At 61.1% G+C, this 56,996-nt stretch carries 54 protein-coding genes and 1 other RNA gene (1 of these 55 running past the window's edge); 28 read left to right on the plus strand and 27 right to left on the minus strand.

Annotated features, from left to right (window positions below; all coding sequences use genetic code 11):
* Positions 1–196: 196 nt before the first annotated feature.
* The gene (locus FHT82_RS27980; RefSeq protein WP_183736130.1) at positions 197–727 is read right to left on the minus strand and encodes a GNAT family N-acetyltransferase; all 531 of its coding nucleotides are present in this window, start codon (positions 725–727) and stop codon (positions 197–199) included.
* Between the two features lie 273 nt (positions 728–1,000).
* On the opposite strand from FHT82_RS27980, the gene FHT82_RS27985 reads away from it, so the two are divergent.
* Positions 1,001–1,591, plus strand: a complete 591-nt coding sequence (locus tag FHT82_RS27985; protein WP_183735973.1) for a 3'-5' exonuclease — start codon at positions 1,001–1,003, stop codon at positions 1,589–1,591.
* Positions 1,592–1,657: 66 nt separating this feature from the next.
* A complete protein-coding gene (locus tag FHT82_RS27990; RefSeq protein ID WP_183735974.1) occupies positions 1,658–2,149 on the plus strand; it encodes a CreA family protein in 492 nt (163 codons plus the stop codon).
* A 49-nt stretch (positions 2,150–2,198) separates the two neighbouring features.
* On the opposite strand, the gene FHT82_RS27995 is transcribed toward FHT82_RS27990, so the two are convergent.
* Together FHT82_RS27995 and FHT82_RS28000 are read right to left on the minus strand one after the other, a co-directional pair.
* Positions 2,199–2,666, minus strand: coding sequence for a chemotaxis protein CheW (locus FHT82_RS27995; RefSeq protein WP_112568976.1), 468 nt, complete (start codon positions 2,664–2,666; stop codon positions 2,199–2,201).
* Positions 2,667–2,668: 2 nt separating this feature from the next.
* Entirely contained in the window at positions 2,669–4,636 is a 1,968-nt protein-coding gene (locus tag FHT82_RS28000; protein WP_183735975.1) for a methyl-accepting chemotaxis protein, read from the minus strand.
* Between the two features lie 429 nt (positions 4,637–5,065).
* Between FHT82_RS28000 and FHT82_RS28005 the strand changes: the two genes are divergently transcribed.
* On the plus strand, positions 5,066–5,668 hold the full coding sequence (locus FHT82_RS28005; RefSeq protein ID WP_183735976.1) for an SCO family protein: 603 nt from the start codon (positions 5,066–5,068) through the stop codon (positions 5,666–5,668).
* A gap of 59 nt (positions 5,669–5,727) precedes the next feature.
* Positions 5,728–6,606, plus strand: a complete 879-nt coding sequence (locus tag FHT82_RS28010; protein WP_183735977.1) for a 50S ribosomal protein L11 methyltransferase — start codon at positions 5,728–5,730, stop codon at positions 6,604–6,606.
* Between the two features lie 188 nt (positions 6,607–6,794).
* Here FHT82_RS28010 and FHT82_RS28015 read toward each other — a convergent pair whose 3' ends face one another.
* A complete protein-coding gene (locus FHT82_RS28015) occupies positions 6,795–6,968 on the minus strand; it encodes a hypothetical protein (protein WP_018115709.1) in 174 nt (57 codons plus the stop codon).
* A 278-nt stretch (positions 6,969–7,246) separates the two neighbouring features.
* On the opposite strand from FHT82_RS28015, the gene FHT82_RS28020 reads away from it, so the two are divergent.
* Positions 7,247–9,082, plus strand: a complete 1,836-nt coding sequence (locus FHT82_RS28020; RefSeq protein WP_183735978.1) for an aminopeptidase P family protein — start codon at positions 7,247–7,249, stop codon at positions 9,080–9,082.
* Positions 9,083–9,105: 23 nt separating this feature from the next.
* On the opposite strand, the gene FHT82_RS28025 is transcribed toward FHT82_RS28020, so the two are convergent.
* Both FHT82_RS28025 and FHT82_RS28030 read right to left on the minus strand, forming a co-directional pair.
* Entirely contained in the window at positions 9,106–9,414 is a 309-nt protein-coding gene (locus FHT82_RS28025; protein ID WP_183735979.1) for an AzlD family protein, read from the minus strand.
* Position 9,415: 1 nt separating this feature from the next.
* Complete coding sequence (locus FHT82_RS28030) at positions 9,416–10,147, minus strand: AzlC family ABC transporter permease (RefSeq protein WP_183735980.1); 732 nt, start codon at positions 10,145–10,147, stop codon at positions 9,416–9,418.
* A 133-nt stretch (positions 10,148–10,280) separates the two neighbouring features.
* On the opposite strand from FHT82_RS28030, the gene FHT82_RS28035 reads away from it, so the two are divergent.
* Positions 10,281–10,532 carry a DUF2164 domain-containing protein gene (locus FHT82_RS28035; RefSeq protein WP_183735981.1) on the plus strand — a complete coding sequence of 84 codons (252 nt, stop codon included), beginning with the start codon at positions 10,281–10,283 and terminating at the stop codon, positions 10,530–10,532.
* Here FHT82_RS28035 and pncA read toward each other — a convergent pair whose 3' ends face one another.
* The 10 genes from pncA to FHT82_RS28085 all read right to left on the minus strand — a co-directional run bounded on the left by pncA (position 10,533) and on the right by FHT82_RS28085 (position 20,670).
* Complete coding sequence (gene pncA, locus FHT82_RS28040; RefSeq protein ID WP_183735982.1) at positions 10,533–11,159, minus strand: bifunctional nicotinamidase/pyrazinamidase; 627 nt, start codon at positions 11,157–11,159, stop codon at positions 10,533–10,535. It abuts the gene before it with no gap.
* 207 nt (positions 11,160–11,366) lie between these two features.
* Positions 11,367–11,876: a GNAT family N-acetyltransferase gene (locus tag FHT82_RS28045; RefSeq protein WP_183735983.1), complete on the minus strand. Its 510-nt coding sequence runs from the start codon at positions 11,874–11,876 to the stop codon at positions 11,367–11,369.
* A gap of 293 nt (positions 11,877–12,169) precedes the next feature.
* On the minus strand, positions 12,170–12,667 hold the full coding sequence (locus FHT82_RS28050; RefSeq protein ID WP_183735984.1) for a hypothetical protein: 498 nt from the start codon (positions 12,665–12,667) through the stop codon (positions 12,170–12,172).
* A gap of 161 nt (positions 12,668–12,828) precedes the next feature.
* Positions 12,829–15,324 (minus strand): UvrD-helicase domain-containing protein, encoded by a 2,496-nt coding sequence (locus tag FHT82_RS28055; RefSeq protein WP_183735985.1) that lies wholly within the window; start codon positions 15,322–15,324, stop codon positions 12,829–12,831.
* Between the two features lie 138 nt (positions 15,325–15,462).
* Complete coding sequence (locus tag FHT82_RS28060) at positions 15,463–16,140, minus strand: YoaK family protein (protein ID WP_183735986.1); 678 nt, start codon at positions 16,138–16,140, stop codon at positions 15,463–15,465.
* A gap of 185 nt (positions 16,141–16,325) precedes the next feature.
* Positions 16,326–17,147: an alpha/beta hydrolase gene (locus FHT82_RS28065; RefSeq protein WP_183735987.1), complete on the minus strand. Its 822-nt coding sequence runs from the start codon at positions 17,145–17,147 to the stop codon at positions 16,326–16,328.
* A gap of 128 nt (positions 17,148–17,275) precedes the next feature.
* On the minus strand, positions 17,276–17,704 hold the full coding sequence (locus FHT82_RS28070) for a DoxX family protein (protein ID WP_183735988.1): 429 nt from the start codon (positions 17,702–17,704) through the stop codon (positions 17,276–17,278).
* 11 nt (positions 17,705–17,715) lie between these two features.
* Positions 17,716–19,599: an amidohydrolase gene (locus FHT82_RS28075; protein WP_183735989.1), complete on the minus strand. Its 1,884-nt coding sequence runs from the start codon at positions 19,597–19,599 to the stop codon at positions 17,716–17,718.
* Between the two features lie 28 nt (positions 19,600–19,627).
* Positions 19,628–19,912 (minus strand): XapX domain-containing protein, encoded by a 285-nt coding sequence (locus tag FHT82_RS28080; RefSeq protein ID WP_183735990.1) that lies wholly within the window; start codon positions 19,910–19,912, stop codon positions 19,628–19,630.
* Between the two features lie 68 nt (positions 19,913–19,980).
* Positions 19,981–20,670 (minus strand): hydrolase, encoded by a 690-nt coding sequence (locus tag FHT82_RS28085; protein ID WP_183735991.1) that lies wholly within the window; start codon positions 20,668–20,670, stop codon positions 19,981–19,983.
* 320 nt (positions 20,671–20,990) lie between these two features.
* Between FHT82_RS28085 and FHT82_RS28090 the strand changes: the two genes are divergently transcribed.
* The 5 genes from FHT82_RS28090 to FHT82_RS28110 all read left to right on the plus strand — a co-directional run bounded on the left by FHT82_RS28090 (position 20,991) and on the right by FHT82_RS28110 (position 28,369).
* Positions 20,991–21,473 carry a VOC family protein gene (locus FHT82_RS28090; protein ID WP_183735992.1) on the plus strand — a complete coding sequence of 161 codons (483 nt, stop codon included), beginning with the start codon at positions 20,991–20,993 and terminating at the stop codon, positions 21,471–21,473.
* 175 nt (positions 21,474–21,648) lie between these two features.
* The gene (locus tag FHT82_RS28095; protein ID WP_348647670.1) at positions 21,649–22,452 is read left to right on the plus strand and encodes an AraC family transcriptional regulator; all 804 of its coding nucleotides are present in this window, start codon (positions 21,649–21,651) and stop codon (positions 22,450–22,452) included.
* 264 nt (positions 22,453–22,716) lie between these two features.
* A complete protein-coding gene (locus tag FHT82_RS28100) occupies positions 22,717–23,940 on the plus strand; it encodes an efflux RND transporter periplasmic adaptor subunit (RefSeq protein ID WP_183735994.1) in 1,224 nt (407 codons plus the stop codon).
* A complete protein-coding gene (locus FHT82_RS28105; RefSeq protein WP_183735995.1) occupies positions 23,937–27,089 on the plus strand; it encodes an efflux RND transporter permease subunit in 3,153 nt (1,050 codons plus the stop codon). Before FHT82_RS28100 ends, FHT82_RS28105 begins: the two co-directional genes overlap by 4 nt.
* Positions 27,090–27,370: 281 nt before the next feature.
* Complete coding sequence (locus tag FHT82_RS28110; protein WP_183735996.1) at positions 27,371–28,369, plus strand: flagellin; 999 nt, start codon at positions 27,371–27,373, stop codon at positions 28,367–28,369.
* 74 nt (positions 28,370–28,443) lie between these two features.
* Here FHT82_RS28110 and FHT82_RS28115 read toward each other — a convergent pair whose 3' ends face one another.
* Complete coding sequence (locus FHT82_RS28115) at positions 28,444–29,031, minus strand: NAD(P)H-dependent oxidoreductase (RefSeq protein ID WP_183735997.1); 588 nt, start codon at positions 29,029–29,031, stop codon at positions 28,444–28,446.
* Positions 29,032–29,108: 77 nt separating this feature from the next.
* On the opposite strand from FHT82_RS28115, the gene FHT82_RS28120 reads away from it, so the two are divergent.
* Together FHT82_RS28120 and FHT82_RS28125 are read left to right on the plus strand one after the other, a co-directional pair.
* Complete coding sequence (locus FHT82_RS28120) at positions 29,109–29,519, plus strand: helix-turn-helix domain-containing protein (protein ID WP_183735998.1); 411 nt, start codon at positions 29,109–29,111, stop codon at positions 29,517–29,519.
* Positions 29,520–29,683: 164 nt separating this feature from the next.
* The gene (locus FHT82_RS28125) at positions 29,684–30,349 is read left to right on the plus strand and encodes an OmpA family protein (RefSeq protein ID WP_183735999.1); all 666 of its coding nucleotides are present in this window, start codon (positions 29,684–29,686) and stop codon (positions 30,347–30,349) included.
* A gap of 67 nt (positions 30,350–30,416) precedes the next feature.
* Here FHT82_RS28125 and FHT82_RS28130 read toward each other — a convergent pair whose 3' ends face one another.
* Positions 30,417–30,824, minus strand: coding sequence for a DUF2000 family protein (locus FHT82_RS28130; protein ID WP_183736000.1), 408 nt, complete (start codon positions 30,822–30,824; stop codon positions 30,417–30,419).
* A gap of 33 nt (positions 30,825–30,857) precedes the next feature.
* On the opposite strand from FHT82_RS28130, the gene FHT82_RS28135 reads away from it, so the two are divergent.
* Positions 30,858–31,799, plus strand: coding sequence for an AraC family transcriptional regulator (locus tag FHT82_RS28135; RefSeq protein WP_183736001.1), 942 nt, complete (start codon positions 30,858–30,860; stop codon positions 31,797–31,799).
* 232 nt (positions 31,800–32,031) lie between these two features.
* A complete protein-coding gene (locus tag FHT82_RS28140; RefSeq protein WP_183736002.1) occupies positions 32,032–32,985 on the plus strand; it encodes an NmrA/HSCARG family protein in 954 nt (317 codons plus the stop codon).
* Position 32,986: 1 nt separating this feature from the next.
* Here FHT82_RS28140 and FHT82_RS28145 read toward each other — a convergent pair whose 3' ends face one another.
* Entirely contained in the window at positions 32,987–33,907 is a 921-nt protein-coding gene (locus tag FHT82_RS28145) for a LysR family transcriptional regulator (protein WP_183736003.1), read from the minus strand.
* A gap of 590 nt (positions 33,908–34,497) precedes the next feature.
* Between FHT82_RS28145 and FHT82_RS28150 the strand changes: the two genes are divergently transcribed.
* Both FHT82_RS28150 and FHT82_RS28155 read left to right on the plus strand, forming a co-directional pair.
* A complete protein-coding gene (locus FHT82_RS28150) occupies positions 34,498–36,288 on the plus strand; it encodes an ABC transporter ATP-binding protein (protein ID WP_183736004.1) in 1,791 nt (596 codons plus the stop codon).
* A 288-nt stretch (positions 36,289–36,576) separates the two neighbouring features.
* Positions 36,577–37,848, plus strand: coding sequence for an NAD(P)/FAD-dependent oxidoreductase (locus tag FHT82_RS28155; RefSeq protein WP_246698247.1), 1,272 nt, complete (start codon positions 36,577–36,579; stop codon positions 37,846–37,848).
* A gap of 93 nt (positions 37,849–37,941) precedes the next feature.
* Here the strand turns inward: FHT82_RS28155 and FHT82_RS28160 are convergent, their stop codons facing one another.
* Together FHT82_RS28160 and FHT82_RS28165 are read right to left on the minus strand one after the other, a co-directional pair.
* Complete coding sequence (locus FHT82_RS28160; RefSeq protein WP_183736132.1) at positions 37,942–39,036, minus strand: AbrB family transcriptional regulator; 1,095 nt, start codon at positions 39,034–39,036, stop codon at positions 37,942–37,944.
* A 152-nt stretch (positions 39,037–39,188) separates the two neighbouring features.
* Positions 39,189–40,091, minus strand: coding sequence for a LysR family transcriptional regulator (locus FHT82_RS28165; protein WP_183736005.1), 903 nt, complete (start codon positions 40,089–40,091; stop codon positions 39,189–39,191).
* A gap of 91 nt (positions 40,092–40,182) precedes the next feature.
* On the opposite strand from FHT82_RS28165, the gene FHT82_RS28170 reads away from it, so the two are divergent.
* From FHT82_RS28170 to FHT82_RS28180, 3 genes are all read left to right on the plus strand, one after another.
* Positions 40,183–41,235 carry an aldo/keto reductase gene (locus tag FHT82_RS28170; RefSeq protein WP_183736006.1) on the plus strand — a complete coding sequence of 351 codons (1,053 nt, stop codon included), beginning with the start codon at positions 40,183–40,185 and terminating at the stop codon, positions 41,233–41,235.
* Positions 41,236–41,335: 100 nt separating this feature from the next.
* Positions 41,336–42,748, plus strand: a complete 1,413-nt coding sequence (locus tag FHT82_RS28175) for an FAD-linked oxidase C-terminal domain-containing protein (protein ID WP_183736007.1) — start codon at positions 41,336–41,338, stop codon at positions 42,746–42,748.
* An 89-nt stretch (positions 42,749–42,837) separates the two neighbouring features.
* Positions 42,838–46,542 carry an AsmA family protein gene (locus FHT82_RS28180; protein ID WP_183736008.1) on the plus strand — a complete coding sequence of 1,235 codons (3,705 nt, stop codon included), beginning with the start codon at positions 42,838–42,840 and terminating at the stop codon, positions 46,540–46,542.
* 36 nt (positions 46,543–46,578) lie between these two features.
* Here the strand turns inward: FHT82_RS28180 and FHT82_RS28185 are convergent, their stop codons facing one another.
* The 4 genes from FHT82_RS28185 to ssrA all read right to left on the minus strand — a co-directional run bounded on the left by FHT82_RS28185 (position 46,579) and on the right by ssrA (position 48,136).
* Positions 46,579–46,800 carry a ribbon-helix-helix domain-containing protein gene (locus tag FHT82_RS28185; protein WP_183736009.1) on the minus strand — a complete coding sequence of 74 codons (222 nt, stop codon included), beginning with the start codon at positions 46,798–46,800 and terminating at the stop codon, positions 46,579–46,581.
* Between the two features lie 82 nt (positions 46,801–46,882).
* Complete coding sequence (locus FHT82_RS28190; RefSeq protein WP_183736010.1) at positions 46,883–47,071, minus strand: DUF4169 family protein; 189 nt, start codon at positions 47,069–47,071, stop codon at positions 46,883–46,885.
* 47 nt (positions 47,072–47,118) lie between these two features.
* The gene (locus tag FHT82_RS28195) at positions 47,119–47,628 is read right to left on the minus strand and encodes an SspB family protein (RefSeq protein ID WP_183736011.1); all 510 of its coding nucleotides are present in this window, start codon (positions 47,626–47,628) and stop codon (positions 47,119–47,121) included.
* Positions 47,629–47,759: 131 nt separating this feature from the next.
* Positions 47,760–48,136, minus strand: a transfer-messenger RNA (tmRNA) gene (ssrA, locus tag FHT82_RS28200).
* A gap of 114 nt (positions 48,137–48,250) precedes the next feature.
* Between ssrA and FHT82_RS28205 the strand changes: the two genes are divergently transcribed.
* The 6 genes from FHT82_RS28205 (at position 48,251) to FHT82_RS28230 (ending at position 54,138) form a co-directional block, all read left to right on the plus strand.
* On the plus strand, positions 48,251–49,045 hold the full coding sequence (locus FHT82_RS28205; protein ID WP_183736012.1) for a thymidylate synthase: 795 nt from the start codon (positions 48,251–48,253) through the stop codon (positions 49,043–49,045).
* Positions 49,046–49,160: 115 nt separating this feature from the next.
* Positions 49,161–49,829, plus strand: coding sequence for a dihydrofolate reductase (locus tag FHT82_RS28210; protein ID WP_183736013.1), 669 nt, complete (start codon positions 49,161–49,163; stop codon positions 49,827–49,829).
* A 193-nt stretch (positions 49,830–50,022) separates the two neighbouring features.
* A complete protein-coding gene (gene hflK / locus FHT82_RS28215; protein WP_183736014.1) occupies positions 50,023–51,120 on the plus strand; it encodes an FtsH protease activity modulator HflK in 1,098 nt (365 codons plus the stop codon).
* Between the two features lie 3 nt (positions 51,121–51,123).
* Complete coding sequence (locus FHT82_RS28220; RefSeq protein ID WP_183736015.1) at positions 51,124–52,083, plus strand: protease modulator HflC; 960 nt, start codon at positions 51,124–51,126, stop codon at positions 52,081–52,083.
* Between the two features lie 11 nt (positions 52,084–52,094).
* On the plus strand, positions 52,095–52,280 hold the full coding sequence (locus FHT82_RS28225) for a DUF2065 domain-containing protein (protein WP_183736016.1): 186 nt from the start codon (positions 52,095–52,097) through the stop codon (positions 52,278–52,280).
* A 103-nt stretch (positions 52,281–52,383) separates the two neighbouring features.
* Entirely contained in the window at positions 52,384–54,138 is a 1,755-nt protein-coding gene (locus FHT82_RS28230; RefSeq protein ID WP_183736017.1) for a Do family serine endopeptidase, read from the plus strand.
* Between the two features lie 78 nt (positions 54,139–54,216).
* Here the strand turns inward: FHT82_RS28230 and serB are convergent, their stop codons facing one another.
* Positions 54,217–55,107 (minus strand): phosphoserine phosphatase SerB, encoded by an 891-nt coding sequence (gene serB, locus FHT82_RS28235; protein WP_183736018.1) that lies wholly within the window; start codon positions 55,105–55,107, stop codon positions 54,217–54,219.
* Between serB and miaA the strand changes: the two genes are divergently transcribed.
* Together miaA and FHT82_RS28245 are read left to right on the plus strand one after the other, a co-directional pair.
* Positions 55,106–56,002 carry a tRNA (adenosine(37)-N6)-dimethylallyltransferase MiaA gene (gene miaA, locus FHT82_RS28240; RefSeq protein ID WP_183736019.1) on the plus strand — a complete coding sequence of 299 codons (897 nt, stop codon included), beginning with the start codon at positions 55,106–55,108 and terminating at the stop codon, positions 56,000–56,002. The genes serB and miaA overlap by 2 nt on opposite strands.
* Before the next feature lie 79 nt (positions 56,003–56,081).
* A complete protein-coding gene (locus FHT82_RS28245; protein WP_007817811.1) occupies positions 56,082–56,339 on the plus strand; it encodes a hypothetical protein in 258 nt (85 codons plus the stop codon).
* Between the two features lie 7 nt (positions 56,340–56,346).
* On the opposite strand, the gene FHT82_RS28250 is transcribed toward FHT82_RS28245, so the two are convergent.
* On the minus strand, positions 56,347–56,996 hold the final stretch of the coding sequence (locus FHT82_RS28250) for an ATP-binding protein (RefSeq protein ID WP_183736020.1). 1,381 nt of this gene lie beyond the right edge of the window; the window shows 650 of its 2,031 coding nt (coding positions 1,382–2,031); its start codon lies beyond the right edge, outside the window — the gene reads right to left on this strand; the stop codon is at positions 56,347–56,349.

A 56,996-nucleotide genomic window follows, 5' to 3' on the forward strand; every position in this document is an offset into this window, starting at 1 on the left:
ACGCCGCGAAACGTCTGAAACAGAGTAGAATCAATGTCATGCGCCTTGTCCAGATATTTAAACCGGACAGCAGTGGGCTTGTCCCGAGGATCTGCCAGGCATCAATATATGAGACGGCATTAGATGCTCGGGACAAGCCCGAGCATGACGGAGGAGAGATTGGCGGACCCAGTTGTGGTTAGAGCCCGCCGCTCTTCTAGTTCCTCAGCCGCGCCATCGTATAGGCGTCGACATATTGCCCGTCGCGATAGCCGAAGGACCTGAACAGGCCCTCCTTCTCGAAGCCGAATTTCTCGTAGAGGCGGATGGCCGTCTCGTTATCCGTGTAGACGGTCAATTCCATCCGCTTGATGTCGTGCCAGTTGTCGGCGGCGTCGAGGATGGCGGCCATCAGGAAGGTTCCGATGCCTCGACCGGTGAAATCGTCGTGCACGCCCATGCCGAGACTTCCGGCGTGCTGACGCCGTCCTTCGAAGCGGGTCATGCCGCCATTGGCGACGAGCTTGCCATCGAGTTCGACGACGAGATTGAGGGCGCCGGGTGAGGGGTTCTCCATGCGCTTGCGCACCGCATCGACGCTTTGAAAAGGTGGGCGCAGCGTGCCGGCGCGGTAGCCGGGCAGGTTCATCAGCTCGGTGACGGCTTCGACATCGCTCATGCGCAAAGCGCGAACGCTGAGGCCTTTCAACGAAGGCTTTTCGGGCGGGGTATCCTGATTGGCTGACATCATGCTCTCCTTGGGTGTGAAAAGAGGAGAGCGGAGTTTTCGAAAACCCTGCTCGCCTCGGCAGGGTTCTCGGGGGATGATCGGACGGCTAGTGACGCACCATCTCTCCCGCGTACCCTGCAAGGGTCGTGGCAATAAGATGCATATTGTGGGTCACAGAGTTGATCATGGGTGGAAGTTTCGCCATTTGCGTGCAGATGTCAACAGGCCGGAATTTGCCTTCGGATGCGGCTATGATTATTCCGGAAGAGCAGACGATTCGGATATTTGCCCTTGAAAACCATCGCCATCGATTTCGAGACAGCCAACGAACAGCGCGGTAGTGCCTGCTCGGTCGGCCTTGCCTGGATCGAGGACGGGCAGGTGATACGGGTTGAGGAACGGCTGATCCGACCGCGTGACATGCGCTTTTCCGGCATGAATATCGCGATCCACGGCATCCGCCCTGAGCATGTGGAGGATGCGCCGGAATTTCCTGAAGTCATGGACGAGTTCCATGACGATTTCAGGGGGGCGACGATGATCGCCCATAATGCCGCTTTCGATTTCAGCGTCTGGCGGGCGAGCCTCGATCTCTACCGGCAGTCCTATCCCGAGCTGACCTATCTCTGCAGCCTGAAGATGGCGCAGCGCATCTGGCCGCATTTCCTGTCGCACCGGCTGAACCTGATTGCTGAGCATCTTGGGCTGCGGTTTGTCCATCACAACGCGGCTGAAGATGCCGCCGTCTGCGCTGCGGCGGCGATCGAGATGGCCAGGGCGGTCAAAGCTGCAACGGTCGCCGCCATTCCTGCTGTCATCGGCATGAAACCCGGAAGGCTGACGGCCGGCGGCTACGAGCCTTGCACCTGCCGCAAGGCCTGAGCCCTCGCGTTTTCTTGTAAAGATTCCGGCCATTCTTATCTTAGCGGGATCAACACGGGAGTTGCCATGTCCACGTTTCGCAATGTCTTCCTTGCTGCAGCATTCCTTGCAGGCTCCGCAGGCGCGACCTCAGCTGAGGTCGTCGGCAAGGTCGGGGTCGACTGGATCGGCAACGACATCATCATCGAAGCGGTCTCCGATCCCGAAGTGAAGGGGATTACCTGCCACGTCACCTATTTCGACCGCAGCCTGATCGACCGCTTCAAGAACGGCAACTGGTTCGAAGATCCCTCCAATAATTCCATCGCCTGCCGCCAGACGGGGCCGATCGAGATCGGCAATATCGATATGTCCAAGGACGGCAGCGAGGTGTTCCGCCAGGGCATGTCGCTGATCTGGAAGACGCTTGCCGTCAACCGGATCTACGACAAGGCCAACAATACGCTGATCTATCTCGCTCATTCGCGCGAGCTGACAGATGGTTCGGCGAAGATGTCGATTTCGACCATTCCGCTCTACGGGCAGGATGTAGTGTGGACGAATGGGAAGCCGCAATGAAAAAAAGGCCCGGACAAGCCGAGCCTCCGCATTCGAAATATGAAACCGATCAGGCAGCTTCGCGGGCCAGCTCGTCGGCGATGACGGTGTCGAGGTTGAGGAAGCAGACCATGGTCTTTTCCAGTGCCACGATGCCGCGGCAGAAGGCGCGCTGGGCTTCCGGGATGATTTCCGGCGGCGGCTGCAGGTCTTCGCTCTTGATGGTCATCATGTCGGAGACCTGTTCGACCAGCAGGCCGACCAGCTTGCCGGCGATGTCGGTGACGATGATGGCGGAACGCTCCGACGGTTCCGTCATCTTCATGCCGAGGCGGCAGGCCATGTCGATGACCGGGATCACTGCGCCGCGCAGGTTGATGAGGCCGAGGACGTAGGGCGGGGTATGCGGCATCGGGGTCACCGGTGCCCAGCCGCGGATTTCGCGGATCGCCATGATATCGATGCAGAACTCCTGGTCGCCCAGGTGGAACGAGACGATTTCGAGATAGGCGCCCGACTGCTTGATGGCGTTGCTCATGATCAGAATTCTTCCCAGTTGTCTCCGGCCGGAGAGGAGGCGAGTGTCCTGGCGGCAGCGCCGCCCGTGAATGCGCCCGCGACCTTGCCGATGAGGCTCCGTGCGGGTGAGGGTTTCGGATGCGAGGCTGCGGAGGCTTCTCGCGGCGTTTGACGGGCGCTCATGCCCTCGCCGATATTGAACTGCCGAACCAGCTGCGTCAGGTTTTCCGCATCCGTTGCGAGCGTGTGGCTGGTGGCGTTCGTTTCTTCCACCATGGCCGCATTCTTCTGCGTCACCTGATCCATCTGGCTGATGGCTGTATTGATCTCGTTCAGTCCAACCGATTGTTCGCGCGCAGAGGTTACGATTGATTTAACATGACCGTCGATGCGCAGAACATCTTCGCCGATCTGGCGCAAAGCCTCGCCGGCAGCCGTCACCAACTCGCCGCCGATTTTGACTTCGGCGCCGGATTTTCCGATCAAGGTCTTGATATCCTTGGCTGCTCCGGCCGCGCGGCCGGCCAGTTCGCGCACTTCCTGGGCGACGACCGCAAAACCCTTACCGGCTTCGCCGGCACGCGCCGCTTCGACGCCGGCATTCAGCGCCAGCAGATTCGTCTGAAAAGCGATCTCGTCGATGACGTTGATGATGGTGCCGATCTCGCGGGAGGCGCCTTCGATTCGCTCCATTGCGGCCATCGCGTCACCGACGATGGCATCGGATTTCTCGGTATTCTGGCGGGTGTGGGTGACCATGTGGCCGACTTCCTCGGCCCGGCTGGTGGCGTTGCGCACGGTGGCGGTGATCTCGTCCAGCGCCGCTGAGGTCTCTTCCAGCGAGGCTGCCTGCTGCTCGGTGCGCTTGGCGAGGTCGTCGGCGGCGGCGCGCATCTGACGGCTGTTGGCCTGGATGGACGTGCTGTTCAGGGCAATATCGCCCATCGCCTGACGCAGGCGCAGGGCCGTCTGGTTGAAGTCCTGACGCAGCCGTTCCAGCTCGTCGCGGAAGGGCTGGTCGATGCTTGCGGTGAGATCGCCGTTGGCAAGGCGGGTGAGGCCCTGTGCGAGCGAAGTGACGGCGGTGCTGAGCGCCTCGGCGTCCGCAAGCTTAGCGGCTTCGTGCTCGCGGCGCTGGGCATCGCTGCGCTGGCGATCGGTCTCGGTGCGGGCTTCCAGATCGATCTTTTCGATGGCAGCAAGACGGAAGCTCTCGGCCGCACGGGCCATTTCGCCGATCTCGTCGCCGCGCTCCTTGCCGGTGATGTTGCTTGCAAGATCGCCGTTCAAAATACGCAGCATGCTTTCGCGTACTGAAGTGATGCCGCGGCGGATGGAACCGCCATGGATATATTGCAGCACGCACATGGTGAAGATGGCGAGAATGCCGAGCGTGATCTGGATGATCAGCGAGTTGTGGGAGGTCTCGTTGGCGCTTTCGACGTGCTGGCGGGCAAAGACGGTGCCATCATTTGCAAAGTTGTCGAGGGTGGCAGTGAGCTTGTCGCCGGCAGCGTCGATGCGATCGTCAATCTTATCGAATTCGGCATCGGACGCGCCCTGTTCGACGAGCGCCTTGAGGTCGACCTGGATGGCCTGGCGAAGCCCGGCGACATCAGAATCGTAGCTTTTCAAGAGGTCGCTGGCCTTCAGCTCCTCGGCGAGGGCGCTCATTTCCTTCGAGCCACTGGAGAGAGCTGTCAGCGAGTCGGCAACGAGTTTCAGGCGGTCTGGCTGGATGGTCTTGTCGTCCTTGTCGACGATCGTATCCATAGCGGCGAGAATCAGCGTCAGATTGGCGACGCGCATGTCGTTGATATGATCGACACTCTGCTGGATCTCATCGGCGCGGCGCAGGCCGATATCGACCTGCATGTTTTCGTACCAGCCGATGCCGAGCATCGAGCCGAAGCCGATGAAGGCAGCGCTGCCGAGCGTCCAGAGCCGCTGCCCAACCGAAAGGTTTCTGCGAACCGTCGAATTTGTCATAAAGCCACCCTCCGCCCCAGGCGGTTCCGTTCCCTCGATTTTTATGCTGATCCGGTTCATGCCCCGGCCGACTTCATGTCAGAACAGCGCCGAAGCACTGTATGCATTACTAAATATAGATATCCGCGATTAAGCTTTTCCTAACGATGTTTTTCCTGGGGTTGCTTCGGGATGGTTGCCGCAAGCCGTTAGAAAGGCGCGATAATTCGTTTTGTACGCGTTTTTCTCAGGACGTTTGCCCGCATTTGGCATTCATCAAGCTGGGACAATTAATCACGGGTGAGAAAACGCATTCTTGAATTGCGTGCTGACGATCGCGACTATAATCACGCGGACGAGACGGGTGGGGCACCCGCATGTTGTTTTTACGCAATTCCGGACGCAAAACCGCTGCGCACTTTTGCTGGAATTGCTAGTAAGGAAGATACCATGAAGAATTTCCGTATCGCCGTCTGGATCGCAGTGCTGCTGCTCGCCGGCGTGCTCGGCTGGTTCACGCTGGACCAGAGCCGGACGCGGGAGGTGGTGGCCGAGGGGCCGTTTGGTGTGCCGTTCACGCTGGTATCGCAGACCGGCCAGCCGATCACGGAGCAGGCTTTGCGGGGCAAGCCCACCGCGCTGTTCTTCGGCTTCACGCATTGCCCGGAGGTTTGCCCTACGACGCTCTTCGAACTCGATGGCTGGATGGCGAAGGTCGATCCCTCGGGCAACAAGCTGCAGGCCTATTTCGTGACCGTCGATCCCGAGCGCGATACGCCCGAGATTATGGACCAGTACGTCTCCAACGTTTCCAAGCGCATTACCGGCATTTCCGGCCCGCCGGACAAGATCGCCGAGGTTATCAAGGGCTTCCGGGTCTACGCCAAGAAGGTGCCGGTCGATGAGAACAATCCTGATGGAGACTATACGATGGACCATACGGCCTCGGTCTTCCTGCTCGATTCGGCCGGGCGTTTTTCGGGAACGATCTCCTATGGCGAAAACCCGGATACGGCGATAAAGAAGCTTGAGAATCTCGTCGCCAAGGGATGACCGGCCGCTGAAAGCGTTTAGACCGGCAGCGGGCGACGCAACCGGAAAGATCGCCTATCGTGAGTGAAATCCGCCTTTACGTGTCGACGACTGAAAAGCAGGCCGAGAACATTCTCGACCTGTTGAGCGAGGTTTTCGGCGAAGAAGATTTTGCCATCGGCACGACCGAGGTCGATGAAAAGAAGGATATCTGGGAAGCCTCCGTCTACATGATGACGGAGGACGAGGCGGAGGTGCGCTCTCGCATCGAAGAGGCGCTGAAGGACACATTTCCCGATGCAGCGCTGTTGCGTGAGGTCATTCCGGATGTGGACTGGGTGGTCAAGTCGCTGGAGGGGCTGAAGCCCGTCAGGGCAGGGCGCTTCCTCGTGCATGGCTCGCATGACCGCGACAAGGTGCGATCAGGAGACATCGCCATCGAGATCGATGCCGGCCAGGCTTTCGGCACCGGCCATCACGGCACGACGGCCGGCTGCCTTGAGGTGATCGACCGGGTGCTGAGGGCGCGCACGGTACGCAATGCGCTGGATCTCGGCACGGGCAGCGGTGTTCTGGCGATTGCCGTGCGCAAGCTCCGCAATATTCCTGTACTCGCGACCGATATCGACCCGATCGCCGTTCGCGTTGCGGCCGAGAATGTTCGCCGCAATGGCATCACCAGCGGCATCAGCACTGTGACGGCACCGGGCTTTCACTCGACGGCTTTTTCCGAGCATGGGCCGTTCGACCTGATCATCGCCAATATCCTGGCGCGGCCGCTGATCAAGATGGCGCCGCAGCTCGTCACCAATCTGGCACCGGGCGGATCGGTGATTCTGTCCGGCATTCTCGTCTCACAGCGCTGGAAGGTGCTGGCCGCCTATAATGGCGCCAAGCTACGCCATGTGCGCACCATCTGGCGCAACGGCTGGGTGACGATCCATCTGGATCGTCCCTGATCTCTTTTACGCGCGTTTTCCCAGGAATAGAGGCAAGAAAAAAGGCGGTGTCAGTGACACCGCCTTAAACCGGCATTTAAATCCGGTCATGCCCGCGAGCTCGAAGGAGGAGGAGATGCTCGAGCGGGCTCTACTTCATTCCGATAGGCCGGTCCGGTGGAGGGAGGAGGATCGGACGGGCTTTAAGCTCAGAATGCGTAGCTCGGTGCGCCCTTGTGGCGCGTGGAACGCTGGCCTGCTGCGAGCACCTTGAGGCTGTCCTCATGCTGCGGGCGGCGGGCGCCGATGATATGACGCACAGTCTGGCGTTCGCCAGCCTGTACCGGGCTGCTGTAAGCGAAGCGCGAGAGCGAGGCGGTCATTTCAAAAAATCCTTTGTTGGTGGTTCGTCGTGAACCGTTCGATGCGCCCTATATAGCTATTCCTTCATGCAGCGGCAGAGGGTTTGTTTCATGGGAGCCATGCGCGCAATGCATGAAGCGTGCCAGTTTCCCACATCGAGACACATTTCTGCCAAATTAATGGGCGGCCGGCAGCTTCCAAGCGCTTCGCGTCGCTTTTTCTCCCTAATGACTGAAAATTCGCTAACATGGCCGCTATCCCATTAACCGGATTCGTTTCATTCATTCGGGTTTTCAGCATGTTCCAGTCTTTCGAAGTCACCTCCACGCCGCAGTTCGGCAGGGAACGGGTTTCCGCACTGCGCGCGAGTTTCGATGCGCTCGGCATCGATGCGTTTCTCGTGCCGCGCGCCGATGAATTCAACGGCGAATATGTGCCGGCCTGCGCCGAGCGGCTGTCCTGGCTGACGGGTTTCACCGGTTCGGCGGGCGTCGCGCTGATTACCCGCACGGAAGCGATCGTCTATGTCGACGGACGTTACGTGACTCAGCTCGCTGAACAGGTGGACGGCGCAGTCTTCACCGGCGGGGATCTCGTCAACGAGCCGCCGCATGTCTGGCTGCCGGCGCATGGCAAGAACGGGCTGCGACTCGGCATCGATCCTTGGCTGCATTCGGGTGCGGAGGTGCGCAAGCTCGAAAAGGCGCTGTCCGAGATCGGCGGTTCGCTCGTCTTCCTGCCGCATAATCCGCTCGACAAGCTATGGGCAGACCGCCCGGCAGAGCCGCTTGGGGTCGTTGTCATCCAGAACGTTGCGCAGGCCGGCATCCTCGCCAAGGACAAGATCGCGACGATCGCCGCCGATCTCGGCAAGAAGAACCTCAAAGCGGTGCTGATTGCCGATCCGTCCTCCATCGCCTGGATCTTCAACATTCGCGGCGCCGACGTGCCGCATACGCCGCATCCGCTGGCGCGCGCCATCATCCATGCCGACGGCAAGGCGGAGCTCTTCCTCGACAAGCGCAAGACCGGCATCGAGCCGGAAGCCTATCTCGCGCAGATCGCCACCCAGCTTGCGCCCTCGCTGCTGGATGAGAAGCTAGCTGCAGTCGCCAAGGATGGCGGACGTATCCTCATCGATCCCGATATCGCGTCCTATGCGCTTGCCGAGATCATCCGCAAGGCGGGTGGTGAGGTCGTCGAGGGTGCCGATCCGGCGAAGCTGCCGCGGGCGGTGAAAAACAGCGTCGAGATCAACGGTTCGGCTGCCGCGCATCTGCAGGATGGCGCTGCCATGGTCGAATTCCTCTATTGGCTGTCTCAGAGCAAGCCCGGCACGATCACCGAGATCGGTGCCGCCGAGCGCCTGGAAGCGGCCCGCGCGAAAATGGGCGAGAGCATGCAGAATCCGCTGAAGGATATTTCCTTCGACACGATCTCGGGTGCGGGCGAACATGCTGCCATCATGCATTACCGGGTGACGACGGCGACCGACCGGCATATCCAGCCGGGCGAACTCTTCCTGATCGATTCCGGCGCGCAATACACGAATGGCACGACCGATATCACCCGCACGGTCGGCATCGGCGCGGTCAGCGAAGAGCACAAGCGCTTCTTCACGCTGGTGCTGAAGGGCATGATCCAGATCAGCACGGCGCGTTTCCCCAAGGGTACGCGCGGCTGCGACCTCGATCCGCTGGCGCGCATCGCGCTGTGGCGGGCAGGGGCCGATTTCGCACATGGCACGGGCCATGGCGTCGGCTCTTATCTCTCGGTTCACGAGGGACCGCAGCGCATCTCGCGGCTTTCGACACAGGAACTGCTGCCTGGCATGATCCTTTCCAACGAGCCGGGTTATTACCGGCCGGGTCATTTCGGCATCCGCATCGAGAACCTGATCTATGTGCGGGAGGCTGAAGCCATCGAAGGCGGCGATATGCCGATGCTCGGCTTCGAAACGCTGACCTTCTGCCCGATCGACCGCAGCATCGTCATTCCCGAATTGCTGACGCACGACGAGCTGCACTGGTTCAACGAATACCACCGCCAGACGCGCGAGGCGCTGATGCCGCTGATCCACGACCATGACGTCAAGGCATGGCTGGAGAATGCGACGCTGCCGCTGGAATACTAAGCTGTTGGAATCGAGCCTCTGACTTAAAGACCGATCGTGTGCCGCCAGATCATCACGATGATCCAGGCGGCCACGAGCATCCAGGTGTGCGAGAAGCGCAGGCCGATGACGAGGGCGGCGGCGAGCGCCAGTTTCGAATCCCAACCGCCGATGAAGAAGGCGGGGGCGACGAGCGTCGTCAGGACCGCTGCCGGCACGGCATTCAACGCCGCTTCCATGCGCGGCGGAATGCGTTTCATCTTGGTGATCATGATGTAGCCGCCGATACGGGTCGCGAAGGTCGCGACTGCGGCGGCAAGGATCACGAGAGCCATGTGGAGATCGAATTCCATCTCAGACCTCGTGGTTTTCGGTGTTGAGGGCGTCGGCTTCGAGATCCGGCTCCTCAGCGGGCAGGGGCATCAGCGCGGCAAGGATGATGCCGGCCGCAGCACCCAGGCTCACATGCCATGGGGAGCCGACGAAATGATAGGCGATGACTGAGGCGACAGCGCTCGTCAGCGCCACGGGCAGGAAATTGTCTCGTTTACGGAAGCCGAGCACGATGCCGAGGAAATAGGCCGGCAGCAGGATATCGAGGCCGATCGTTTTCGGATCGCCGATCAAGGAGCCCAGCATGCCGCCGATCAGGCTGATGAGAATCCAGGGAATGTAGATGATGATGCCGAAGCCGAGATACCAGGTGAAGGTGACGGGCTGACCTGCCTCGCCGCGCTTGACGGTTTCGGCAAATTGCGGGTCGACCAGCAGGAAAAAGGTGAAGAACTTCTGCAGCGGAGTGAAATGCTTGATGTAGCGGGCGATCGCCGCCGAATAGAGCACGTGGCGGAAGTTGACGGCAAGGATCGACAGCACGATCACCCAGGCCTGGACGTCATGGCCGAAAAGCTCGATGCCGACCATCTGGCTTGCGCCGGCATAGACGGTGGCGCTCATGAAGGTGAGTTCGGAGAGCGACATGCCCTGCTCGGCAGCAAGGGCGCCGAACAGCGCTCCGAAGGGAGCAGAAGCGAGCGCCACGGCAAATCCGCCCCGCAAACCTTCGACAAAGTCGGCGCGTTTCATGGGATTGGTCCTGTTGGAATTGAAATTTCCCTCTATGGTGTCTCACCCGCCGCGGCAATTGAATTTCCTTGATTCACCAATCGATTTTGCTGAAGCGTTACCGGTTTACGTCACCGGCCAGGTGGAGGAGACAATGAAGAAGATCGAATTTACGAAGGAAGAAAAGGCGGAGATCGTTTCGCACATCCGCCAATATTTCGATCGCGAGCTCGACCCGATCGGCGTGCTGCCGGCCGAGTTCCTGCTCGACTTTTTCGCCGAGAAGATCGGCCCCTATTTCTACAACAGAGGGCTTCGCGACGCCCACGCCGCCTTCCTCAAGAAGATGGAGGATTTTGGAGAGGAGATCTATCTGCTCGAACGGGAAGGCGAAAAGAACAGCTGATCAGGCGGAGAGGATATCGGCACTCTTGACGATATCGATTCCCTTTGCACGCATCTCGTCGATGGCGGCAGCGACACCGTCGGGCGTGATGCCGCGGCTTGCGTCCTCGACAAAGCGGACCTTGACGCCAGGGATCAGCTCCAGCGCATCGAGCGCAGAGAATTTTACGCAATAATCGGTCGCAAGCCCGCAGACGTCGAGTTCGGTGACGCCCTGATCGACCAGGAAATCGGCAAGGCCTGTCAGGGCATACTGATCGTTGTCGCGGAAGGCGGAGTAGCTGTCGACGTTCTTGTTTTCGCCCTTCTGCTGGATGAGGTCGATTTGGGCAGAGTGGAGCTCGGGGTGCAGCTCGGCGTCGCGCGTGTATTGCACGCAGTGATCCGGCCATAACATCTGCGGCTTGCCGGAGAGTTCGCCCATCTCGAAAGGGGCCTTGCCGGGATGGGAGGAGGCGAAGCTGCCGTGGTCGGCCGGGTGCCAGTCCTGCGAGGCGACGATGAGATCGTATTTGCCGCTGTCGATGAGGCTGTTGGCGACGGGAACGACTGCATGCCCATCCAGAACCGGCAGGTTGCCTCCGGGACAGAAGCCATTCTGAATATCGACCAGCAGCAACGCCTTCATCAAGCTATCCCTTACGCATACCGCACCGCAAAATGCCAATCGCATTCGGCGCAATTAACTAGTGGATTCCCGGGGGGCTGGGCGCAAGTGCTATTTCTAGTATGAAGAGTGGCAAATGGCAGCATCAAGGTATTTTTCTGCCGTCGTTCGCGTTATACGCGAAAGCAGCAAGTATCTCGCGTTTTATATTAGGGTTTATGCATGCGGCTATGGAGCCGGATGCCTGAAGACCAGATCATCGGTATCACCCTCCTGGCGCGCCGCCGTTGCATCCGGCACGGCGCCAAGCCGCTCGGCGAGCCGGATCGACCTCACATTGGGAGCAGCGATGTAGCTCACCAGCGTCTTCAGGCCACGCACCGTAAAGGCCCAGTCGCGCAAAGCAACGGCAGCTTCATAGGCGTAGCCCTTGCCCTCTGCCTGCGGATAGACGAGCCAGCCCAGTTCCCTCTCGGGAAACAGCGGGCCGTGATTGATGCCAACCTGGCCGAGGCATCGTCCCGTGGCGCGATCCTCCATCATCAGGGCGCCGTGGCCCATCAGCGCCCATAGGGCGACGTCATGGCAGAACATGCCCCAGGCGGCCTTTGTCGAATGCGGGCCGCCCATATAGAGGGCGCGATCGGAGGTCATCAGCGCGTGGTAGTCCGGCCAGTCTTCCATAGCAGGAGGCCGGAGGATCAGCCGCTCGGTTTGAAGCGTCGGGATTGCTGTCATTGGATATCTCATATGTCGTTGGATCTGGTTCGAAGATATGCGGCTATCGCGGCAGCAGTTCGAACCGATGCGCCGTGAATCGCATCGTTTGCAGGTGCCAGCCCCATGTTTGTGACGGTGATCCTATCGAGGCAGGCCGCGACTGCCTCCTGTGAGGCGCTCTGAAGGACCATGCCCGCAACCTCTCCGATAAATCAAGCCAGCACAAGCCGCTGGCGAAGGGAGGCTGTCTTTGCGACTGAGGAAAGCGTATTGCCCGCTCAGCGAGGCTCCCCCGGCGGAGCCTCGTTGCATCAGGCCGTCTGGTCGCTGTCGTCGCTGGCGGCGGGCGAATTGCCGTAGGTCGTCTGGTATGCGCGAAGTGCTGTCTGCATGTCCGTCAGGACTTTGGCCATCAGGCCGCCGTCATCATCGTCACCGCCGGCGGCGGCAATCTTCTGCGGGTCGGCCGCAAGGATTTCCGAGGTGGTGAGCTTGCCGTCGCCATTCGAATCCAGAGCAGAGAGTGCGCCCTTGGACTTGTCGCCATTGTCATCGGTGCCGGACCGGCTGTCGCTGTCATCGCTTTTCTGGAGCGAGAGCATGAGCGCCAGAATATCGGCTGTGATCTTCCGGACGACATCGGTACCGGAGGAGGAGTCATCGCCGTTGGACGAGGTACTGGCGGTCGAGGATTGGGAAGCGACGGCGAGTTCATCTGCAGAGACGACGCCGTCGCCATTCGTATCGAGGGGATTGAGGGGGGCTTTATACTGGGTCAGCGTGCTGCCCAGGGCTGAAACACTGGTCACTTGAACCTCCTCTGAAGGTCTTGTGAAGCCTGCCTTTCATGGGCGGGCAGTGACCGGGCTATGCCTGTTTGCGAGTCGGGTCAAAGCGGCGTTTTGTCATCTGGAGAAGCACGCACTATTGGGCCTGTGATTCCCGGCAAAGCGCCGAGACAGTGGAGCGGTCAAACCCGTTCCACAAATCCGTCCAGCACGCGCTTCTGACCGGCGCGGTCGAAATCGATGGTCAGCTTGTTGCCTTCGATGCCTGATATCGAGCCGTTGCCGAATTTCTGGTGGAAGACGCGGTCGCCGAGGGCGAAGCGCGAGGGTTCGGTGGCGGTGGATTTCGCCACCAGTTCGCCTTCGATGGTGCGGCCGCGCGGACCGCTTTCACCGTAACCGATGCGTTCGACCGCATGACCGGAGCGGGTGCCCCAATTGTCGCGGGTGGCGTCGGTCTTGTTCTGCTGGGCGCGTTTCCAGCCGGGCGTGGAATAGGAATTGGCGAAGGGGTCGGCCTTGTCGAAGCGGGACTGGCCGTAACCGCCGCCGCGGCCGTAGCCACCGTAATTCTGCTCCATCTCGGCCACTTCCACATGGGTTTCCGGCAGCTCGTCGAGGAAACGCGAGGGGATGGTCGATTGCCAGAGGCCGTGGATGCGGCGATTCGAGACAAACCAGATGTGGCAGCGGTGCTTGGCGCGGGTGATGCCCACATAGGCGAGGCGGCGTTCTTCCTCGAGGCCGGCGCGGCCGGATTCATCGAGGGAACGCTGGTGCGGGAAGAGGCCTTCCTCCCAGCCCGGCAGGAAGACGGTGTCGAATTCCAGACCTTTGGCCGAGTGCAGCGTCATGATGGAGACGGCGTCTAGATTTTCGTTGGTCTCGGCATCCATGACGAGCGAGACGTGCTCCAAGAAGCCGCGCATGGATTCGAAGCTTTCCATGGAACGGATGAGTTCCTTGAGGTTTTCAAGGCGGCCCGGTGCTTCGGCGCTCTTGTCGTTCTTCCACATGTCGGTATAGCCGGACTCTTCGAGGATCTGTTCGGCAAGCTCGGTATGTGGTGTGTTTTCAAGCAGTTCCTGCCATCGGCGGAAAGATTGAATCACGTCGAAGAGGGCCTTGCGCGCCTTCGGCTTCAGCTCGTCCGTCTCGATCATGTCGGCAGCGGCTGCGAGCATCGGGATATCGCGGGCGCGGGCATAGTCGTGCAGCGCGCGCACCGTCGTATCGCCGAGGCCGCGCTTCGGCGTGTTGATGATGCGCTCGAAGGCGAGGTCGTCGGCCGGCTGGGAAACGAGGCGGAAATAGGCCATGGCGTCGCGGATTTCGAGGCGCTCGTAGAAGCGCGGGCCGCCGATGACGCGGTAGTTCAGGCCGAGCGTGACGAAGCGGTCTTCGAATTCGCGCATCTGGAAGGAGGCGCGCACCAGGATCGCCATGTCGTTCAGCAGATGCTTCTTGCCGTCGGCATCGCCACGCTGCAGGCGCTCGATTTCCTCGCCGATGGCACGCGCTTCTTCCTCGGAATCCCATGAGGCATGGACCTGCACCTTGACGTCGTCAGGATCGGAGCGATCCGTGAAGAGCGTCTTGCCGAGGCGGCCTTCATTATGGGTGATGAGATGGGCGGCCGCACCCAAGATGTGGGCCGTCGAGCGGTAGTTACGCTCCAGCTTGATGACCGTGGCGCCAGGAAAATCCTTTTCGAAGCGCAGAATATTGTCCACTTCCGCGCCGCGCCAGCCATAGATCGACTGGTCGTCGTCACCGACGCAGCAGACATTCTGCGGCTCGCCCTTGGCACGCTGGGCGAGAAGCCGCAGCCACATGTACTGGGCGGTGTTGGTATCCTGATACTCGTCGACGAGGATATAGCGGAATTTCTGGTGATATTCCTTGAGCAGATCCGGCTGCTTGCGGAAGATCGCGATCGGATGCATCAGCAGATCGCCGAAATCGCAGGCGTTCAGCGTCGACAGGCGGTTCTGGTAGGCGAAGTAGAGATCGCGGCCGCGGCCATTGGCGAAAGCGCGGGCGTCACCTTCCGGAATATCGGCAGGGCCGAGGCCCTTGTTTTTCCAGGTATCGATCATGCCGGCGAACTGCTTGGCCGGCCAGCGCTTGTCGTCGAGGCCTTCGGCCTGGATCAGCTGCTTGATGAGGCGGATCACATCGTCGGTATCGAGGATGGTGAAATCGGAGCGCAGGCCGACGAGTTCGGCGTGGCGGCGGAGTAATTTGACACCGATCGAGTGGAAGGTGCCAAGCCAGGGCATGCCTTCGACGGCGCCGCCGACGAGAAGTGCGATACGCTCCTTCATTTCGCGAGCGGCCTTGTTGGTGAAGGTCACGGCGAGGATCTGCGAGGGGAAGGCGCGCCCGGTCGAAAGAATATGGGCGATACGGGTGGTCAGAACGCGGGTCTTGCCGGTGCCAGCGCCGGCAAGCACGAGAACGGGGCCTTCCAGCGTCTCGACCGCTTCGCGCTGTTCCGGGTTGAGGCCGGCGAGATAATCGGGGCGACCGCCATCACGAGCCGCCATGGCGCGGGCGGCAATGCCGCCGCCGGCAGCCGGCGCCCTTGGGGCAGGTGCTGCAGGTGCTTGCTGCTTGCGCGGCGCATCGCCCGGTTCCTCATCGAAGAAGGGCATATCGTCGAAACTATTGGTCATGCCGCGTAATGTAGTGATTCGGGAGGGAAAGACCAGAAAGTTGTTCTGCTTTCATTCCCAGCGGCTCAGCTATCCTCAAGTCCTTGTTTTACACACGTCGTCATAGCAAAACCGCTGCATCGTTATGCGCGGGATACTTCAGGCAGTTTTCGGACCGGCGAAGGCGAGGCAAACCGAAACCAGCGCAAGGAGCGGCGGCAGAGCAAAACACCAGGTGCCGACCGTGGCATACAGCAGGGCGGCAAGGCCGCAGCCGAGCGCGAAGGCGAAAACGGCGACCACCATGTGCGACAGGCGGCCCTTTACAGGCTTTGCCTGATCGCCGGCGCTGCCATGGGCGAGGTCGGCGAGGTCGATCATGATCTGTGTCGTGGTGCCGGTCATCAGCGTGCTCGGCGGTGAGGCGCCGAGATGGATGCGGTGGGCGGCGTTCTGGATCGCCATGGCGATGACGAGCAGCATGCCGGTTGCGACCAGCGGCAGTCCATCGGGATTGGCGAAGGGGGAAAGCCAGATGGCGCAGGCGCCGCCGGCAATCAGAAAGAGAAGCTTTATGACGAGCAGGATGCGCAGGCCCTTCTCGTCGCCGGGCGGCACATTGTGCGTGAGGTAGCGCAGCAGGAGGATCGTCAGGCAGAAGACGGGCAGCGCCAGAAGCTTGGCGATGATGCCCGTCGTGCCGTGAGTCAGCGCTGCACCCAATGTCACGAAGTTGCCGGTGACATGGGCGGGGAAGAGGCCGCCGAGCGCCAGGAAACCGGCGGTATCGACATAACCGCCGGTAAGGCTCAGGAGTACGGGCAGGGCTGGGCGCATCGTTTTTTCCCTTTGTAAGCCGCTCGGTTCATTCCGCCGCGACGGCGCGGATGTCGGCAATATGGCTGCCGCGGAATTCCCCTATGGCAATGTCCGCGTTGCTTGAAGCGGCTCGGACCTGGATGGTGTCGCAGGAGGCGCCAAGAGCGGCGGGCAGCTCTCGCCGCTCTTGGCGCGTCGGATGCTTAGGCCTTGATGAAGGCGAGGACGTCGGCGTTGAACTTGTCGGCTTCGGTCTGGGCGAGGCCGTGCGGGGCGCCCGGATAGACCTTCAGCGTGCCGTTTTTCAGAAGCTTGATGCCCTTTTCGGCAGCGGCCTTGATCGGCACGATCTGGTCGTCATCGCCGTGGATGAGCAGGGCCGGAACGTCGATCTTCCTGAGGTCTTCGCTGTAATCGACCTCGGAGAATTCATGGATGCAATCGTAATGGCCCTTGATGCCGCCGGCCATGCCCATCAGCCAGAAGGTTTCGCGCAGGCCTTCGTTGACCTTGGCGCCGTCGCGGTTGAAGCCGTAGAAGGGGATGGTGAGGTCGCGGTAGAATTGCGAGCGGTCGCCGGCCGTGCCCTTGCGGATGCCGTCGAAGACTTCGATCGGCGTGCCCTCGGGATTAGCAGGCGTCTTCAGCATGAGCGGTGGAACGGCGCCGACGAGCACGACCTTGGCGACGCGGTTCGTGCCATGGCGGCCGATATAATGGGCGACTTCGCCGCCGCCGGTGGAATGGCCGATCATGATCAGGTTCTTGAGGTCGAGCTTCTCGATGAGCTCGGCGAGGTCATCGGCATACTGATCCATATTGTTGCCGTTCCACGGTTGGGAGGACTTGCCGTGTCCGCGGCGGTCATGGGCGATGACGCGGTAGCCCTGCTGGGCAAAGTAGAGCATCTGGACTTCCCAGGCATCGCCCGACAGAGGCCAACCGTGGGAGAAGAGGATCGGCTGGCCGTTGCCCCAATCCTGGTAATAAATCGTCGTTCCGTCCTTGGTGGTGATCGTCGGCATTGAATTTGTCCTATGCTGGGGTTGGGAGGATCTGTGCCCTGAGGCGGATGGGTTGCAGCGTGGTGCTGACACGGTCAGAAAACATGTTTGCAGGGGTCAGCGGAAGCGATGCTTTGGTGCAGGTTGCCCTATGCTTTTTCCCTGAGATCGAGCCAGGCGGCGAGCAGGAAGCCGCCGACGAGGCCCAGATGTTCAAAGAAGGAATTGGCTGCCATGAAGCGCTCCATTCCCTGAGGCAATTCCCAGAAACGCAGGGCCAGGAAGGTGGCCATCAGCGTGAAGGAGCCGAGGGCGAGCGCGCCCAGCCATCGAAAAAAGCCGGTGAGAATCATAAGTGAGGCTGCAAGCTCGATGATGATGACGATCACCGCGAAGACCGGTGCGGGCGATAGGCCGAAATGGGTCATTTCGCCGATCGCGCCCGGAAAATCCGTGAGCTTGTTGAGGCCGCCCTGCAGATAGGCGGCGCAGAGGCCGAGATAGGCGATGAAGCGCATCCACGGCGCGCCGAAGAGAGGACGGGCGAGGGACGCAAGTTGGATTTCAAGGGCATGCATCGGATCGATCCTCAGACGGCCCAGCAGGCGCAGCCGAGCGCACCCCAGAAGCTCTTGAGATCGGAGACCGGCGCCTTCGAGCCCCAGGCATTGGCGTGGGCATGGCCGTGGACGTTGCAATCATTGGCGCAGCCGCAGGACGAGATCAGGCGATGCAGCGAGTTCTTGCCGGCACCTTCGGGTTCGCCCCAGGCGGCATAGCCTTTGAAGCTGCGCACCGGCGACCAGTCCGGCATGGCCGGTGGAACCGGGTTTTCATCGAGGCTCGCGAAAGTGCCTGATCCATAGACGATCTTGCCGCCAACCATGGTCAGCTCCGACGTGAGGAAGGAGATCTCCTCTTCGGCGCAGGCGAAGAAATCCTTGTCCGGCACGATGAGATCGGCGAACTGGCCCTTCTCGATGCGCCCCTTCTTGCCTTGCTCGTTGGAGAACCAGGTGACGTTTTCCGTCCACATGCGCAGCGCCGTCTCGCGGTCGAGGCAGTTGCGGCGCGGATAGATCGCCATGCCGCCGACGGTGCGGCCCGTGATCATCCAGGAGAGCGAAACCCAGGGATTAAAGGAGGCGACGCGGGTCGCATCGGTGCCGGCGGAAACCTTGACGCCCTTTTCCAGCATGCGAGCGACGGGCGGGGTGGCTTCGGCCGCACCGACACCATAGCGCTCGACGAAATATTCGCCCTGATAGGCCATGCGGTGCTGCACGGCGATGCCGCCGCCAAGCGCTGCGATACGGTCGATCGACTGTTCGGAAATCGTCTCGGCATGATCGAAGAACCAGTTGAGGCCTTCGAGCGGGATATCCTGATTGACCTTTTCGAACACATCGAGCGCGCGGCTGATCGTCTCGTCATAGGTGGCGTGCAGGCGCCAGGGCCAGCGGTTTTGCGCAAGCACCCGCACGACCTCTTCCAGCTCGCCTTCCATTTCCGGCGGCATGTCGGGGCGCGGCTGTCGGAAATCCTCGAAATCGGCAGCGGAAAAGACCAACATTTCGCCAGCGCCATTGTGGCGGAAATAGTCGTTACCCTGTTTGTATTTCACCGAAGCGGTCCAGTTCAGGAAGTCTTCCTTCTCCTGCCTCGGCTTCTGGGTGAAGAGATTATAGGCGAGACGCACGGTCATCTGGCCTTCGTCGGCGAGCTTCTGGATGACGGCATAGTCATCGGGATAGTTCTGGAAGCCGCCGCCGGCATCGATGACGCCTGTTACCCCGAGGCGGTTCAGCTCACGCATGAAATGGCGGGTGGAATTGACCTGATAGTCGAAGGGCAGCTTCGGTCCCTTTGATAGCGTCGCGTAGAGAATGCCGGCATTGGGCTTGGCGAGCAGCAGGCCGGTCGGATTGCCATTTGCATCGCGGGTGATTTCGCCGCCGGGTGGATTCGGGGTGTCCTTGGTGTAGCCGACGGCGCGCAGAGCTGCGCCGTTTAGGAGCGCTCGGTCATAGAGGTGCAGGATGAAGACAGGGGTGTCGGGGGCGACCGCATTGATTTCGTCGATGGTCGGCAGGCGCTTTTCGGCGAACTGATGTTCAGTGAAACCGCCGACGACGCGCACCCATTGCGGCGGTGGCGTGATCGCCACCTGGCGCTTCAGCATGTCCATCGCGTCAGCCAGCGAGCGCACACCGTCCCAGCGGAGCTCCATATTGAAGTTCAAGCCGCCTCTGATGACGTGGGTATGGTTGTCTATGAGGCCGGGAAGCACGCGCTTGCCCTTGAGATCGACGATCTTTGTATTCGGTCCCTTGAGCGCCATGATCTCGGCGTCGTGGCCGACGGCCAAGAGCTTCCCGTCCTTGACCGCGACGGCACTCGCGGCCGGATTGGAGCGGTCGAGCGTTGTGATCAGGCCGTGATGCAGGATGAGGTCGGCGGTCGTATTTTCCATAATCTTCGTCCTCGAGCGAGAGCGGGTATCAGACCTTGTCGGAAGGCTTGATGGCGGCGGCCTTGATCTCTGAGAGCTGGCCGCCCTTCGGCAGGTGACCGAACATGTGCGGCTTGATCTGGTTCAGCCACGAAACAGCCGCCGGCTCCTTGTTGATCAGCGTTTTGGCGAACGGGATGACCTGCTCGCCGACGAGGATGCCGAGCAGGCCGACGAGCGCGATGACCGGCGGGGCCGGCGAGCGGACGTTGAGCAGGCTGTAGACGATGCCGACGAGAAGGCCGGCTCCGAGGGAGAGCAGATAGATTTTCATGGTGTCCTCGATTCATTTCGGCATGCAGTGGTGGGCGGAAGCGGGCGCGCCGCTTCCGCCGATCAAGCTCACTTGGCAGGGTTCGGGCCGATGCGCTCGCCATGCTTGACGCGCTCGGGCGCCTTGTGGACATGGGTGTAGGCGTAATCGACGCCCATGCCGTAGGCACCGGAATGTTCCTTCACGATAGCGGTCACGGCGTCGTAGGTTTCGCGGCGTGCCCAGTCGCGCTGCCATTCCAAGAGCACTTGCTGCCAGGTGACGGGAACGCAGCCGGCCTGAACCATGCGGTCCATGGCGTATTTATGCGCATCGGCAGAGGTGCCGCCCGAGGCATCGGCGACCATGTAGATCTCATAGTCGGTGTCGTGCATGCAGGAGAGTGCGAAGGTGGTGTTGCAGACTTCCGTCCAGAGGCCTGAAACGACGACCTTCTTGCGGCCGTTGGCGGCATTCTTCGCCAGGGCGTCACGGACGTTCTGGTCATCCCAGGAGTTCATCGAGGAGCGTTCGAGAATCGTGTTTTCGGGGAAGACGGCGAGCAATTCCGGATAAGTGTTGCCGGAGAAGGCCTCGGTTTCGACCGTGGTGATTGATGTCGGCACCTTGAAGGTCTTGGCGGCCTTGGCGAGGCCGACGACATTATTCTTCAAAGTCTGGCGGTCGATGGATTGCACGCCGAAGGCCATCTGCGGCTGCTGGTCGATGAAGATCAGCTGGCTGTTCTGGGGTGTGAGGACTTCAAGATATTTGGACACTATCGTTCTCCCTGGTCATGAGGCCTTGAAGGCAGGAATTGGACCGCCGAGCGCCCGCTATCGGAGCTTGCGGGCATCGGCCGGCATCGCTTTCCCGCAAGTGCAGGGGCGCGAATTGACGGCGAACCTACTTGGCAAAAGCCAAATCAGATTGTTGGTTCTGACCCTCTTTTGTCGAAAATTGCTCTCGGTTGCGGAGATATGCGGGAAGCCCCTGAGAGACCGGAAAGGGAGCCCAAAAAATATTGTGGTGCCTTGTCGGCATGGGCAGAGTTCACGCGTCCTAGAGGAGTGAACGACGACCAAAAGGAGGATGTTTCATGGTCAAGGTCATCTCGCATCTCTGGTTTGCCGAAGGCGCCCGCGAGGCGGTCGAATTCTATGTCTCGCTCGTTCCCAATTCCTCGATCGGTGAGATCACCATCGTACCGGCGGAAACGCCAAGCGGCCCTCCCGGCAGCGTGGAGATCATCCAGTTCACGCTCGGCGGGCAAAGCTTCGTCGCCATGCGGGCCGGACCGTTCGAACCGTTCAATCATGCCTACTCGATACAGGTTATCTGCGAAGATCAGGCGGAGCTCGACCGCATCTGGGATGGTTTTCTTGCCAATGGCGGGACGACCGAACATTGCGGCTGGCTCAGGGATCGCTGGGGTCTTTCCTGGCAGATTGTGCCCAAGGCGCTGGCCGAGATGATGAGCGGCGCGCGCAAAGGCAATGCCAAAAAAATGACCGAGGCGATGCTGCAGATGGTCAAGCTCGATATCGCAACACTGGAAAAGGCGTTCCAGGAAGCAGCCTGAACCTGCGAGGCGGCGTGACCAGAGTGGACGGCAGCTTCGGAGACGGGGCTGCCGTTCAATTCTGTCAGTGGATTTTGAGGGGGAGTGATGTAATTGTGACAGCGGGAGGCAATTTGAAAACGGGGTGATTGAATTGGCGTCTCGGCCACAGATTTCATTGCTTCAGGCCGGTGCGGTGTCGATCGTGCGTGTGCGCAGCAACAGCTCCGATCATGATGAGAGCGGGCCGATTCCCCAGGCGGAGGCTTTCAGCGTCATCGCCCAGCTGAAGCCCTTCGACAATCATCGCCTCTGGCGCCGCGGCAAGCTCGTTCATGACGGCGGCCATCCGGCAGGTGCGCTGGCGATCACCGATCTCGGGGAGGAGTGGCGCTGCCATCATCGCTCCTCCTTCGACAACATGCGTTTCAATATAACCCGGCAGGGGCTTTCCGATTTCAGCTACGAGGCGGGGCGTTCCGGCTTTAACGGGCTCGATTGCGGGCAGGGGCAGCTCGATCCGGTCGTGCAGGGGCTCGCAATGGCACTCCTGCCGGCGCTCAGCCAGCCGGCGCATGCAAGCGCTCTTTTCATCGATCATGTCCTGCTGGCGCTGCAGGCGCATCTGGTGACGCGCTACGGCAAGATCAATCTGCCGGTCGAACGCAGCAGCGGGCTTTCAGCACGCCAGCTCAACATGGCGACGGGGTTCCTCGCCTCGCTGACGGCGCGGGAGGCGACGATATCTGATGTCGCGGCGCAATGCGGGTTGTCGACCAGCTATTTCATCCGCGCCTTCAAGAAATCCACCGGCCGCACGCCGCATCGCTGGCTCATGGAATACCGGGCGGAGAAGGCGCGGCAGATGCTGCTCGGCACGGCCTCCATCGCCGAGATTGCGGTCGCCTGCGGCTTTGCCGACCAGAGCCATCTGACACGGGTCTTCACGGCGCTGCATGGGGTGTCGCCCGGCACGTGGCGGCGGGAGAGGCGTATCTAGGGGACTATTTCTTTTCTTGCGCAGTTCCGGACGCAAAATCGCTGCACATTTCCGCTGGAACGGCTCCCCGGCATCGCTCAAGTAAAAGTGAGCGGGCGGGTTATTTTCAATCTTTACTGATATTACAATTCTGTAATGACGGGTGGTTACGCTTGCTGCCGGCCGGGGAAAGGTGCGATATTGTCGCACCTGACGGGACTGGTTGTCCCGCAACGCCTCTTTCGACCGACCCTGGTCTAACCTCGAGTCCCTCCGGAGACGTGAATGCCCTTTTGGAAGCAGTTTTTACTTTGCGTTGTCGTGATTATCGCCGGCTTTGCCGCGTGGGTATACTTTGTGCCCGGCGCGGGCGATACGATGCGCAATGCCGGAATTCCCGACAATCTCGTCTCCATGATCACCCCCAAGGCCAATGAAATGGCCGATGCCGGTGCGCGGCAGGCGCAGGGCGGCGGCCAAGGTCAGGGCGGCCAGGGGCAAGGGCAGGGTCGTCGTAACGGCGGCGAAGGCGGTGGTGGACGCAATGCTTCCGTTCTCGTCGTCACCCAGGCCGTGGTACAGGGCGTCGTCAACGACCGGCTGAACGCGATCGGCACGGGCGACGCGATCCGTTCCGTCGCGGTCACGCCGCAGGCCACCGGCACGATCCGCGAAATCCTCATCAAGTCGGGCGATATGGTGAAGCAGGGTCAGGTTCTCGCCAAGCTCGACAGCGAGGAGCAGGTCATCGCCCAGGGGCAGGCGCAGGTGGCGCTGAACAGCGCGCTCGAGAAATCCAGCCTCTACCACAACATCAAGTCCAGCGTGTCGCGCATGGACGTCTTCGATTCCGAGATCGCCGAACAGAATGCGCGGCTGCAGCTGCAGGCCGCCGAGCTCAATCTCACGCGCCGCAACATCGTCGCGCCCATCGACGGTATCGTCGGCATCGTGCCGGTCAATATCGGCGACAACGTCACGACCTCGACGCCGATCGTGACGCTCGACGACCGCACGGAAATCCTCGTCGACTACTGGGTGCCGGAGCGTTTCGCCAATACGGTTTCTGTCGGCCAGGCGGTCGAGGCAACGTCCGTGGCGCGGCCGGGCAAGATCTTTTCAGGAGTGCTGGAAGCGGTCGACAACCGCATCGACGCGGCAAGCCGCACGCTGCGCCTGCGGGGACGGATCGACAACAGCTCGGACGAGCTGCGCGCCGGCATGTCCTTTGCTGTCAGCATGAAGTTTGCCGGCGATAAATACCCGGCCGTCAACCCGCTCTCCGTGCAGTGGGATGCTCAGGGCTCCTTCGTCTGGCGGGTGACCGACGAGAAGTCGCACAAGGTGCGGGTCACGGTCGTGCAGCGCAATCCGGATTATGTGCTGGTCAAGGCTGACCTTGATGATGGCGACCAGATCGTCACGCAGGGCCTGCAGCGCGTGCGCGAGAACGGCGCTGTGCGTGTGGCGACCGATATCGCCTCTAACGACAAGGTCGCCTCCCAATGAGCGTGACCGAGATCCACCAGGGCAAGCCGGAATCCGGCAAGGCGACCTTCACCGCGCTTTTCGTGCGCCGGCCGATCCTGGCTTTGGTCTTCAACACACTGATGGTGGTTGCCGGCCTTGCGGCCTATGTGGGCGTCGAAGTGCGCGAGCTGCCTGATGTCGACCGGCCGGTCGTGACCGTTCGCACGACCTTCGACGGCGCTTCGCCGCAGACGATCGATCAGGAGCTGACCAAGGTCATCGAAGGCGCGGTCGCGCGCGTCAGCGGCCTCAAATCCATCTCTTCCAGTTCCCAGTTCGGCCAGAGCCGCGTGACGCTGGAATTTTCCGATTCCATCGATCTGGCTGTTGCCGCCAACGACGTGCGCGACGCGATCGGCCGTATCGCCCAGAACCTGCCCGATGAGGCGGATGCGCCGCAGATCGTCAAGGCGGATTCGGATTCCTCGGCGATCATGCGCCTTGCGGTGACGTCGGATACGCTCAACATGGACGATCTGACGCTCCTCGTCGAGAACGAGGTGGTCGACCGTCTGGCCTCTGTCGATGGCGTTGCCGATGTCGAGGAATACGGCGATCAGGAAAAGGTCTTCCGCGTCGACGTCGATCAGGGCGCGCTTGCAAGCCGAGGGCTGACCATCGGCGATCTCACCAAAGCGCTCGACAATGCCGCGCTCGATGTGCCGGCCGGTTCGCTGAAGAGCCCGATGCAGGATATCGTGGTGCGCGCTACCGCCAGCCTGCAGACGCCCGAAGACTTCCAGAATGTCATCCTGCAACACAATGTGCGCCTCGGCGACGTTGCGACCGTCACACTCGGACCGCGCGACGGAGAGACGGCGCTGCGCTCCAACGGCAAGCCGGGCATCGGTCTCGGCATCATTCGTCAGGCACAGTCGAATACGCTGAATATTTCCACCGGCATTCACGCTGCCGTCGACCAGCTTTCGAAGACGCTGCCGAAGGGCACGACGATCGCGATCACCAGCGATGACGCCGTGTTCATCGAGGGGGCGATCCATGAAGTGGTGCTGGCGCTGCTTTTGTCGGCCGTCATCGTCACCGTCGTCATCTATCTCTTCCTGCGCGACTGGCGCGCGACGCTTATCCCGTCGGTTTCGATGCCGGTGGCGCTGATCGGCACGCTTGCCGCGATCTATATGGTCGGCTTCTCGATTAACATCCTGACGCTGCTTGCCATCGTGCTCGCGACCGGTCTCGTGGTCGATGACGCCATCGTCGTGCTCGAAAACATCGTGCGCCGACGCTCGGAGGGCATGGGACCGCGCGCGGCGGCCGTGCTCGGCACGCGCGAAGTCTTCTTCGCCGTCATCGCGACAACGGCCACACTTGCCGCCGTCTTCATTCCGCTGTCCTTCTTGCCGGGGCAGGTGGGTGGTCTTTTCCGCGAATTCGGTTTCGTGCTTGCCTTCTCGGTCGGCTTGTCGTCGATCGTGGCGCTGACGCTATGCCCGATGCTCGCCTCTCGCATGCTGACCAAACCGATGATCGAGGATCATGGATTGCTCGGCCGCTTCGGCGAGGCTTTCGCCGGCCTCTACAAATTGGCGCTGCATGCCTGCCTGAACGCGCCTGTCGTCGTCATCGTCTTCTCACTTATCTTCGGCGGCGCAGCCGTTGTCGCTTTCGGCACGGTCAAGAGCGAACTGACGCCGGAAGAAGACCGCGCCATGGTGATGATGCGGCTGACGACGCCGCAGGGTTCCAGCCTCGAATATACGCGCGACAAGCTGCAGCTCGTGGAGGAATATCTGCAGCCGCTTGTCGACAGCGGCGACATCAGGAACGTCTTCTCGATCTCCGGCCAGGGCGGCGCTTCCAACAGCGGCTTCATGGTGTTGACGCTGGCGCCCTGGGGCGAGCGCCACCGTACGCAGGCCGATATCGTCCGCGACATCAATCAGGCTGCGTCAAAGGTGCCGGCGCTGCGCGGCAATGCGATCTCGTCGAACAGCCTGCGTATTCGCGGCGCCGGCAGCGGTCTGCAGATGGCGCTTGTTGGTAATGATCACGCGGCGCTGACGGCGGCGGCCGCCAAGCTCGTGCAGCAGCTCGATGCCAGCGGCCAGTACGATACGCCACGCCTGACCAACGAACCGTCGCAGGCGCAAGTCTCCGTCGCAATCGATCGTGAACGGGCCTCCGATCTCGGTATCGATATCACCGGGCTTTCGACCGCCATCCAGTCACTGCTCGAGGGACGATCGGTGGTCGATGTCTTCGTCAATGGTGAATCCTATCCGGTGCTTCTGACCTCAACGATGCGGCCGATCGACGATCCGACCGATCTCGAAAACGTCTTCCTGAAGACGGGCGACGGCAAGATCGTGCCGATGTCGGTCATCGCTTCGCTGAAGGAAGGCTCGGTCGCCCCGCAGCTCAACCGCGAACAGCAGCTCGCGTCCGTGGCGATCACCGCCGGCCTCAAGGACGGCATGTCACTCGGCGATGCGGTCAAGAACGTCACGCAGATGGCAGCGCCTTTGCTGCCGCCCGGCGCGCGTCTGCTGCCGCTTGCCGAAGCCGCAACGCTCGAAGAGAATTCCAGCGGCATGGCGCTGACCTTCGGCTTTGCGATCGTCATCATCTTCCTGGTACTGGCGGCCCAGTTCGAGAGCGTCCTGTCGTCGCTGATCATCATGTCGACGGTGCCGCTCGGCCTTGCCTGTGCCGTCTTTGCACTCATCATCACCGGCTCCAGCCTCAACATCTACAGCCAGATCGGCCTCGTGCTGCTTGTCGGCGTGATGGCGAAGAACGGTATTCTGATCGTGGAATTCGCCAACCAGCTGCGTGACCGCGGCGAGGATGTGCGCTCCTCCATCGAGAAGGCCTGCGCGCTTCGCCTGCGCCCGGTCATGATGACGATGATCGCGACCATTCTTGGGGGCGTTCCCCTGGTCTTCGCGCATGGCGCGGGTGCGGAAGCGCGCGTGGCGCTCGGCTGGGTCATCGTCGGCGGCCTCGGCTTTGCGACGCTGGTCACGCTGTTCATCACCCCGGTCGCCTATCTCCTGATCGCCCGCTTCGCCAAGCCGCATGCCCATGAGGAAGCGCGCCTGCACGAAGAAATGACGCATGCGACGCGACCGAAGCCGGATCCGGAGCAGCTTCAGGCTGCCGAGTAGGAGGGCGAACAAGCCTTTTCAATACTTTCGGAGACGCCTGCCGGATCTCTCCGGCAGGCGTTTTTATGGTGTATGAAGTCTTGTGAAATAAGATAAATTACTTCTGAACTTTAGCCGTTTTTTAAGCATAACCGGCAATGATCGCGATCAGTAACCGGCCGGTCTTCCCCAGTTTTTCTGAAGGCCACTGCGCTGATTTCCAGCGACGGCAGACATGAGCGTCCGCTTGATTTCGGTACATCCTGTTGTGTTGCGTCTTGTTGTGTTTTGGAGTTCGTACCGTGAGTATTTATCAGCGCACCTCCGTGGATGCGGCGCTTCATGTGCTGCGTGACATCAATCGGACCATGACGGTGACGCAGAACCATATCACGACCGGTCTGCGTGTCGAAAGATCCAGGGACAACGCTGCCTATTGGTCGGTCGCGACGACGGCGCGTCACGACAACAAGGCACTTTCTGCGGTTCAAGATGCTCTCGGCATGGCTGCCGCCACCATGGGGACGGCGTCCGCCGGCGTCGACAGCGTCATCGATGTCGTCACCGAGATCAAGGCAAAGCTCGTCGCCGCTACGGAGCAGGGCGTCGACAAGACCAAGGTCGGCGAAGAGCTGGAGCAGTTGAAAGCGCAGCTACGCAGCGTTTCCGAAGGCGCGGGCTTCAACAACGACAACTGGATCATTCTCGACAACACCACCACGCCGACGCAGCCGCGCCAGATCCCGGCCTCTTTCATCCGTAATTCGGATGGCACGGTATCCGTCGGCATGCTGAGCTACCATATCGATATCCCGCCGAGCGGTGCGACCTCCTCCAAGGATGCGCGCTATGTGATCGACGACCGGGCAGGCGGCACCGGCGAATATGGCGTGCTGACCTCCGCCTTCTTCGCCACCGAACTCGGCACCGCGCAGACCTGGGTGCTGACGAAGAGCAAGAACGGCAATACGGCCGGCCAGGTGGAAATCGGCCTGACGGCGACGACCAGCAAACAGGACCTGAACGACATGATCAGCGTCGTCGATGCCGCACTCGGACAGCTGACGACCGTCGGGTCTGCCTTCGGCGCACTGGAAAAGCGCATCAGCCTGCAGGACGAATTCGCCAAGAACCTGTCCGACAACCTCACCTCGGGCATCGGCCGCCTCGTCGATGCCGATATGGAGGCGGAATCGAGCAAGCTCAGGGCATTGCAGACCCAGCAGCAGCTCGGCCTGCAGTCACTGAATATTGCCAACGCCTCCTACGACAAGATTCGTCAGCTCTTCCAGAACTTCTAAGGCTGAATTCAAGAACATGACCGCGCGGCAAGCCATGCTCGCCGCGCGGTTTTCTTTTTGGCAAAGCGCAGGCTTCAGGCGGCCTTGGCAGCCATCGTCGCTTTGGCCCACCAGACCAGTTCGTCGAGTGCCGCCTTTGCTGTCGGCAGCAGGTTCGCCTCGATCTCTTCGATCGGCTTGTTGCCGAAGGCCGGATGGATCGCCATGAAGTCGCCGCCGCCGATATGCACGGCACTGCGGGTGGAGACCATATGAAGCTCGACGCCGATCCCACGCAGATGTTCGACCGCGCGCGTGGCGCCCGTGCCGCCATAGCCGATCGCGGTGAACGGCTTGCGCATCCATTCCTTGTAGGCCTGGTCGAGCGCGTTCTTGAGCACGCCGGTGATCGAATGGTTGTATTCGGCGACGACGAAGATATAGCCGTCGAAGCGCCCGATCGTTTCCTGCCAGCGGACCGCTTCCGGATTCTGGCTTGGCATCCAGAAGTTCGACGCCATTTCCTCGAAGAAGGGGAGCGGGTGGTCGCGCAGATCGATCAGCTCGACATCGAGGTCGTCACGCGCCTGAGCCTGTTTCAAAATCCATTGTGCCGGCGCATCGGCGAAACGGGTGGGGCGGGTGGAGCCGATAATAACGGCGATACGGGGCTTAGAATTCAAAGTAACCTCCTGTATGCTGGTTTCCTACGGTAACCAGATTACGAATGGTTTGCGGCGGCGCACAAGGAGGCACTTTATTGAAACCAGATAACCACGAGGAAACCGCTCCCTGTGAAGCCGTCGACGGCTGCGGACAGGTCCGCGCCTGCGATCACATCAGCCGCATGCTGGCGCGCATCAGCGACAAGTGGAGCCTGTTGGTGGTGCGCGTGCTGGGTCACGGTCCGCTCCGCTTCAACGCTCTGCGCCGTGAAGTCGGCGAAATCAGCCAGAAGGTTCTGGCATCGACGCTCAGGGAGCTGGAGGAGAACGGTTTCGTTTCCCGGACCGTCACGCCTACAACGCCGCCGCAGGTCGAATATGCGCTGACGGATCTCGGCCGCGAGTTCCTGGATCCGGTTCGGGGGCTTGCCGAGTGGGTCGTCGCAAACTCCGCACGCATGGACGAGGCGCGGGCGGCCTATGCCAAACGCCGCGGGCTCGATTGAGGCAAGCTCTGCGGTTTGCCAATAAAGCTGGTGATATCGGGGCAGGACTGCAACAGGCCGATGTTTTCCATGGGGAATCTGGCTTATCAGACTGATATCTTCATCTTGTTGCCGCATTCCCTAATATCTGCTCGCACCAGCTTCGAACGGAGAACCTCCTGTCCATGATCAAGAAATTTATCCTTCTGGCCGTTGCGGCGAGTTACCTCTCAGCTTGCACGACGACCGATCCCTATACTGGTGAGCAGAAGGTATCCAATACCGCCGGCGGTGCCGCTCTCGGCGCGCTCGGCGGTGCTCTCGTCGGTGTCGCCGTCGGCGGTGGCGGCCATGGCAAGCGCAATGCCGCGCTGATCGGCGCCGGCATCGGCGCTCTCGCCGGCGGCGCAATCGGCAATTACATGGACCAGCAGGAAGCCGAGCTTCGTGCCCAGCTCGAAGGCACCGGCATTTCCGTCACCCGCCAGGGCGACAACATCATCCTCAACATGCCGTCGAACATCACCTTCGATATCGACCAGGATGCGGTGAAGCCGGGCTTCTACCCGACGCTGAATTCGGTGGCGATCGTGCTGCGCAAGTTCAATCGCACGCTCATCGACATCAACGGTCATACGGACTCCACCGGCAGCCTCCAGCATAACCAGGATCTGTCGGAGCGCCGCGCCTACTCGGTTGCGAGCTACCTGCAGGGCCAGGGCATCGATGGCCGCCGCGTTTCGGCAGTCGGCTTCGGCCCGTCGCAGCCGGTCGCTTCCAATGCGACCGAAGCCGGCCGCGCCCAGAACCGCCGTGTCGAAATCCAGATCGCACCGATCACCCAGGGCTGACCGGAAGCTTTCCAAGCAAGAAGAGGCCAGGTCATTCACCCGGCCTTTTCTTTTTCGTTCGCCTATCTCAATGCTGCATCGTCGCACCCTTGGTGATCTTGTCGACGATCTTCTTGTCAGCCCTGAGCGCAATGCCGACGACCTTGGCATCATCGGGGGCGTATTCGGCGAAGACGGCGCGGTTGGCCGCATCGTGGCCGGTTGCAAACATTTCCTCGATAAAGACGGATGAGGTCACCTCGCGCTCCAGCGCGCGGCGGTGGATGGTCGATATCGTCGTTTCGTCGGCCGACAAGACGATGATCGGCTGGATCGATAGCGGGTTATAGAGGTTGCCGGCGCGGTCCTTGTAGGGCTCGCCGATGATTTCGGGATATTGCCCGGCGATGCCCGTCGAAAGAAAGGCTGTGACATTCAGCTTCTGCCAGCCGGCAAGATTGTTTCGCAGGACGATCGCAATTTTGGTATCAAACATTCCAGTGTCTTTCATCAGGGTATCGCAAACGCGTTGAGCCAAGATCTAACGCCGCAAGTCTTCGAGGGTCTTGAACGTTTGTGCGAGCCGCAGATGGGCAGCGGCATGCTGGCCGCGCCCGCCGGTAGCGGCATCCTGACTGCGCCGGCTTTTCCGGGTATCGAGCGTATCGAGGCGCAGTTCTCCGGCAATATGTTCGAGCCACATCGACACGATACCTATGCACTCGGTGTCACCCTGCACGGCGTGCAGACCTTCACCTATCGCGGCGAACGGCGCTTCAGTCTGCCGGGGCAGGTGATCGTCTTGCATCCGGACGAAGAGCACGACGGCGGGGCGGGAACCGCAGACGGACTGCACTACCGCATGCTCTACATGGAGCCGGCGCTGCTGATGGAGTGCCTGGAGGCGGAAAAGATCGGGCTTCCCTTCGTCGACCAGCCTGTGATCGCCGATGGTGCGCTAGCGCAGGTGCTGCTTGCCGCACTCGGCGAACTCGACCGGGAGCTGGACGAACTCTTCGTCGATGATTTCGTGAGCCGCGTCGCGGGTGGCCTGTCGCGGCATTCGCAGGTGCGCCGGCGGGCCTTGGGCGCTGTTGCCTGGAAACAGGCGCGGGTGGCGCGCGATTATCTCGAAGCGCATGCGCTGAGGCCGGTACGCTCCGGCGAACTGGAGAATATTACCGGCCTCGACCGCTTTACCCTGTCACGGCATTTCCGCGCAGCCTTTGCCACCAGCCCGCACCGCTACATGCTGATGCGGCGGCTGCAGCAGGCCAAGGCGCTAATGGGCGAGGGCGAAGGTTTTGCCGATGTGGCAGCCGCGACCGGCTTTGCCGATCAGGCGCATTTCATCCGGCATTTCAAGAAGGCCTATGGCGTGACGCCGGGTCGCTGGGTGGGGCTTCAGCGATTTGCGGCGACGGCCAGCGATGGTGGGCTATCACACTCCTCGTTCAGAAAGCGGACTTAAACAGAAGCCCAGCCCTGGTCCGACGTGATCTCATTTCCTACGTGGATTTTGATCCCGTCCGCGCTCAGCGGCGCATACAGGCGCGGCCGTCGATTTATCCATAAAATGGCATTATCATATGCATTTCCCATGCCTACAGCAATTAAGTTTGATGAGATAACCTGCTTTCAGGCATCGGCCGAATGGCTACGCGGCGCCGGTCAGTGACAGGAAAAAGGTTCGAGGTACAACTATGTCTGCAAATGATAAGCCACTTATCGCAATTGTCGGCGCAACCAGCAAACAGGGTCGCAGCGTCGCAGCGACGCTCCTTCGCAGCGAACGTTTCCGCGTACGCGCCCTGACCCGAAAAAAGGATTCGCCCGAGGCCTTAAGTCTGGAGAAACTTGGAGCTGAGATTGTCACCGTCCCTCTCCAGCTTGGCTTCCAGAAGGATCGCGTTGCTGCCTTCGAGGGCGCGGATGGGGCATTTCTGATGACGCCGCCCGTCATGCCGCCGGAGACAACAGAGGCTCCGATCGGCCGCCAACTGGCGGATGCAGCGGTCGAGGCAGGCGTCGGCCATATTGTTTTCAGCACGCTCGAGAATGTCGACGCCATCTCCGGCGGGACAAAGTATGCTCCGCACTTCACCGACAAAGCGCGCGTTGCAGACTATATTCGCGGTCTGCCGATCTCTCATTCCTTCGTCATGCTGGCATTCTTCTACACGAATCTTCTCGAATATTATCCGCCGCGCATGGAAGACGACACACTCGTGTTGCCGATCTATCTTCCCGAGGATTTTCGAGCGCCTTTTGTCGATCCGCTCACGGCGACCGGGCCGGCCGTGCTCGAAATTTTCTCAAATCCCGAGCGCTACAACGGGAAAACGCTGCCCATCGTCGGCGATATCATCTCTCCGCGCGAGATGGTCGAAATTTTCCGAGAGGTAACCGGCCTCAAGGCAGAATATCGAAATGCTTTCACCAAAGGTGGCCTGCTGCAGTATTTTCCGGAGTTCGCCGCCAACGAGCTTTTCGTGCAAGAACTTCTGGGGATGGTCGAGTACGCTGTAGAATATGGTTATTTCGGTAGGGAGCGTGATCTGGAATGGAGCCGTCGCCTGAATCCCGATACTCTCGACTGGGAGCAGTATCTTCGGACTACGGGCTGGCGCGGCGACAAGCGATCTTTCGGGCTCTAAGTCACGATGGCCGGATTCCCGGCAGTTTGGAAATCTCGGCGACAAGAAAGTCGGTGAGGAGGCGAACGCGGGCAATGGCGGAACGCTCGGGCACGATGAGCAGGCTTAGCGGGACCGGCGACGGATGATGGTCTTCGAGCACGACTTCGAGCCGACCGTTTTCCAAGAGGTCGTGGACCAGCCAAAGGTGGGCGGGACCAATGCCGCGTCCTGCGACCAAAGCTTCGCGCGCCGCAAGCCCGTGATCGACACGCAGCTTCCCGTTGACCGGAACCGTCAAATTCGCGCCATGGCGGGAGGAGAGAGCGATCTGATCGCTCCCGGCTATATTTGACATTATGATGGTTTCATGTCGCGAGAGATCGTCCGGGCGCTCCGGCCGCCCATGGATGGAGAAATAAGCGGGAGCGCCAACCAGCAGCCGATGGCTTTTTCCGAGCGCATGAAGCTTCATGGAGCTGTCGGTGAGAGGTCCAAGCCGGAGTGCCACGTCAACGCCTTCACGAACCAGGTCGATGCGCTCGTCGGTCAAGTTGAGATCGACGCTGATGTCTGGATGCTGGTCCTGAAACTCGAAGATGAGGCGGGTGATGTGCATCACGCCAAGCGCTGCAGTGCACGAAAGCCTGACAGCGCCCGCGGCCGCCCGACGGGCATTTCTGGCTTCCTCGGTAGCCTGCTCGACCAGGCGTAATACCTGAAGGCAGTTCGCATAATAGCGGCTGCCTTCGTCGGTAAGGGTCACGCGACGCGTGGTTCGGCTGAGGAGAGGCACACCGACTGCGCCCTCGAGTTCGTTGAGGTGCCGTGTCACGGTCGATTGACCGACGCCGAGTTCCCTTGCCACCGTAGACAGGTTGCCTCGTTCGGCAACGCGAACAAAAGTGCGCATCCTGTCGAGAGACAGCCCTGTATTATCCATTTTTCAGTGCAATGATGTTCATTAGGTCAATGTAAGGGATAACTGAGCCTGCGGCTAGCCAAGCATGGCCAGAACGGCGGAGACTCTTCCGATGGTCGCGCATGTGGATGATTTCCCGACTTAGGTGGAATTTTTTGCCAAGCCTGGCGGGGCCTTCAGCGGCTTTACGCGGCCAAGGCCAATAAAAACATGCCGTTACACGCCTGATTTCAGGAGCGGACCCCTGCAATGCAGGTGAGGGACGTGGTTCTTTTGGACGCCGTGATGTTGTGTCATTCGCGCATCATTCTCCATAAAGTAGAAAAGATCCGGTTGGCAAAATCAAATTTGTCCGATACATAAACTCCACCGCTGCAGATCAAACAAAGGAGGCGTTGCATGGCATCAACATTCATCGAAGTCCTCCCGTCCGGAATGATCCGACACTAGGGCATTCCAATTCGCGGCCCGCCAGGGAAACGCGACATGCGGCTTTAATTTCGTTCACAGCTCGACCGATCTGCCGGGACCAGTTTGTCTCCCGCTCCGACTGTGCTCTTCAACTCTCAATTTTGGGGCCGGCCGCCGAAAACGGCGTCGGACTGGTTAAAATGGCTCGCAAAAAGCTCGATTTCCGTGCCGATGCGTATCGCAACGTCCTCGGTTTTGTTTTTCGTCAATGGACTCATCGCCCCGCATTGGTGGGCACTATTGTCCTGCTGGTTATTGCCAGCACGCTGGCCGAAGTCCTCGTGCCGGTGTTTTCCGGTGAGATCGTCGACACGATTGCCAGCGGCAATGCGGCTGGCGGTGCTATCCGCGCCTTCGCCGTGGTCGTGGCCCTTGGCCTGACCAGCGTTGCATTGCGCTGGTTCATCTTCGACGGGATCATCCGGCTGACGTTGCGCATTATGGCTGATGTCGCCAATAACGGCTTCCATAGGGTGCAGCGGTTCTCGACGGACTGGCATGCCAATAGTTTCGCCGGCTCTACGGTCCGCAAGATCACCCGCGGCATGTGGGCGCTCGACGCGCTCAACGACCTGCTACTGATCGCTCTGCTGCCGTCAATCGTCATGCTGGTCGGCGCCAGTATCGTGCTCGGCACCTATTGGCCGATCATGGGCCTGATCGTGGCTTTTGGGTCGCTTGTTTATATCGGTGTGACCGTCGCGCTTTCCATGGGTTTCGTGTCGCCGGCGGCAAAGCTTGCCAATGCGTGGGACACCAAACTCGGTGGCGCTTTGGCGGATGCCATCAGCTGCAACTCGGTGGTGAAGGCCTTCGGTGCCGAAAGGCGCGAAGAGGAGCGCCTGCGCCATGTGCTCGCCAAATGGGACAACCGCACGCGGCGGACGTGGAGGCGAGGGACGCTGAACGGCACGATCCAGGGCTTCATGATGGTCACCATGCAGGCCGGCATTCTCGGCACCGGTCTTGTCATGTGGCAGCAGGGGCTGGCGACAGCAGGCGACATCACCTTCGTGCTGGCGATGTTCTTCGTCCTGCAGGGTTATCTGCGCTCGGTCGGGCAAGATATCAGAAACCTGCAGCGCGCCGTTAATGACATGGAGGAGCTTGTCCTGCTCGACAGGACGCCGCTCGGCATCGAGGACAAGCCGAACGCGAAGGCGATCGCGATTGGCGAAGGTGAGATCGTGTTCGATCGCGTCACCTTCCAGTATGGCGCGCATCCGACGCCGCTCTATGAGGATTTCTCTGTTATCATCAAGCCGGGGGAGCGGGTCGGATTGGTGGGGCATTCCGGCTCGGGCAAGACCACTTTCGTCAAGCTCATCCAGCGCCTCTATGACGTGAACTCGGGGGCGATCCGGATTGACGGACAGGATATTGCCGAGGTCACGCAATCGAGCCTGCGTGGCCAGATCGCCATCGTGCAGCAGGAGCCTATCCTGTTTCACCGCACGCTCGCCGAAAACATCGCCTATGGCCGGCCGAACGCATCCAGGCGCGAGATCGAGAACGCGGCAAAGCAGGCGAGCGCCCATCGGTTCATCATGGACCTGCCGAAGGGCTATGAGACGATGGTGGGCGAGCGCGGCGTGAAGCTGTCTGGTGGCGAGCGTCAGCGTGTCGCCATCGCGCGCGCATTTCTCGCCGATGCGCCGGTGCTGATCCTGGACGAGGCGACCTCGAGTCTCGACAGCGAGAGCGAAGTGCAGATCCAGCAGGCCATGGAGCGCCTGATGGACGGCCGCACGACGCTTGTCATCGCCCACCGCCTTTCGACGGTGCGGGCGCTGGATCGACTGCTGGTATTCGACAGGGGGATGATCGTCGAAGAGGGCGACCATCAAGCGCTCATCCGGCTCAACAACGGCATCTATCGCCGGCTGTTCGAGCGGCAGGCGCTCGAACTGACCAAGGGTCTGGTGGCGTGAGCCGAAGCACCGGCGCGCTGAAGCGCCGGTGCTTCATCTCCGCTTGCTCGACGCATTTTCGCGCAGGCCCCATGCCAGGTTTTGCGCAAGCCTGTGCTCCGGCCGATCAGGGCATGGCTCGGCGCCGGACCCAGGTCGACAGCTCGATCCGCAGGAGGCCGAAGCCCTGGAATACGGTGCAGCGATTTGTGTCGTATCGGGCGGGTTCGCCCTCCAATCCGGCTGGACTCATCGCAGCGGACAAGGCTTAATGCTGTGCGGGGAAGGCGGGATTGCAGAGGGGCGATCATGAAATCACCGCAGCAGATGGATGATAGTGTCGATGTTCTTGATGCTGTCGTCATCGGGGCCGGCTGGGCCGGCCTCGGCGTCAGCTACTGGCTGGCAAGACGGGGCTTGCGCCACAGGGTGTTGGAGCGCGGCCGCATAGGGGAGACGTGGCGCACGCAGCGGTGGGATACCTTTCGGATGAATACGCCCAATGTGCAGACCGTCATGCCCGGCGACCGCTATGACGGCCCGGATCCCGAAGGTGCCATGACCCGCGACGAGTTTGTCGCTCTCCTTGAGGATTTCGTAGGGCGTAACGTGCTGCCGATCGAACCGGACACCGACGTCAGCGAACTCATGCACGAGCACGGCGCCTATCGGCTGGCCAGCTCTCGCGGCACGTTTCGGGCGCGCAACGTGATCGTCGCGAGCGGCAGCCTGAATTGTCCGGTGCGTCCGGCTTGGGCAACCGCTTTGCCGCCCGCACTCCGCCAGATCGACGCTTCCGGTTATCGCAACGCTCAGGATCTGCCCGAGGGAGCTGTGCTGGTGGTCGGGAGCGGCCAATCGGGCGCGCAGATCGCCGAAGAACTGGCGGAAGCGGGCCGAACGGTCTTCCTCGCTACCAGCCGTGTCGGACGACTGCCTCGGCGCTACCGGGGCCGCGATATCATGGTGTGGCTGCTTGAAAGCGGGTTTCTCGAGGTGCGGCGAGAGGAGGTCATCCAGCTTGCGGGACGTATCCCGCCGCGTGGCGTGCTCGGGTCGCTGCAGACGATCAGCCTTCAGGCGCTCGGCGCCCTGGGTGTAGTGCTGCTCGGGCGGTTCACCGGCGTAGAGGATGACGGCCGTCTCTCTTTCGCCGACGACCTCGAGGCGAATGCGCGCTTCGCGGACGAATCCTCTGAAAACGTCAAACGTTATATTGACGACTATATCAGCCGCGCCGGCATCGATGCACCCGCTGCCGAGCCCGATCCGGCGGAGACCGTCGCAATGCGTCAGACGAACCCGGCGATCGGCTCGCTCGATCTATCTCTGTCCGGCATAACAAGCGTGGTGTGGTGCGCAGGCTTCAGGGGCGATTTCAGCTGGATGAGGCTTCCCGGCGCACTCGACAGCGCGGGACAGCCCGTTCACGCCGATGGCGTGGCCGCCCTGCCGGGTCTCTACTTCGCCGGATTGGATTTCGCCTCCACGCGCAAGTCGGGCATCATATTGGCGGTCGCAGACGAACCGGCTCGCCTTGTCGAACACATAGCAGCACATTCGCGATTGCCTGGGGCATAGTCCCGAAGCGCCCGGCCGGGGACCGGGGGCGCGGCCGCAGATCGCCTGCGGCCCGTTGCTGCGACCAAAAACACCGGCTGAAGGTTTCCAGACTCAAGCCGCGTTCTCCGTAAGGCCGGAGCGGCGGGCGATAAAGCGGGCGAGCGCCGGCCCGATCAGCAAAATGATCAGGAAGCGGCCGGTCTGCATGGCCATGACGAAGGGTACGTCGACATCGCTCGACGCGGCGATGATGGCGACGGAATCGGCGCCGCCCGGGCTGGTTGCGAGATAGGCGGTCAGCGGGTCGATGCCGGCGAATGTGTGAAGGGCGAACGCCATGCAGCCGCAGAGCGCCATCAGGATGATGATGGAGGCGGAAACGCGTGGCAGGGCGCGGGCGGCATGTTTGAGGATCGAGCGGGTGAAGCGCAGGCCGATGCTCCAGCCGATCAGTGCGTAGCTGAGCGCCAGGATCCAGGTCGGCAGCTCGATCGTCAAGAGGCCGAAGCCTTGCAGCACCGCGCCGGCAAACAGCGGCACCACGATGTTGCCGCCCTGGATGCGGAAGCGGAAGACGGCGTAGCAGCAGAGGGCGGCGAAGGCGATGGTCATGACGAAGGCCGGCCAGTCGACCGGCGGGAAGAAGATCACCGGCGGCGGCGCCTCACCATCGGCGGCGACCCAGAGGCGGGAGATGACGGAGGCGCCGACGGCGACGAAGACGACGCGCAGATATTGCATGAAGGCGACAAGGCGGGCATCGGCGCCGTAGGCTTCCGACATGATGACCATGGCCGAGGCGCCACCGGGCGTCGAGCCCCAGACAGCCGTCGTGCCGGGCAGAACCTGCCAGCGCGTCAAAAGCCAGCCGAGACCGGCGGCAATGGCGACCACAGAGACGATGAAGACGAAGAAGAGCGGCGCGCCCTTCGCCATGGTGCCGATGATATCGGGCGTGATGTTGCGCGCCATCAAGAGGCCGACCAGCACCTGGCCGAACTGCAGCGGCCAGTAGGGGATGCGTAACTGCCCCTTGCCGACGGTGAGCGCCAGCCCGATCGCCGCGACCATCGGGCCAATCAGCAGCGAGGCGGGCAGGGCGAAGAGTTCGAGGAAAAGGACTGATATGGCCGACAAAACAAGCAGCAATGCCCATTTGGGCAGGCTCGCTTTCTGATGGAAGCTGCTTGCGTCCAAAACTGTGATCCCCGAACTTTTCGACCGGAGCAGACCCGAAGGCGGAGGTGGGAGGAGGCCCCGGCAATCTGAAGAGGCCGGCTGCGAGGGCCGGCAAGCGCAAGCCCGGTATAGGCGCGGGGCGCCCAAGGGGTCAATTGCGGAATCTGGCCTTTCTGGCTTTAAAGCCTGACGTGTCTTGCCAGGAAGTCCAGCAGGGCACGAACGCGTGCCGGCAGTGGCCCGCCCTGGCCGATATAGACGGCGTAGAACTCTTCGACATCACCGGGATTGCGCTTTTCCAGCACAGGAACGAGGCGGCCGGCGGCGATATCGGCGCGCACGGTGAACTCGGTCATGCGCGCAAGGCCGGCGCCCGAGAGCGCGAGATAACGCATGGCCTCACCATCGCCGACCTGCAGGCCTGATGTGAGCGGAAGGGAGATCGTCTCACCGCCATCGAGGATCGGCCAGCCCTCCAGCGCGCGGGCATAGGAAAAGCCAATGCGGCAATGATCGTGCAGATCGGTGGCTGAGTGTGGTTCGCCGCGTTGTTTCAGATAGTCGGGCGAGGCGACGATGGTCTTTCTGGCAGCACCCAGCTTGCGGGCAATCAGGCTCGATGTCTTCAGCGGGCCGGCGCGGATTGCGACATCGGCACGCTCTTCCAGAAGGTCGACCACCCTGTCGGTATGGGTGATATCGAGGGTGACATCCGGATGCTCGGCCATGAAAGCGGGGACCAGTGGCGCCAGAACATGATTGCCGAAGGAGCCGCTGGTGTTGATGCTGATGCGGCCGGCCGCCTGTTCGCCGGCCGAGGCAAAGCGTTCGGCCTCCGATATGTTGGCGAGGATTGCCACACTGCGCTCATAGAAGGCGCAGCCTTCAGGCGTGAGCTGCAGCTTGCGCGTCGAGCGGTTGACGAGGCGGGCGCCGAGCCTTGTTTCCAGCCGTGCGACCAGTTTGCTGACGGCGGATGGCGTCATGCGGCGCGCCAATGCAGCAGCAGAGAAGCCGCCGCGCTCGACGACGCTGACGAAGACTTCCATTTCGCCGGATCGATTGATGTCTTGACGGCTCATGATGAATTCAAATCACAGATGATATGCTCTGAGGCAATCTATATCACAGCGCTGGCCGGGTCTATCTCTTCAGAAAACAGGAGATTGGATCATGGAATACAGAAATCTCGGCGCATCGGGGCTCAGGGTGCCGGTGCTGAGCTTTGGGGCCGGCACTTTTGGTGGCAGCGGGCCGCTCTTCGGCGCCTGGGGTACGACCAATGCCGAGGAAGCGCGCCGGATGGTGGATATTTGCCTGGAGGCAGGCGTGAGGCTGTTCGATACGGCGGACGTTTATTCGGCTGGCGCGTCAGAGGAGGTGCTGGGGCAGGCGATTTCCGGCCGGCGCGATGCGGTGCTGATCTCGACCAAGACGGCTCTGCCGATGGGCGAGGGGCCTGATGACTGGGGCACCTCGCGGGCACGGCTGATCCGCGCGACCGAGGATGCGCTGCAGCGGCTCGGCACCGACTATATCGACCTCTTGCAGCTTCACGCCTTCGATGCCTCGACGCCGGTGGAGGAAGTGCTTTCGGCGTTCGACGCGCTCGTTGCGTCAGGCAAGGTTCGTTATGTCGGCGTTTCCAATTTCTCCGGCTGGCAACTGATGAAAGCGCTCGGTATTTCCGAGCGTTACGGCTACCCGCGTTATGTCGCGCACCAGGTCTATTATTCGCTCGCCGGGCGGGATTACGAATGGGAGCTTATGCCGCTTGCCGCCGACCAGCAGGTAGGGGCGCTGGTCTGGAGCCCGCTTGCCTGGGGCCGGCTGACAGGCAAGATCCGCCGTGGCGTGGCCCTGCCGGAGGGGAGCCGCCTGCACCAGACGGCTGAATATGGCCCGCCCGTAGATGACGAGAAGCTCTTCGATATTGTCGATGTGCTGGACGAGATTGCCGAGGAGACCGGCAAGACCGTCCCGCAGATCGCCATCAACTGGCTGATCGGCCGGCCGACGGTCTCAAGCGTCATCATCGGCGCGCGCAACGAGGATCAGCTCAGGCAAAATCTCGGATCCGTCGGCTGGAGTCTGACGGCGGAGCAGATCAGACGGCTGGATACGGTCAGTGCCGTGACGCCGCCTTATCCCTATTTTCCTTACTATCGGCAGGAGGGTTTTGCCCGGCTCAACCCGCCTGCTGTCCCTGCAACAAAGATGGGATGAAATCTTCCCTAATCTTGGCTGGACAGCCGCTTTGACTTGCCTCATACCCGGCCTGCTACAGATGCTGTAGCAGGCTGTGGAATGTAGGGAGATCAAGGGCATGGCGCTGCGCGACGCAAAGGCCGGGGTGCGAAACGAGGCGGGCATCGAAGCCGTCACCGGTATCCTGAAACAGCGCTTCGGAGAGCGCTTCCAGACCGGCCAGGCTTTTCGCGCCCAGCATGCACATACGACCACCTATATTCCCGCTCAGTTGCCCGACGGGGTGCTCTTTGCCGAGACGGCTGACGATGTGAAGGCCGCTGTGCGGGTCTGTGCCGATCACAAAGTGCCGGTCATCGGCTTCGGTACCGGCTCTTCGCTTGAGGGCCAAGTCAACGCGCCGAATGGAGGCATTTCCATCGATTTCAGCCGGATGAACCGGGTGCTCGAGGTCAATCCTGACGATCTCGACTGCACGGTCGAGCCCGGCATCACCCGCGAGGCATTGAACATCCATCTGCGCGATACCGGCCTGTTCTTCCCGATCGATCCCGGCGCCAATGCCTCGATCGGCGGTATGACCTCGACGCGGGCTTCCGGCACCAATGCCGTGCGTTACGGCACGATGAAGGACAATGTGCTTGCGGTGACTGCCGTCACCGCATCAGGCGAGGAAATCCGCACGGCGCGCCGCGCCCGCAAATCTTCGGCCGGCTACGATCTGACACGGCTTTTCGTGGGCGCTGAGGGAACGCTCGGCATCCTGACCTCGGTGACGCTGCGCCTGCACGGCATTCCGCAGAAGATCGCCGGAGGTGTGTGTGCTTTCCCGAGCGTGAAGGCGGCCTGCGATGCCGTCATCATGACGATCCAGATGGGCATTCCGGTGGCACGCATCGAGCTCGTCGATGCGCTGCAGATGCGCGCCAGCATTGCCTATGCCGGCCTTCCCTATAAGGAGAGCCCGGCGCTTTTCCTCGAATTCCATGGGACGGATGAAACGGTGGCGCTGCAATCGGCCGCCTTCGCCGAGATCGCGGCCGAATGCGGCGGCGGCGAATTCAAGTGGACGGCAAGCCCGGAGGAGCGCACCAAGCTCTGGAAGGCGCGCCATGATGCCTATTGGTCGGTGCGCGCGCTCGCACCCGGCCTTGCCGTACTTTCGACCGATGTTTGTGTTCCGATATCGCGGCTTGCGGATTGTGTTGCCGAAACGCAGGCGGATATCGAAGCAAATGGTTTGCTGGCGCCGATCGTCGGTCATGCGGGCGACGGGAACTTCCATGTGCAGCTATTGTTCGACGACAAGAGTGCCGCGGGAATCGCCACGGCTGAGGATTTCGTCGCCCGGCTGAACGCGCGGGCGCTGGCAATGGACGGGACATGCACCGGCGAACATGGGATAGGACAGGGGAAGATGGCATTTCTGGAGCAGGAGCTCGGCGGTACGGTGGATCTGATGCGCCAGATCAAACGCTCGCTCGATCCCGACAATATCTTCAATCCCGGCAAGATTTTTCATCTGGGCTGAAAATGGAACAATCTCATGATCTTGGCCCTTGCCCCCTGCATGAATAGCGCTAGTGTCGGCAACAGAATCCCGAATGGAGAATCCCTGACTTGGTAGGCCGGTTCCTCGTCTTTCTAGGAGGAGTGATCGTCGTAGTGCTCTTCGTGGCGCTGCTGGCACCGCTGTTCATCGACTGGACGGATTTCCGGATGAATTTCGAGGATCAGGCAAGCCGCATCATCGGCAAGAAGGTGACGGTGCACGGCACGGTCGACGCACGGCTTCTGCCGTTTCCGTCCGTGACGCTGCATGACGTGCGCGTCGGCCAGGAGGAGGACGGCAAGCCGGTCGTGCAGGTCGAGCAATTCTCCATGGATGCCGAGCTTGCGCCTTTCCTTTCCGGCGAGGCGCTGATCTTCGACATGCGCGTCGTCAACCCCAAGGTGCGGCTGCGGCTTCTGAAGGACGGCTCGCTGGACTGGATGCGCGGCAGCCATCCGGAAATTCCGGCCAAGACCGTCGTTCTGGAAAATGTGCATGTCAGCGGCGGCGAGATCGAATTCGTCGACGACCAGTCCGGCCGTTCGCGGCATGTGACGGGGCTCAATGCCGAGATGTCGGCGAAGTCGCTCGCCGGTCCATGGCGCATCGAGGGCGACGGCGCGCTCGACGGCGAGCATGGCAGCTTTTCGATCTCCAGCAATCAGCCGGACGAAAACGGCGTGCTGCGCGCACGCACCCGGCTCGCGCCTGACAAACATCCGGTTACCATCGATCTCGACGGCGAGCTGAAGCTGGTCGACAGCCGGCCGAACTATCAGGGCACGCTGTCTGCGGCGATTGAAAACCGCGAGGGCAAGACTGAAAAGGGAGAGGCACCGCCGCCGCGCCTCAAGGGCCGTTTCGAGCTCACCAACGACCGCATCCGCATTCCTGAATATCGCATGGAAGTCGGCTCGACCGACGACCCCTATGTGATCACGGGCGAGGCGACGCTGGACACCGGTACGGCGCCGGAATTCCTGCTGACCGCCGATGGCCAGCAGATCGACGTCAACCGTATCGGCAACCAGGGGGCGGCTGGCAAGACCAATCGCGATCCGGCGGTTTCTGCGCGCCAGAGGCTGAATTCGCTGATCGAAATCATCGGCCAGGTGCCGATCCCGCAGGTGCCCGGCAAGGCGACCGTGCGCCTGCCTGCCATCGTTGCCGGCGATACGACGATCCGCGACGTGGCATTGGAACTGCGGCCCGCCGGCAATGGCTGGATGATCGACAATGCCGTCGGCACGCTGCCCGGCCGCACGCAGGTGGAAGGCAAGGGCAAGCTGACGCTCATTGGCGATCCGTCCTTCAACGGCCAGATGGTCGTCGCCTCCAACCAGCCGACCGGACTTGCCTCCTGGCTGTCCGGATCGGTCGATCCGGCGATCCGCCAGCTCAGGCAGGCCGGTTTCTCCGCCAATGTCAGCCTGACGCATGATCTGCAGCGTTTCGAGAACCTGGAGATCGCAATCGGTGCTGCGACGCTGAAGGGACGGCTGGAGCGGCAGGCGATCGAGGGCCAGACACCGTCACTTTCCGTCGCACTGAATGGCGATGCGCTCGATCTCGATGCGCTGCGCGCCCTGACCGGCCTTTTTACCGGGCAGGATGTCGGCGACAACGTGCTCGACCACAAGATTGCTGCACAGCTCACGGCGGACAAGTTCACGGCCTTCGGCGTGCAGGCCGATAATGTCGAAACGACCTTTACGCTTGCCGACGGGGCGCTTTCCGTCGACCATTTGTCGATCAAGAACCTTGCGGGTGCCGAACTGACGGCGACGGGCAAGGCGGAGGGATCGCTGCTTGACTACAAGGGCACCGGCGAGATCACCTTCAAGGCCGCCGATCCCGGCCCCTTCTTCGCCATGCTGCGCGAGCACCTGCCGCATCACCCTGTGATGGATCGGCTGGTGCGCAATGCCGGCTGGTATGGCAACACGGCGCTGCGTGGCGCGGTGACGCTGGGCGGCGATGACGACAATGCGCTGGCGGTGACGCTGGCTGGCGTTTCGAACGGCAGCCGCGTCAATCTCGATTACCGCATGTCCGACCTTCTGGCGCTGACCGGCAACGGTACGACGACGCTGGAGGCGACGCTCGACAACGCCGTCCCGTCGATCCTCTTCGGCCAGGCGGGTCTCGATCCGCTGCCGGTCGATGCCGGCGCCAACGGCCGCATGACGCTGAAGGTAACGGCAGCGGGCAATGATCCGGCCGATGCCGCGCTGACCTTCGCCACAGACCGGACCTCGTTCACGGCGAACGGCAAGGTCGATGTGCGGCCCGACAGCTTCATGAACGGCAATGTCGCCGTCTCGCTCGAAAGTGCGGATCTCGACCCGTATCTCGTCATGATCGGTATTGCGCTGCCCGATCTCGGCACCGGACTGCCCTTCAAGCTGCAGACCAATGCGACCATCGATGCCGACAAGGTGGTGCTGGCCGATCTCAACGGGCACGCGGCTGACAATGAGTTCGCCGGCGCTCTGACCTTCGACCGCAAGGCGGCAAAGACGGCGGCGAGCGGCACGCTTGCGCTTTCCAAGGCCGATCTCGGCTGGCTTGGCGAGGCTGTATTCGGCCAGATCAATGATCCATCCAACGGCCAGCTGACGACGGCAGCACTCGGCCAGCCGCTTTTCCGCGATCTCGACGTCAATCTGAAGCTCACCGCCAAGCAGTTCTGGCCGGGGCTTTTCAGTACGGCTGTCAATGATTTCACCTCCGATGTCGCCTACAAGGGCGACGAACTGCAGCTCAACAACATGGCCGGCAATTGGGACGGCGGCGCGCTTTCGGGCAATATGCTCTTTACCAATGCCAACGGCACGGGTTTCCTGCAGACGCGGCTGGCGCTTGCCGATTCCGATCTCGCCGGTGTCGTCTGGTCGCGCGACGGTGCGCCTGTCGCCAACGGCAAGTTCGGCATGTCGCTGTCGCTCGAAGCTTCGGGCAAGACGGTTGCGGAAATTGCGAGCTCGCTGAACGGCTCGGGCGAAATCCGGCTCGGCGAGACGAGCGTTCGCGGGCTGAACCTCGCGATCCTGGCGCCGCTCTTGGCCGCCACCGATCCGATGCAGGATCAGATCAATGCCGGCAAGATACATCCGATCGTCGAGACGCTGCTGAATAATGGCGAGGCGAAGCTGCCGCCGCTCGGCATTCCCTTCAACGTTACGGACGGCACGCTGCGGGTCCAGAATGTCAGCGTCGCCAACGATCTCGCGCGTCTGACAGCCGATGCGCAGATCGAGCTGCCGCAGGAGCGTATCAGCGCGACGCTTGGTATCAACCTCAATCCGGGCGCGGAGGCACTGTCGGGCGGGGAGCCGGGCATCCGGCTGAACTTCTCCGGCCTGCTCGCTTCACCCGGCAAGACGATGGATGTGACCGATATCACCAGCTTTCTCTCGCTGCGCGCCTTCGAACGCGAGCGGCGGCGTGTCGAGCGGCTGCAGGCCAATGTCCTGGAAAAGCAGCGACTGCGGCGCGAAGTGGCGCTCTATCGCTTCAATGATGCCCAGCGCGTTGCGGCTGCTGAAATCGAGCGGCAGCGAAAGGCCGAGGAAGAGCGGCTGCGGGCGCTCGCACAGCAGGCGGCCGAGCGCAAGGCCGAAGCCGAGGCCAAGGCTGCCGCCGAAGCGAAGGCCAAAGCGGAAGCGGAGGCACAGGCGAGGGCTGCTGCAGAGGCCGAGGCCGCACGCCGTTCTGTGCCGCAGCCCGGGCAACTCAATTTCGACCAGGTGCCGGGCATCCAGGCACAATAATTCCGGCCAGCAAAAAGGTCGGCCTAACAGGGCTGTTCAAGCTCCTGCGGCGCCGTTTTTCAACCAGCACAGGACATGAAGGCGCAGTGCCGAGGAGAGATTGCTCTCAGCCGGCCTGTTATCGTCTATTTCCGATATCAACGCTGCAAGCGGCATGGAACGACTTGCTGCGATTGTCTTCAGCTCCATCCAGAATTCATCTTCCAACGAGAAGCTTGTGCGATGCCCATGCAGTGTCGCCGAATGTTTACGGATCATCGGGCTCACCATGTCTTATTGAGAAAGCGATTCACTTGGGAACCGCAACTGCTTGATCACGCATGCTTTTATGTCGGCACGATCAAGTCTTGTCTTTTTCGAGCCTGCCCTGATCGAGCGCCTTTTCGGCTTTCTCGTTGAGGGCCTTGGTCAATTGCTTCTCGGCCTTGGTGCGCCCATGGGACACACGGTTCTGCTCAGCCCGTATTTCCTTTTCGGAACGGGCCTGCTTCTTGCGGAACTGGCGCAGATTGACGATTTCGGCGCTCATTCGGTTCTCTCCATGAAAAAAGGGAGGCTTTCGGCCTCCCTTTGACATCACTGCTTCTTGCGGAAAGAGTCGAGTGAAACGACGGAGCCTGGTTTTTTTTCTTCGCCGTCGGCGGGCTTTGCGGCCGCATCCTCAGTCTTGGCCGCGTCAACGGGATAGGCGGTAATTTCGGCTGCCGGCAACTCCTCGCCGTCACTCAGTGGCACGTCGAATTCCAGCTCGAAATTGACCGAGGGATCGTAGAAGCCTCTGATGGCGTTGAAGGGGATGACGAGCTTTTCCGGCACGTCGGAAAACGACAGACCAATTTCGAAATGGGATTCGGTGATTTTCAGTTCCCAGAACTGGTGCTGGATGACGATCGTCATCTGCTCGGGATATTTGGACTTCAGATGCTGCGAGATGCGCACGCCGGGGGCGCCGGTCAGAAACGTGATGAAGAAATGATGGTCGCCGGGCAGCCGGCCCGTCGTTGCGACTTCAGTCAAGACTTTGCGGATGACGCCGCGCAACGCGTCCTGTGCCAGAATGTCGTAGCGGATGTGATCCTGCCCCATGCTTTTCCTGTCTTTCGTCGGTTTCGAAGTCTTTTCACGAACTTGTATGGCACGAACAGGCGCTTTGGGAAAGGCGCAAGCCGATTCATACTTTCATCAAGCATACATGATTTCGTCGAAAAAGGGGAGAAGGTGAAGGCTTCTGTTGCCAGGTGCCTTCGGACCCCGCCTTACGGGGCTAACCGTAAGGGCTTAGAGCGGAATTCCCGCACCGCCGTTAGGCAGCGAGAGCGTATTCCTTAGCGTTGTTGTCGTTTGCAACTACACTTGTGACCCGATAACGGCGGTATCATGCCGAGCGAAAAGTCGATCTTTACACCCTTGTCGATCCTATTTCGCCCCCATCAAAAGCAGGCCATTCTCCAAAAGGATATCCGCCTGCTTTTGGTGGAGGCGCCGGGTACCGCCCCCGGGTCCAATAGGTTTATTCCACCGCCCGTTTATCGCCATAGCCGGCCCGAAAGCCGGCATGGGTGATATAGTGTTTTTGTGATCGCAAGGGAAGGGGATACGTCACAAAAGCGTCGTGCTCTCCAGCGATTTAGCTTGGATAATCAGCAAGACGCATTGGTTTGCGGTCGCTTTGCCCTTAAATTAGGTGCAAAAGGAATCAGTGGCGACCATGAAGCAATATCTCGACCTCTTGAGCCATGTGATGGAAAACGGCACCGACCGCGGCGACCGCACGGGAACCGGCACGCGTTCGGTCTTCGGCTATCAGATGCGCTTTGATCTCGATGCCGGTTTTCCGGTGCTGACGACGAAGAAGCTGCATTTGCGCTCGATCATCTATGAGCTGCTGTGGTTCCTCAAGGGCGAGACCAATATCGGCTACCTGCATGAAAACGGCGTCAGCATCTGGGACGAATGGGCCGACGAGAACGGAGATCTCGGCCCGGTCTATGGCGCGCAGTGGCGCTCCTGGCCGGCACCGGATGGCGGGCATATCGACCAGATCGACAATCTCGTGAAGGGCCTCGTCAAAAACCCGAATTCCCGCCGCCACATCGTTTCGGCCTGGAACCCGGCAGAAGTCGATGACATGGCGCTGCCGCCCTGTCATTGCCTGTTCCAGTTCTACGTGGCCGACGGCAGGCTTTCCTGTCAGCTCTATCAGCGCTCGGCGGATATTTTCCTCGGCGTCCCCTTCAATATCGCTTCCTATGCGCTGCTGACGATGATGGTGGCGCAGGTGACCGGGCTGAAATATGGCGAGTTCGTCCATACGCTCGGTGATACGCATCTCTACCACAATCATTTCGAACAGGCGAAGCTGCAGCTGGCGCGCCAGCCGAAGCCGCTGCCGCGCATGCTGATCAAGCGCGACGTGAAGGATATCTTCGATTTCGTCTATGAGGATTTCGAACTCGTCGGTTACGATGCCGATGCCAATATCAAGGCGCCGATCGCCGTTTAAACCTTCTGATTTTAACTTGCAGTGCATGCGTCCGGGGACTATGGACGTTTGGTTCGTAGTCGACGGGTAGATTGTGCGGTCTAAGTTAATGAAAAAAAACGAGAAGAGGGTGCGGATGCCTTCCGCCGCATCTATCGTTGCGCGCAGTTATCCCGACAAGATAATTGGTATCGAAAATACACTCCCGTGGCATCTGCGCACGGACCTGCAGCTGTTTAAGCAGCGCACCCAAGGTCATGCTGTGATTATGGGGCGTAAAACCTTTGACTCTATCGGCAAACCCCTGCCTAAGCGAACCAATATAATCTTATCTCGCACGGAGCCGACGTTTCTCCGTGAGTTTCCTAGTCTAAAATGGGCGAGAGACCCTGAGACTGCGTTGCTTTTGGCTGATATCGAGTCGATAATTTCTGGCAATATGAAGTTTTTTGTTATTGGCGGAGATCAGATTTACAGGGTATTTGAGAAATTTATTAACAGTATATTTGTTACAGACGTATTTTGTGGAAATATAAACGGTGATGCCAAGTTTGAACTTGATTTCGGTGAGAGAGATGACGGCGCAAAAACCGAATGGATTGTTAGATCGGAAGACGATTTTCCAAAGACAGAATTCGACCAGTATCCATTTCGGATAACCCATTACGTTCGCCGTAAGCCTTTCCACCGATATCGTGTGAAAGAGGAGCTTATGGGGCGGGAGCCTGATTTTGCTGTCCTGCTTGAGCGATATGAGGCCAAGCTGGAGCTAGACGATACCAATCAGCTGGATTTTTTTGAGTAAGCCGACTGGTGAGTTGTCCGGGCAATTGCACATGGCTAACGGTCCTAAAAGGAACTATTTTCCAATTATATTGACCAAGTTCCTGACACCGCGTTGAAAGCCGGTGCGGCGATACCTATAACGGTCGGATCGCATCCGCCGGCAGCCCCCACGGCGGTCGGATGTGTATGACGTAACGAACAATGAGGTTTTGATGCCCTGGAGCAATCAGAATGGCGGCGGCGGCCCTTGGGGCGGCGGCGGCGGTAACAATCAGGGACCATGGGGGCAGGGGCCGAACCGTCCACGCGGCGGTGGCGGCGGCAAGGGCGGTCCGCCCGATCTGGAAGATATTATCCGGCGCGGGCAGGACCGGCTGCGCGGCTTCATTCCAGGTGGTTTCAACGGCGGTGTCGTTGCGATCATCGCAGCGATCGTTGCGATCTTCTGGCTTTTCCAATGCATTTACGTCGTCCAGCCGGACGAACGCGGCGTTGAGCTGCGCTTCGGCGAGCCCAAGCAGGAGATTTCCCTGCCGGGCCTGCATTTCCATTTCTGGCCGGTTGAAACCGTCGAGACGGTCAAGGTGACGGTGCAGCAGTTGAACATCGGCGCGACCACGGCAGGCTCTTCGAGCGGGCTGATGCTGTCGAGCGACAAGAGTGTCATCAACGTGCAGTTCGCGGTCTTCTATACGATCAGTGATCCCAAGGCCTATCTTTTCGGTGTCGAAAATCCGGCCGAAACGCTGCAGCAGGTTTCCGACAGCGCCATGCGCGAAGTCGTCGGCCGGCGTCCGGCACTGGACGCATTCCGCAGCAACCGCCAGCCGATCGAGACGCAGGTTCTCAACATCGTTCAGGATACGATGAACCGGTACGGTGCGGGCATTACCGTGACCGGCGTGACAATCCAGAACGTGGCGCCGCCACGCGAAGTCGCCGACTCCTTCGAAGAAGTGCAGCGTGCCGGCCGCGACCGCGACAGCACAATCGAGGACGCTAACCGCTATACGAACCAGAAGCTCGGTCAGGCACGAGGCGATGCTGCCCGTATCCGTGAAGACGCAGCCGCCTACAAGGATCGCGTCGTCAAGGAAGCGGAAGGTGAAGCCCAGCGCTTTACAGCCATCAATGACGAATATTCGAAGGCTCCCGACGTGACGCGCAAGCGCCTGTTCCTGGAAACGATGGAACAGGTCCTGAAGAACTCCAAGAAGGTCGTGATCGACGAGAAGCAGGGCGTCGTACCCTACCTGCCGCTCAACGAGATCAATCGACCGGCGGCAGCACCGGCACAACGGGGAGGTTGAACCATGGTATCGAACAGACTTCCCTTTATCCTGATCGCGCTCGCGGTCCTTCTCGTCATTCTTTATTCGTCGATCTTCGTGGTCAATGCGCGCGAGCAGGCGATCGTCGTCCGCTTCGGCCAGATTCAATCGGTGAAGACAGAGCCCGGCATCTATTTCAAGCTGCCGTTCGGCTTCATGGATGCCGACCGCGTGCAGTTCGTGGAAAAGCGGGCGCTCAGGCTCGACCTCGATAATATCCGCGTTCAAGTTCAGGACGGCCAGACCTTCGATGTCGACGCCTTCGTGATCTACAATATCTCGGATGTACGCCGCTTCCGCGAAACGGTCTCGGGCGACCGCGACGCTGCCGAGGCGCGGCTGCGTGCGCAGCTCGATTCCTCGCTTCGTCGGGTCTACGGTTTGCGTGACTACAACGCAGCGCTTTCGGAAGAGCGCGTGGCAATGATGCTCGAAATCCGCGACGATCTTCGCACCGATGCCGAAAATCTCGGCCTGCATATCGATGACGTCCGCATCCGCCGGACGGATCTTTCGCCGGAAGTGGCTCCGAACACCTACAACGCCATGCGCTCCGAGCGTCTGGCCGAGGCCGAGCGCATCCGCGCCGAGGGTAACGAAGAGGGCCAGCGTCGCCGGGCCGTCGCCGATCGTCAGGTCGTCGAAATCACCGCCGACGCGCAGCGCGATTCGGAAATCCTGCGCGGTCAGGGTGATGCGGAGCGCAACCGTATCTTTGCCGACTCCTTCGGCAAGGATCCGGCCTTCTTCGAGTTCTACCGCTCGATGGCCGCCTATTCCGCGGCACTTTCCTCGCAGGATACGACATTGGTGCTTTCGCCGACGTCGCAGTTCTTCCGCTACTTCGAGAATGCGGACGGCAATCCGGCCCCGGGCCAGACCGGTGGCCTCGTGCCGCCTGCGGCCGCGCAGCCGACCGCTCCGGCACAGCCGGCGAACTGACGACAGGCTGAATGCAGGACTTCCTCACCGGACTTGCATTCTTCCTTATCATCGAGGGGCTGGTCTACGCACTGGCCCCTCGTTTTCTTATCGAGATGGCGAAGCTTCTGCCCACCGTTCCGGAGCGCCAACTGAGGGTGTTTGGACTTGTGGCTGTGGCACTTGGGGTAGCCTCCGTCTGGCTTTTACGAGGCTAGATCACATTCGCACGGGGATTTCTCGAAAAGGTGATTTCGCCCTCCATCATTCCGCCTTATGCTGGTGATGTATGTGCGCCTTTATCCCAGACGAGGAAGCTTGATGGCCCCCACGAATCGCTCGCCCTTCAGACGAACGCTCGCGCTTTTGGCCGGCACTGCCCTTCTGGCAAATGTCGGTGCTGGCGGTGTTGCGCATGCGCAAACCGCCCCGGCGCCCGTTGCACCTGAACAGGCAGCACCTGCGGCACCTCGGCCCGCATCGTCACCCGTCTCACCGGCTGCAGTCGCACCCGCCGCTCCGCCCATGCAGATGACGGCTCCGGGCAATGGTCCGGCTTCCGTCGCGGATCTCGCCGAAGGGTTGCTCGATGCCGTAGTCAATATCTCGACCTCGCAGAATGTGAAGGGTGACGAGGGTGCCGGTCCCGCACCGCGTGCGCCTGACGGCTCGCCCTTCCAGGAATTCTTCAACGACTTCTTCAACAAGCAGCAGGGCAACCGCGGCCCCAACCACAATGTCAGCTCGCTCGGTTCCGGCTTCGTCATCGATCCCACCGGCTATATCGTCACGAACAACCACGTGATCGAGGGGGCCGACGACATCGAGGTCAATTTCGCCAACGGCTCCAAGCTCAAGGCCAAGCTGATCGGCACCGATACCAAGACTGACCTTTCGGTGCTCAAGGTCGAGCCGAAGCAGCCGCTGAAATTCGTCAAGTTCGGTGATTCCAGCACGATGCGTATCGGCGATTGGGTCATGGCGATCGGCAACCCGTTCGGCTTCGGCGGATCGGTGACGGTCGGCATCATTTCGGGCCGCGGCCGCAACATCAATGCCGGCCCCTACGACAATTTCATCCAGACGGATGCGGCGATCAACAAGGGCAATTCCGGCGGCCCGCTCTTCAACATGAAGGGTGAAGTGATTGGCATCAACACCGCGATCATTTCTCCCTCGGGCGGCTCGATCGGTATCGGTTTCTCCGTGCCGTCGGAGCTTGCATCGGGCGTGGTCGAGCAGCTTCGCGAGTATGGTGAGACGCGCCGCGGCTGGCTCGGTGTGCGCATCCAGCCGGTCACCGACGAAGTGGCCGACAGCCTCGGCCTCGATAGCGCCAGAGGCGCGCTGGTCGCCGGCATCATCAAAGGCGGACCTGTCGATGACGGTTCGATCAAGGCCGGTGACGTCATCCTGAAATTCGACGGCAAGGCTGTCGCCGAGATGCGCGACCTGCCGCGCGTGGTGGCCGAAAGCCCTGTCGGCAAAGAGGTCGATGTCCTCGTGCTGCGCGACGGCAAGGAGCAGACCGTCAAGGTGACGCTCGGCCGTCTCGAAGACAGCGACCAAGCGGCTGCCGCCGGCGACAATTCGAGTGATGACGGTGTCATCAATCCCGATCCCGGCGAGAACAACGACATGGATGAACCGGATCAGGATGGCGATCAGGGGCAGACCGCACCTGACGGCCAGGATCCGCACCAGCAGGATCAAGGGCAAGACCAAAAGAGCCCGGATCAAAAGGGGCAGGATCAGGCAACACCCGGCCAGGCTACCCCAGAGCATGTGCTCGGTCTTTCGCTCTCGCTGCTCAGCCCCGAAACCCGCAAGGCCTTCGGCATTGCCGAAAGCGTCGATGGTGTCGTCGTGACCGAGGTTGCACCCGGTTCGGCCGCTGCGGAGAAGGGTTTGAAGCCCGGCGATGTTATCGTCGAGGTGGCACAGGAATTCATGAAGTCGCCGGATGCAGTTGCCACCAAGGTGCAGACGCTGAAGCAGGAAGGCCGACGCAATGCGCAGATGATGGTCGCTGCGGCGAATGGTGATCTGCGGTTTGTTGCAGTGCCGATGGAGTGAGGGCTGTCGGCCTGCACAGGCCAGAAAAATAAAAGGAGTGGTGGCCGCTCCTTTTTCGTTTCAACAGTGCCTCATGGCTCACACCGTCACGAAATCAGTCTTCCGGTAGCCCTGGACATAAAGCAGCGCCGTCAGGTCGCCGTGGTTGATCTGGATGTCGGCTTCGGCAGCGACCGCGGGTTTGGCGTGCAGGGCGACGCCGGAGCCGGCGAGGTGCAGCATGCCGAGGTCGTTGGCGCCGTCGCCGACGGCGATGGCGTCTTCGGGGGAAATGCCGAGGCGGGCGGCGATGTCGTTGAGGGCGTCGACCTTGGCCTGCTTGCCGAGAATGGGTTCAGCGACGTGACCGGAGAGGAGGCCGCCTTCCTCAAGCAGGATATTGGCGCGGTTTTCGTCGAAGCCGATGACGGCAGCGATGCGGCTCGTGAAGACCGTGAAGCCGCCGGAGACGAGGGCGGTATAGTAGCCTTTCGACTTCATGGTGGCGATGAGTTCGGGGCCGCCGGGTGTCAGGGTGATCCGCTTGGCGATCACGTCGTCGACGACCGAGATCGGCAGACCTTTCAGGAGGGCGACGCGTTCCCGCAGCGCCGGCTCGAAGGCGATCTCGCCGTTCATGGCGCGGGCGGTGATGGCGGCAACCTTTTCCTTGAGGCCGACTTCGGCGGCGAGTTCGTCGATGCATTCCTGGCCAATCATGGTCGAATCCATATCGGCGATCAGCAGCTTCTTGCGGCGGGTTTCCTGTTCCTGGATGACGAGATCGATCGGGGCGCTGGCGATGACGGCGAGCAGATTGGCCTTGGCCGCTTCGCCGTCCGCACCGTCGGCGAGCACGATATCGCAGGCAATACCGTCGGCCAGCCAGTAGAGCCCGGATGCCTTGACGGCCTCGGCCGCACGTTCGGCTATGGCAGGCGAAAGAACGGGGTTTGACGGATTGGCAACAAGCGTGGCAACGAGGGCCATGATGGAAAACCTTCTGAGCTCTGTGAACGCGATCCTGATAACCGGGCCGACTGCCAGCGGCAAGTCCGCACTGGCCGTGGAACTGGCCAAACAGCATGGCGGCGTGGTGATCAATGCCGACAGCATGCAGGTCTATGACACGCTGCGGGTGCTGACGGCGCGACCGTCCGAGGAGGATATGGGAGGCGTACCGCATCACCTTTACGGCCATGTGCCGGCGGGGGCGACTTATTCGACCGGCGCGTGGCTGCGGGATGTGGCGGCGCTCTTGCCGAGCATCCGTGCAGAGGGAAAGCTGCCGGTCTTCGTCGGCGGCACTGGGCTTTATTTCAAGGCGCTGACGGGCGGGTTATCGGAAATGCCCGTCATTCCCGAGAAGATAAGGCAGCGGCTGCGCGCCCGGCTTCTGGAGGAGGGATCGGAGGGCCTGTATGCGGAACTTGCGAAGGTTGATCCCGCCATGGCCGAGAGCCTGAACGTACAGGACGGGCAGAGGATCGTGCGGGCGCTTGAGGTTTTCGAGGCGACGGGCCAGTCGATCGCGGAATTCCAGGGGCAGGCGGGGCCTGTCGTCGTCGATCCGCACACGGCACGCAAGATCGTCGTGCTGCCGGATCGCGCCGTGCTGCATCAGCGGATCAACGGACGTTTCGAGAAAATGCTGGAGCAGGGGGCAGAAGACGAGGTGAGGGCGCTACTCGCGCTTGATCTTCCCCCGGAAATGCCTGTTGTGAAGGCAATCGGCGTGTCGCAGATTGCGGCGATGCTGCGCGGCGAGATGAACCGCGCCGAGGTGATCGAGCGCGGGGCGGCGGCCACGCGGCAATATGCCAAGCGGCAGATGACCTGGTTTCGCAATCAGATGGATGAAAGCTGGGAGCGGCTTTCGCCTTAGCGCCAAAGCGACTCATGCTTTGCGCCCGCAAACAGCTAGAATGATCTTCGAATCATGACCAATGGAGCTATGGGCCGGCATGAACAATTTTCTCGCAAAGACGCTTTCTTCGATCAACGCCTTGATCGCCATCGTCATCCTCGCCTTTTCCACGCTTTCGGGTGCGACCGCTGCTGCGGCGCAGGGCGGATCGGGCATGTTCATCGTCGGAGCAATTTTGGGCGCCATCGGCGGCATCGTGGTTGCGGCGCTGATCTGCGGCACCATCGCCTTTCTGGCCCTGATCGAGCGGCATCTCTCCGAAATCGCAGCGGCGACGCGCCAGCCGCGTTCGTAAGGCGCACTCAGTCCTTATTGTTGAGGCTGCTCAGCGGCTTCTTCAGGATGCTATCGCGCAGCGACATGCCGCCCTCGCGGCGTGGCGGGGACGTCTGTTCGCCGAAGGCCGGCTTTGGCTGCTCGTCGCGGCGCATTTCGCGGCGCAGTGCTTCCAGGCGCGCGTCGATGGAGGTCTGCGGCGAGAGCGGCGGGGGCTCAGGATGCGGCGCGCGGCTCTGCGGCAGCAGGGCGGGGCGATAGGGTTCGAGCGGCGCCTCTGCCGATGGAGCGGCATAGGGTTGATCGGCGGCTTCATCGGCGAAGTCGTCTTCCGGCTCGTAACTGTCTGCCATCGCTGCACTGTAGCTCTGCTGGAAGGTGGAGATATCGGGGCCTGCTGTGATCGCCCGCATGCGGGTAACGATGCGGCGCAGGTCGACCGTATCGGGATCTTCCTCGGCATGTTTGCTGGTGGCGCTGTGGGCCTTCGGCAGCAGGTTTTCATCGACGCGCAGGAAGCGCATGCGCATCGGCACCCGGATCGCTTCGCCGAAGGCGATTGCTTCTCCGTTGCCGATCGAGGAGATGAAGCTCGTCGTCGAGATCGAGGAGTTGGGAATGGCCGAGCGGATGATTTCCTGGTCGCGATCGTTGGCAAGGCGCATGGCAAACAGCG

This window comes from Rhizobium sp. BK275 (assembly GCF_014193555.1).
In the GTDB taxonomy this organism is placed as follows: domain Bacteria; phylum Pseudomonadota; class Alphaproteobacteria; order Rhizobiales; family Rhizobiaceae; genus Rhizobium.

Excerpts from the sequence above, each read along its gene's own strand:
- FHT82_RS28065 (WP_183735987.1), bottom strand. The coding sequence starts at position 17,147 with ATGCCGACGATCACCACCAAGGACGGAACGACGATTTATTACCAGGAT.
- FHT82_RS28080 (WP_183735990.1), bottom strand. The coding sequence starts at position 19,912 with ATGAAAATCTATCTGCTCTCCCTCGGAGCCGGCCTTCTCGTCGGCATC.
- FHT82_RS28000 (WP_183735975.1), bottom strand. The coding sequence starts at position 4,636 with ATGACAAATTCGACGGTTCGCAGAAACCTTTCGGTTGGGCAGCGGCTC.
- FHT82_RS28030 (WP_183735980.1), bottom strand. The coding sequence starts at position 10,147 with ATGAAACGCGCCGACTTTGTCGAAGGTTTGCGGGGCGGATTTGCCGTG.
- FHT82_RS28220 (WP_183736015.1), top strand. The coding sequence starts at position 51,124 with ATGGTATCGAACAGACTTCCCTTTATCCTGATCGCGCTCGCGGTCCTT.
- FHT82_RS28190 (WP_183736010.1), bottom strand. The coding sequence starts at position 47,071 with ATGAGCGCCGAAATCGTCAATCTGCGCCAGTTCCGCAAGAAGCAGGCC.
- FHT82_RS28170 (WP_183736006.1), top strand. The coding sequence starts at position 40,183 with ATGGAATACAGAAATCTCGGCGCATCGGGGCTCAGGGTGCCGGTGCTG.
- FHT82_RS28130 (WP_183736000.1), bottom strand. The coding sequence starts at position 30,824 with ATGTTTGATACCAAAATTGCGATCGTCCTGCGAAACAATCTTGCCGGC.
- FHT82_RS28090 (WP_183735992.1), top strand. The coding sequence starts at position 20,991 with ATGGTCAAGGTCATCTCGCATCTCTGGTTTGCCGAAGGCGCCCGCGAG.
- FHT82_RS28225 (WP_183736016.1), top strand. The coding sequence starts at position 52,095 with ATGCAGGACTTCCTCACCGGACTTGCATTCTTCCTTATCATCGAGGGG.
- FHT82_RS27995 (WP_112568976.1), bottom strand. The coding sequence starts at position 2,666 with ATGAGCAACGCCATCAAGCAGTCGGGCGCCTATCTCGAAATCGTCTCG.
- miaA (WP_183736019.1), top strand. The coding sequence starts at position 55,106 with ATGATGGAAAACCTTCTGAGCTCTGTGAACGCGATCCTGATAACCGGG.
- hflK (WP_183736014.1), top strand. The coding sequence starts at position 50,023 with ATGCCCTGGAGCAATCAGAATGGCGGCGGCGGCCCTTGGGGCGGCGGC.
- FHT82_RS28020 (WP_183735978.1), top strand. The coding sequence starts at position 7,247 with ATGTTCCAGTCTTTCGAAGTCACCTCCACGCCGCAGTTCGGCAGGGAA.
- FHT82_RS28140 (WP_183736002.1), top strand. The coding sequence starts at position 32,032 with ATGTCTGCAAATGATAAGCCACTTATCGCAATTGTCGGCGCAACCAGC.
- FHT82_RS28105 (WP_183735995.1), top strand. The coding sequence starts at position 23,937 with ATGAGCGTGACCGAGATCCACCAGGGCAAGCCGGAATCCGGCAAGGCG.
- FHT82_RS28045 (WP_183735983.1), bottom strand. The coding sequence starts at position 11,876 with ATGACAGCAATCCCGACGCTTCAAACCGAGCGGCTGATCCTCCGGCCT.
- FHT82_RS28175 (WP_183736007.1), top strand. The coding sequence starts at position 41,336 with ATGGCGCTGCGCGACGCAAAGGCCGGGGTGCGAAACGAGGCGGGCATC.
- FHT82_RS28005 (WP_183735976.1), top strand. The coding sequence starts at position 5,066 with ATGAAGAATTTCCGTATCGCCGTCTGGATCGCAGTGCTGCTGCTCGCC.
- FHT82_RS28015 (WP_018115709.1), bottom strand. The coding sequence starts at position 6,968 with ATGACCGCCTCGCTCTCGCGCTTCGCTTACAGCAGCCCGGTACAGGCT.
- FHT82_RS28185 (WP_183736009.1), bottom strand. The coding sequence starts at position 46,800 with ATGATCCGTAAACATTCGGCGACACTGCATGGGCATCGCACAAGCTTC.
- FHT82_RS28245 (WP_007817811.1), top strand. The coding sequence starts at position 56,082 with ATGAACAATTTTCTCGCAAAGACGCTTTCTTCGATCAACGCCTTGATC.
- FHT82_RS28165 (WP_183736005.1), bottom strand. The coding sequence starts at position 40,091 with ATGAGCCGTCAAGACATCAATCGATCCGGCGAAATGGAAGTCTTCGTC.
- FHT82_RS28100 (WP_183735994.1), top strand. The coding sequence starts at position 22,717 with ATGCCCTTTTGGAAGCAGTTTTTACTTTGCGTTGTCGTGATTATCGCC.
- FHT82_RS28055 (WP_183735985.1), bottom strand. The coding sequence starts at position 15,324 with ATGACCAATAGTTTCGACGATATGCCCTTCTTCGATGAGGAACCGGGC.
- FHT82_RS28210 (WP_183736013.1), top strand. The coding sequence starts at position 49,161 with ATGCCTTCCGCCGCATCTATCGTTGCGCGCAGTTATCCCGACAAGATA.
- pncA (WP_183735982.1), bottom strand. The coding sequence starts at position 11,159 with ATGAAGGCGTTGCTGCTGGTCGATATTCAGAATGGCTTCTGTCCCGGA.
- FHT82_RS27990 (WP_183735974.1), top strand. The coding sequence starts at position 1,658 with ATGTCCACGTTTCGCAATGTCTTCCTTGCTGCAGCATTCCTTGCAGGC.
- FHT82_RS28125 (WP_183735999.1), top strand. The coding sequence starts at position 29,684 with ATGATCAAGAAATTTATCCTTCTGGCCGTTGCGGCGAGTTACCTCTCA.
- FHT82_RS28035 (WP_183735981.1), top strand. The coding sequence starts at position 10,281 with ATGAAGAAGATCGAATTTACGAAGGAAGAAAAGGCGGAGATCGTTTCG.
- FHT82_RS28155 (WP_246698247.1), top strand. The coding sequence starts at position 36,577 with ATGAAATCACCGCAGCAGATGGATGATAGTGTCGATGTTCTTGATGCT.
- FHT82_RS28075 (WP_183735989.1), bottom strand. The coding sequence starts at position 19,599 with ATGGAAAATACGACCGCCGACCTCATCCTGCATCACGGCCTGATCACA.
- FHT82_RS28070 (WP_183735988.1), bottom strand. The coding sequence starts at position 17,704 with ATGCATGCCCTTGAAATCCAACTTGCGTCCCTCGCCCGTCCTCTCTTC.
- FHT82_RS28060 (WP_183735986.1), bottom strand. The coding sequence starts at position 16,140 with ATGCGCCCAGCCCTGCCCGTACTCCTGAGCCTTACCGGCGGTTATGTC.
- FHT82_RS27980 (WP_183736130.1), bottom strand. The coding sequence starts at position 727 with ATGTCAGCCAATCAGGATACCCCGCCCGAAAAGCCTTCGTTGAAAGGC.
- FHT82_RS28230 (WP_183736017.1), top strand. The coding sequence starts at position 52,384 with ATGGCCCCCACGAATCGCTCGCCCTTCAGACGAACGCTCGCGCTTTTG.
- FHT82_RS28150 (WP_183736004.1), top strand. The coding sequence starts at position 34,498 with ATGGCTCGCAAAAAGCTCGATTTCCGTGCCGATGCGTATCGCAACGTC.
- FHT82_RS28195 (WP_183736011.1), bottom strand. The coding sequence starts at position 47,628 with ATGGGGCAGGATCACATCCGCTACGACATTCTGGCACAGGACGCGTTG.
- FHT82_RS28145 (WP_183736003.1), bottom strand. The coding sequence starts at position 33,907 with ATGGATAATACAGGGCTGTCTCTCGACAGGATGCGCACTTTTGTTCGC.
- serB (WP_183736018.1), bottom strand. The coding sequence starts at position 55,107 with ATGGCCCTCGTTGCCACGCTTGTTGCCAATCCGTCAAACCCCGTTCTT.
- FHT82_RS28025 (WP_183735979.1), bottom strand. The coding sequence starts at position 9,414 with ATGGAATTCGATCTCCACATGGCTCTCGTGATCCTTGCCGCCGCAGTC.
- FHT82_RS28205 (WP_183736012.1), top strand. The coding sequence starts at position 48,251 with ATGAAGCAATATCTCGACCTCTTGAGCCATGTGATGGAAAACGGCACC.